The sequence below is a fragment of the Variovorax sp. 10L426 genome, from assembly GCF_056395305.1.
In genome coordinates this window covers 1-53,376 of record NZ_JBFTJF010000015.1, presented here as the reverse complement: position 1 = coordinate 53,376, position 53,376 = coordinate 1, and the positions used below count along the sequence as shown (strand labels likewise).

61 protein-coding genes and 1 tRNA gene (1 of these 62 only partly in view) are annotated in these 53,376 nt (G+C 64.2%); 35 read left to right on the top strand and 27 right to left on the bottom strand.

Going from position 1 to position 53,376, the window contains the following annotated elements; all coding sequences use genetic code 11:
- Positions 1-286: the beginning of a tRNA guanosine(34) transglycosylase Tgt gene (tgt, locus tag AC1DHL_RS21365; protein WP_478098905.1), read on the bottom strand. 887 nt of this gene lie to the left of the window's left edge; only the first 286 of its 1,173 coding nucleotides appear in the window; the start codon lies at positions 284-286; the stop codon falls past the left edge of the window.
- A gap of 3 nt (positions 287-289) precedes the next feature.
- Entirely contained in the window at positions 290-1,330 is a 1,041-nt protein-coding gene (gene queA, locus AC1DHL_RS21360) for a tRNA preQ1(34) S-adenosylmethionine ribosyltransferase-isomerase QueA (RefSeq protein WP_478098903.1), read from the bottom strand.
- Positions 1,331-1,415: 85 nt separating this feature from the next.
- On the opposite strand from queA, the gene recG reads away from it, so the two are divergent.
- From recG to ubiA, 4 genes are all read left to right on the top strand, one after another.
- Complete coding sequence (recG, locus tag AC1DHL_RS21355) at positions 1,416-3,530, top strand: ATP-dependent DNA helicase RecG (protein WP_478098902.1); 2,115 nt, start codon at positions 1,416-1,418, stop codon at positions 3,528-3,530.
- 134 nt (positions 3,531-3,664) lie between these two features.
- Positions 3,665-4,630: a LysR substrate-binding domain-containing protein gene (locus tag AC1DHL_RS21350; protein ID WP_478098900.1), complete on the top strand. Its 966-nt coding sequence runs from the start codon at positions 3,665-3,667 to the stop codon at positions 4,628-4,630.
- Between the two features lie 104 nt (positions 4,631-4,734).
- Entirely contained in the window at positions 4,735-5,322 is a 588-nt protein-coding gene (locus AC1DHL_RS21345) for a Dps family protein (RefSeq protein ID WP_478098899.1), read from the top strand.
- Positions 5,323-5,329: 7 nt separating this feature from the next.
- The gene (ubiA, locus tag AC1DHL_RS21340) at positions 5,330-6,229 is read left to right on the top strand and encodes a 4-hydroxybenzoate octaprenyltransferase (protein ID WP_478163275.1); all 900 of its coding nucleotides are present in this window, start codon (positions 5,330-5,332) and stop codon (positions 6,227-6,229) included.
- 41 nt (positions 6,230-6,270) lie between these two features.
- Here ubiA and proC read toward each other — a convergent pair whose 3' ends face one another.
- A complete protein-coding gene (gene proC / locus AC1DHL_RS21335) occupies positions 6,271-7,128 on the bottom strand; it encodes a pyrroline-5-carboxylate reductase (protein WP_478098896.1) in 858 nt (285 codons plus the stop codon).
- Positions 7,129-7,131: 3 nt separating this feature from the next.
- Positions 7,132-8,283 (bottom strand): esterase-like activity of phytase family protein, encoded by a 1,152-nt coding sequence (locus AC1DHL_RS21330; RefSeq protein ID WP_478098895.1) that lies wholly within the window; start codon positions 8,281-8,283, stop codon positions 7,132-7,134.
- 223 nt (positions 8,284-8,506) lie between these two features.
- Here AC1DHL_RS21330 and rplN point away from each other — a divergent pair, with 223 nt between their 5' ends.
- The 19 genes from rplN (at position 8,507) to AC1DHL_RS21235 (ending at position 17,603) form a co-directional block, all read left to right on the top strand.
- Entirely contained in the window at positions 8,507-8,875 is a 369-nt protein-coding gene (gene rplN / locus AC1DHL_RS21325; protein ID WP_093105273.1) for a 50S ribosomal protein L14, read from the top strand.
- A gap of 10 nt (positions 8,876-8,885) precedes the next feature.
- Positions 8,886-9,203, top strand: a complete 318-nt coding sequence (gene rplX / locus AC1DHL_RS21320) for a 50S ribosomal protein L24 (protein WP_478098893.1) — start codon at positions 8,886-8,888, stop codon at positions 9,201-9,203.
- Positions 9,204-9,214: 11 nt separating this feature from the next.
- Positions 9,215-9,754, top strand: coding sequence for a 50S ribosomal protein L5 (gene rplE / locus AC1DHL_RS21315; protein WP_028250827.1), 540 nt, complete (start codon positions 9,215-9,217; stop codon positions 9,752-9,754).
- 8 nt (positions 9,755-9,762) lie between these two features.
- On the top strand, positions 9,763-10,068 hold the full coding sequence (gene rpsN / locus AC1DHL_RS21310) for a 30S ribosomal protein S14 (RefSeq protein ID WP_068674578.1): 306 nt from the start codon (positions 9,763-9,765) through the stop codon (positions 10,066-10,068).
- Between the two features lie 20 nt (positions 10,069-10,088).
- The gene (rpsH, locus tag AC1DHL_RS21305) at positions 10,089-10,484 is read left to right on the top strand and encodes a 30S ribosomal protein S8 (RefSeq protein ID WP_088954787.1); all 396 of its coding nucleotides are present in this window, start codon (positions 10,089-10,091) and stop codon (positions 10,482-10,484) included.
- 24 nt (positions 10,485-10,508) lie between these two features.
- Positions 10,509-11,042 carry a 50S ribosomal protein L6 gene (gene rplF / locus AC1DHL_RS21300; protein ID WP_478163274.1) on the top strand — a complete coding sequence of 178 codons (534 nt, stop codon included), beginning with the start codon at positions 10,509-10,511 and terminating at the stop codon, positions 11,040-11,042.
- 14 nt (positions 11,043-11,056) lie between these two features.
- A complete protein-coding gene (gene rplR, locus AC1DHL_RS21295; protein ID WP_478099163.1) occupies positions 11,057-11,422 on the top strand; it encodes a 50S ribosomal protein L18 in 366 nt (121 codons plus the stop codon).
- Positions 11,423-11,440: 18 nt separating this feature from the next.
- Complete coding sequence (rpsE, locus tag AC1DHL_RS21290; protein WP_028250822.1) at positions 11,441-11,959, top strand: 30S ribosomal protein S5; 519 nt, start codon at positions 11,441-11,443, stop codon at positions 11,957-11,959.
- 15 nt (positions 11,960-11,974) lie between these two features.
- Complete coding sequence (gene rpmD, locus AC1DHL_RS21285) at positions 11,975-12,160, top strand: 50S ribosomal protein L30 (protein ID WP_009124818.1); 186 nt, start codon at positions 11,975-11,977, stop codon at positions 12,158-12,160.
- A gap of 23 nt (positions 12,161-12,183) precedes the next feature.
- A complete protein-coding gene (gene rplO, locus AC1DHL_RS21280; RefSeq protein ID WP_478098890.1) occupies positions 12,184-12,615 on the top strand; it encodes a 50S ribosomal protein L15 in 432 nt (143 codons plus the stop codon).
- Between the two features lie 25 nt (positions 12,616-12,640).
- On the top strand, positions 12,641-13,951 hold the full coding sequence (gene secY, locus AC1DHL_RS21275; protein ID WP_478098888.1) for a preprotein translocase subunit SecY: 1,311 nt from the start codon (positions 12,641-12,643) through the stop codon (positions 13,949-13,951).
- 6 nt (positions 13,952-13,957) lie between these two features.
- Positions 13,958-14,176 (top strand): translation initiation factor IF-1, encoded by a 219-nt coding sequence (infA, locus tag AC1DHL_RS21270; RefSeq protein WP_150590309.1) that lies wholly within the window; start codon positions 13,958-13,960, stop codon positions 14,174-14,176.
- A gap of 34 nt (positions 14,177-14,210) precedes the next feature.
- Complete coding sequence (rpmJ, locus tag AC1DHL_RS21265) at positions 14,211-14,324, top strand: 50S ribosomal protein L36 (protein WP_038201958.1); 114 nt, start codon at positions 14,211-14,213, stop codon at positions 14,322-14,324.
- 24 nt (positions 14,325-14,348) lie between these two features.
- Positions 14,349-14,714, top strand: coding sequence for a 30S ribosomal protein S13 (gene rpsM, locus AC1DHL_RS21260; protein WP_019653977.1), 366 nt, complete (start codon positions 14,349-14,351; stop codon positions 14,712-14,714).
- 12 nt (positions 14,715-14,726) lie between these two features.
- Positions 14,727-15,131, top strand: a complete 405-nt coding sequence (gene rpsK / locus AC1DHL_RS21255; RefSeq protein WP_009124825.1) for a 30S ribosomal protein S11 — start codon at positions 14,727-14,729, stop codon at positions 15,129-15,131.
- Positions 15,132-15,260: 129 nt separating this feature from the next.
- A complete protein-coding gene (gene rpsD / locus AC1DHL_RS21250) occupies positions 15,261-15,884 on the top strand; it encodes a 30S ribosomal protein S4 (protein ID WP_478098886.1) in 624 nt (207 codons plus the stop codon).
- Positions 15,885-16,032: 148 nt separating this feature from the next.
- Positions 16,033-17,022 carry a DNA-directed RNA polymerase subunit alpha gene (locus AC1DHL_RS21245; protein ID WP_093162415.1) on the top strand — a complete coding sequence of 330 codons (990 nt, stop codon included), beginning with the start codon at positions 16,033-16,035 and terminating at the stop codon, positions 17,020-17,022.
- Positions 17,023-17,106: 84 nt separating this feature from the next.
- On the top strand, positions 17,107-17,508 hold the full coding sequence (rplQ, locus tag AC1DHL_RS21240) for a 50S ribosomal protein L17 (protein ID WP_478163273.1): 402 nt from the start codon (positions 17,107-17,109) through the stop codon (positions 17,506-17,508).
- Positions 17,509-17,526: 18 nt separating this feature from the next.
- Positions 17,527-17,603 (top strand) — tRNA-Met (locus AC1DHL_RS21235).
- A 189-nt stretch (positions 17,604-17,792) separates the two neighbouring features.
- On the opposite strand, the gene AC1DHL_RS21230 is transcribed toward AC1DHL_RS21235, so the two are convergent.
- The 6 genes from AC1DHL_RS21230 to AC1DHL_RS21205 are packed head-to-tail and all read right to left on the bottom strand — an operon-like array spanning position 17,793 to position 24,683.
- Positions 17,793-18,188 (bottom strand): RidA family protein, encoded by a 396-nt coding sequence (locus AC1DHL_RS21230; RefSeq protein WP_478163272.1) that lies wholly within the window; start codon positions 18,186-18,188, stop codon positions 17,793-17,795.
- A complete protein-coding gene (locus AC1DHL_RS21225) occupies positions 18,185-19,804 on the bottom strand; it encodes an AMP-binding protein (protein WP_478163271.1) in 1,620 nt (539 codons plus the stop codon). Before AC1DHL_RS21225 ends, AC1DHL_RS21230 begins: the two co-directional genes overlap by 4 nt.
- Positions 19,801-20,994, bottom strand: coding sequence for an acyl-CoA dehydrogenase family protein (locus AC1DHL_RS21220; RefSeq protein WP_478163270.1), 1,194 nt, complete (start codon positions 20,992-20,994; stop codon positions 19,801-19,803). Before AC1DHL_RS21220 ends, AC1DHL_RS21225 begins: the two co-directional genes overlap by 4 nt.
- A gap of 3 nt (positions 20,995-20,997) precedes the next feature.
- Positions 20,998-21,852, bottom strand: a complete 855-nt coding sequence (locus tag AC1DHL_RS21215; protein WP_478163269.1) for an enoyl-CoA hydratase family protein — start codon at positions 21,850-21,852, stop codon at positions 20,998-21,000.
- Positions 21,849-22,325, bottom strand: coding sequence for a MarR family winged helix-turn-helix transcriptional regulator (locus AC1DHL_RS21210; protein ID WP_478163268.1), 477 nt, complete (start codon positions 22,323-22,325; stop codon positions 21,849-21,851). Before AC1DHL_RS21210 ends, AC1DHL_RS21215 begins: the two co-directional genes overlap by 4 nt.
- Entirely contained in the window at positions 22,326-24,683 is a 2,358-nt protein-coding gene (locus AC1DHL_RS21205; protein WP_478163267.1) for a bifunctional salicylyl-CoA 5-hydroxylase/oxidoreductase, read from the bottom strand.
- Between the two features lie 108 nt (positions 24,684-24,791).
- On the opposite strand from AC1DHL_RS21205, the gene AC1DHL_RS21200 reads away from it, so the two are divergent.
- Both AC1DHL_RS21200 and AC1DHL_RS21195 read left to right on the top strand, forming a co-directional pair.
- On the top strand, positions 24,792-26,060 hold the full coding sequence (locus tag AC1DHL_RS21200; RefSeq protein WP_478163266.1) for a class I SAM-dependent methyltransferase: 1,269 nt from the start codon (positions 24,792-24,794) through the stop codon (positions 26,058-26,060).
- A 6-nt stretch (positions 26,061-26,066) separates the two neighbouring features.
- Entirely contained in the window at positions 26,067-26,390 is a 324-nt protein-coding gene (locus AC1DHL_RS21195) for a DUF1840 domain-containing protein (RefSeq protein ID WP_478163265.1), read from the top strand.
- A gap of 113 nt (positions 26,391-26,503) precedes the next feature.
- Here the strand turns inward: AC1DHL_RS21195 and AC1DHL_RS21190 are convergent, their stop codons facing one another.
- The 4 genes from AC1DHL_RS21190 to AC1DHL_RS21175 are packed head-to-tail and all read right to left on the bottom strand — an operon-like array spanning position 26,504 to position 30,087.
- A complete protein-coding gene (locus tag AC1DHL_RS21190) occupies positions 26,504-27,517 on the bottom strand; it encodes a Bug family tripartite tricarboxylate transporter substrate binding protein (protein ID WP_478163264.1) in 1,014 nt (337 codons plus the stop codon).
- 25 nt (positions 27,518-27,542) lie between these two features.
- Complete coding sequence (locus tag AC1DHL_RS21185) at positions 27,543-28,073, bottom strand: MarR family winged helix-turn-helix transcriptional regulator (RefSeq protein WP_478163263.1); 531 nt, start codon at positions 28,071-28,073, stop codon at positions 27,543-27,545.
- Entirely contained in the window at positions 28,070-29,077 is a 1,008-nt protein-coding gene (locus tag AC1DHL_RS21180) for an alpha-ketoacid dehydrogenase subunit beta (RefSeq protein WP_478163262.1), read from the bottom strand. Before AC1DHL_RS21180 ends, AC1DHL_RS21185 begins: the two co-directional genes overlap by 4 nt.
- On the bottom strand, positions 29,068-30,087 hold the full coding sequence (locus AC1DHL_RS21175) for a thiamine pyrophosphate-dependent dehydrogenase E1 component subunit alpha (RefSeq protein ID WP_478163261.1): 1,020 nt from the start codon (positions 30,085-30,087) through the stop codon (positions 29,068-29,070). The genes AC1DHL_RS21180 and AC1DHL_RS21175 overlap by 10 nt, the downstream gene beginning before the upstream one ends.
- Positions 30,088-30,271: 184 nt before the next feature.
- Here AC1DHL_RS21175 and xylF point away from each other — a divergent pair, with 184 nt between their 5' ends.
- Genes xylF through AC1DHL_RS21155 form a run of 4 tightly spaced genes read left to right on the top strand, consistent with a single transcriptional unit; the run spans position 30,272 to position 34,416 of the window.
- Entirely contained in the window at positions 30,272-31,294 is a 1,023-nt protein-coding gene (gene xylF, locus AC1DHL_RS21170; RefSeq protein ID WP_478098862.1) for a D-xylose ABC transporter substrate-binding protein, read from the top strand.
- Positions 31,295-31,298: 4 nt separating this feature from the next.
- Positions 31,299-32,483 carry a sugar ABC transporter permease gene (locus AC1DHL_RS21165; protein WP_478163260.1) on the top strand — a complete coding sequence of 395 codons (1,185 nt, stop codon included), beginning with the start codon at positions 31,299-31,301 and terminating at the stop codon, positions 32,481-32,483.
- Entirely contained in the window at positions 32,484-33,251 is a 768-nt protein-coding gene (locus AC1DHL_RS21160; protein ID WP_478163259.1) for an ATP-binding cassette domain-containing protein, read from the top strand.
- A 19-nt stretch (positions 33,252-33,270) separates the two neighbouring features.
- Positions 33,271-34,416 carry an ROK family transcriptional regulator gene (locus AC1DHL_RS21155; protein WP_478098857.1) on the top strand — a complete coding sequence of 382 codons (1,146 nt, stop codon included), beginning with the start codon at positions 33,271-33,273 and terminating at the stop codon, positions 34,414-34,416.
- A 38-nt stretch (positions 34,417-34,454) separates the two neighbouring features.
- On the opposite strand, the gene AC1DHL_RS21150 is transcribed toward AC1DHL_RS21155, so the two are convergent.
- A complete protein-coding gene (locus AC1DHL_RS21150; protein WP_478163258.1) occupies positions 34,455-35,432 on the bottom strand; it encodes a tripartite tricarboxylate transporter substrate-binding protein in 978 nt (325 codons plus the stop codon).
- 174 nt (positions 35,433-35,606) lie between these two features.
- On the opposite strand from AC1DHL_RS21150, the gene AC1DHL_RS21145 reads away from it, so the two are divergent.
- Positions 35,607-36,356: an SIR2 family NAD-dependent protein deacylase gene (locus AC1DHL_RS21145; RefSeq protein WP_478163257.1), complete on the top strand. Its 750-nt coding sequence runs from the start codon at positions 35,607-35,609 to the stop codon at positions 36,354-36,356.
- Here the strand turns inward: AC1DHL_RS21145 and AC1DHL_RS21140 are convergent.
- Both AC1DHL_RS21140 and AC1DHL_RS21135 read right to left on the bottom strand, forming a co-directional pair.
- Positions 36,329-37,273, bottom strand: coding sequence for an acetamidase/formamidase family protein (locus tag AC1DHL_RS21140; RefSeq protein WP_478163256.1), 945 nt, complete (start codon positions 37,271-37,273; stop codon positions 36,329-36,331). The genes AC1DHL_RS21145 and AC1DHL_RS21140 overlap by 28 nt on opposite strands.
- A gap of 11 nt (positions 37,274-37,284) precedes the next feature.
- Positions 37,285-38,040, bottom strand: a complete 756-nt coding sequence (locus tag AC1DHL_RS21135; protein WP_478163255.1) for an SDR family NAD(P)-dependent oxidoreductase — start codon at positions 38,038-38,040, stop codon at positions 37,285-37,287.
- 152 nt (positions 38,041-38,192) lie between these two features.
- On the opposite strand from AC1DHL_RS21135, the gene AC1DHL_RS21130 reads away from it, so the two are divergent.
- Positions 38,193-38,633: a CBS domain-containing protein gene (locus tag AC1DHL_RS21130; protein WP_478163254.1), complete on the top strand. Its 441-nt coding sequence runs from the start codon at positions 38,193-38,195 to the stop codon at positions 38,631-38,633.
- Between the two features lie 16 nt (positions 38,634-38,649).
- Positions 38,650-39,300 carry a class I SAM-dependent methyltransferase gene (locus AC1DHL_RS21125; protein WP_478163253.1) on the top strand — a complete coding sequence of 217 codons (651 nt, stop codon included), beginning with the start codon at positions 38,650-38,652 and terminating at the stop codon, positions 39,298-39,300.
- Here AC1DHL_RS21125 and AC1DHL_RS21120 read toward each other — a convergent pair.
- Together AC1DHL_RS21120 and AC1DHL_RS21115 are read right to left on the bottom strand one after the other, a co-directional pair.
- Positions 39,275-39,811 carry a hypothetical protein gene (locus AC1DHL_RS21120; RefSeq protein WP_478163252.1) on the bottom strand — a complete coding sequence of 179 codons (537 nt, stop codon included), beginning with the start codon at positions 39,809-39,811 and terminating at the stop codon, positions 39,275-39,277. The two genes, AC1DHL_RS21125 and AC1DHL_RS21120, sit on opposite strands and share 26 nt — an antisense overlap.
- A 204-nt stretch (positions 39,812-40,015) precedes the next feature.
- Positions 40,016-41,350, bottom strand: a complete 1,335-nt coding sequence (locus tag AC1DHL_RS21115; protein WP_478163251.1) for a cytosine deaminase — start codon at positions 41,348-41,350, stop codon at positions 40,016-40,018.
- Between the two features lie 144 nt (positions 41,351-41,494).
- Between AC1DHL_RS21115 and AC1DHL_RS21110 the strand changes: the two genes are divergently transcribed.
- Complete coding sequence (locus AC1DHL_RS21110; protein ID WP_478163250.1) at positions 41,495-42,559, top strand: DnaJ C-terminal domain-containing protein; 1,065 nt, start codon at positions 41,495-41,497, stop codon at positions 42,557-42,559.
- 8 nt (positions 42,560-42,567) lie between these two features.
- Here AC1DHL_RS21110 and AC1DHL_RS21105 read toward each other — a convergent pair whose 3' ends face one another.
- From AC1DHL_RS21105 to AC1DHL_RS21075, 7 genes are all read right to left on the bottom strand, one after another.
- Positions 42,568-43,815 carry a phenylacetate--CoA ligase family protein gene (locus AC1DHL_RS21105; RefSeq protein ID WP_478163249.1) on the bottom strand — a complete coding sequence of 416 codons (1,248 nt, stop codon included), beginning with the start codon at positions 43,813-43,815 and terminating at the stop codon, positions 42,568-42,570.
- Positions 43,812-44,624, bottom strand: coding sequence for an ABC transporter ATP-binding protein (locus AC1DHL_RS21100; protein ID WP_478163248.1), 813 nt, complete (start codon positions 44,622-44,624; stop codon positions 43,812-43,814). Before AC1DHL_RS21100 ends, AC1DHL_RS21105 begins: the two co-directional genes overlap by 4 nt.
- Positions 44,625-44,646: 22 nt before the next feature.
- Complete coding sequence (locus AC1DHL_RS21095; RefSeq protein WP_478098838.1) at positions 44,647-45,978, bottom strand: ABC transporter substrate-binding protein; 1,332 nt, start codon at positions 45,976-45,978, stop codon at positions 44,647-44,649.
- A 67-nt stretch (positions 45,979-46,045) separates the two neighbouring features.
- On the bottom strand, positions 46,046-47,110 hold the full coding sequence (locus tag AC1DHL_RS21090) for a branched-chain amino acid ABC transporter permease (protein ID WP_478163247.1): 1,065 nt from the start codon (positions 47,108-47,110) through the stop codon (positions 46,046-46,048).
- 90 nt (positions 47,111-47,200) lie between these two features.
- A complete protein-coding gene (locus AC1DHL_RS21085) occupies positions 47,201-48,130 on the bottom strand; it encodes a branched-chain amino acid ABC transporter permease (RefSeq protein ID WP_478098835.1) in 930 nt (309 codons plus the stop codon).
- A 1-nt stretch (position 48,131) separates the two neighbouring features.
- Positions 48,132-48,917 (bottom strand): ABC transporter ATP-binding protein, encoded by a 786-nt coding sequence (locus AC1DHL_RS21080; protein ID WP_478098834.1) that lies wholly within the window; start codon positions 48,915-48,917, stop codon positions 48,132-48,134.
- Complete coding sequence (locus AC1DHL_RS21075) at positions 48,914-50,887, bottom strand: AMP-dependent synthetase/ligase (protein WP_478098832.1); 1,974 nt, start codon at positions 50,885-50,887, stop codon at positions 48,914-48,916. Before AC1DHL_RS21075 ends, AC1DHL_RS21080 begins: the two co-directional genes overlap by 4 nt.
- A gap of 85 nt (positions 50,888-50,972) precedes the next feature.
- On the opposite strand from AC1DHL_RS21075, the gene AC1DHL_RS21070 reads away from it, so the two are divergent.
- Positions 50,973-51,710: a Crp/Fnr family transcriptional regulator gene (locus tag AC1DHL_RS21070; RefSeq protein WP_478098830.1), complete on the top strand. Its 738-nt coding sequence runs from the start codon at positions 50,973-50,975 to the stop codon at positions 51,708-51,710.
- Here the strand turns inward: AC1DHL_RS21070 and AC1DHL_RS21065 are convergent.
- Positions 51,707-52,336, bottom strand: coding sequence for an SOS response-associated peptidase family protein (locus tag AC1DHL_RS21065; RefSeq protein ID WP_478098828.1), 630 nt, complete (start codon positions 52,334-52,336; stop codon positions 51,707-51,709). The two genes, AC1DHL_RS21070 and AC1DHL_RS21065, sit on opposite strands and share 4 nt — an antisense overlap.
- A gap of 108 nt (positions 52,337-52,444) precedes the next feature.
- Between AC1DHL_RS21065 and AC1DHL_RS21060 the strand changes: the two genes are divergently transcribed.
- Positions 52,445-53,200: an SDR family NAD(P)-dependent oxidoreductase gene (locus tag AC1DHL_RS21060; protein WP_478163246.1), complete on the top strand. Its 756-nt coding sequence runs from the start codon at positions 52,445-52,447 to the stop codon at positions 53,198-53,200.
- Positions 53,201-53,376: the final 176 nt, after the last annotated feature.

Sequence of the window (53,376 nt, the reverse complement as noted above, 5' to 3'; positions counted from 1 at the left end):
AGCCGCCGGAGTCAGTGAGGATGGGCTTGTTCCACTTCTCGAACTGATGAAGGCCGCCGAAGCTGGCCATCACGTCGAGGCCAGGGCGCATCCAGAGATGAAAGGTGTTGCCGAGGATGATCTGCGCGCCCATCTCTTCGAGACTGCGCGGCATCACGCCCTTGACGGTGCCGTAGGTGCCCACGGGCATGAAGATGGGTGTCTGCACGGCACCGTGGTTCAGCGTGAGCGTGCCGCGCCGCGCGTGGCTTGACGGGTCGGTGGCGAGGAGTTCGAAGTTCAGCATGGATCAGTGCTTTCTGGCGAGGAGCATCGCATCGCCGTAACTGAAGAAGCGGTAGCGCTCGCGGATGGCGTGGGCATACAGCGCCATGACGTGTTCGTAGCCCGCGAAGGCGCTGACCAGCATCATGAGCGTGCTCTTGGGCAGGTGGAAGTTGGTAACGAGCAGATCGACATGCTCGAAGGCAAAGCCGGGGGTGATGAAGATGCGCGTGTCGCCGGCGGCCTCGCCGCTCTTGGCCCACGATTCGAGCGTGCGGACGGTGGTGGTGCCGACGGCGACGATGCGACCGCCGCGGCCCTTGGCCTCGGCGATTGCACTTTGGGTGGCGGCGGGCACTTCATAACGCTCGGCGTGCATCGTGTGCTCGGCGATGTTCTCCGTCTTGACGGGCTGGAAGGTGCCGGCGCCGACGTGAAGCGTGACGTTGGCACGTTGCACGCCGCGGGCTTCCAATTCGGCGAGCAGGGCCGGGTCGAAATGCAGCGCTGCCGTCGGCGCGGCCACGGCGCCGGGCACGCGGGCGAACACTGTCTGGTAGCGGCTTTCGTCGTCAGCAGAGTCGGTGTGCGTGATGTAGGGCGGCAGCGGCACGTGGCCGCAGCGGGCCATCAATGCGTAGGGGTCTTCGCCCGACGGGCTTTCGAAGCGGAAGCGGAAGAGGGCGCCGTCTTCCTCCGGCCAGCGACCGAGCAGCTTGGCACTGAAGCCGCCGACCATGGTGAGCGTGGTGCCCACCTGCGGCTTCTTGCTGACTTTCATGTGCGCGACGACTTCGTCGCCTTGCAGCACGCGCTCCACGAGGAGTTCGAGTTTGCCGCCGGTTGGCTTTTCGCCGAAGAGCCGCGCCTTGACGACGCGCGTGTCATTGAAGACAAGCAGGTCGCCAGGCCTGAGCAGCGACGGAAGGTCCCTGAAGATCCGGTCGACCGGTGCGTCGCCGGAGCCGTCGAGAAGTCGGGAAGCGCTGCGTTCTGCGGCGGGATGCTGGGCCACCAGTTCGGGCGGCAGGTCGAAATCGAAATGGGAAAGCGTGAAGTCGCGCATGGTGCTTGAGGGCCGGACAGGCCCGTGCCAAGGAGGCGGGGGAACGGATTCGGAATGAATGCGAAGAGGCGGGCAGAATTGTCCCATGCCTGTCGCCGCCAAGCCTTCGTCCCCGGAAAAGCCTTCAGCAGCGCCGCCGCCCTCGCCCGGCACGGGACTGAGCGCCATCCAGCGCGCGCTTCGCAAGCTTGGCCTGCAGCGCGACATCGATTTCGCACTCTATTTGCCGATGCGCTACGAGGACGAAACGCGCGTCGTTCGACTGGCGGACACGCGCGACGGCGACATGGCGCAGATCGAGGCCGTGGTGACCGAGAGCGAGGTCGTCTTTCGCCCGCGCCGCCAATTGATCGTGACCGTCGACGACGGCAGCGACACCTGCCAATTACGCTTCTTCAATTTCTATCCGTCGCAGCAGAAGCAGCTTGCAGTCGGCTCGAAGGTGCGCGTGCGGGGCGAAGTGCGCGGTGGATTCGTGGGGCGCCAGATGATGCACCCCGCCGTCAAGGCTGCCGGCACTGCGTTGCCGGAAGCATTGACGCCGGTCTATTCGACGATCGCAGGGCTGGCCCAGCCGGTCTTGCGGCGCGAGGTCCGCTCGGGCCTCGCACGGGCTGTGCTCGACGAGACGCTCCCGGCAGGCGCTGCCCCGCAAGGCGCTTGGGACCTCCGTCGCGCACTCACCTTTCTCCACTACCCAGCGCCCGATGTCGCGATCGCCACGTTGGAGGATCACAGCCATCCAGCCTGGCAACGGCTCAAGGCGGACGAACTCCTGGCGCAGCAACTTTCGCAACTGCAGGCACGACGTGCGCGCGCAGCCCAGCGCGCGCCGGTCCTTGAAGTCGACGCATCCGGGGGTGCACTCCATCGCGATCTGTTGGCTGCGCTGCCATTTGCGCTGACGGGGGCACAGCAGCGTGTCGGCGGCGAGATCACGCGCGATCTCGCGCGAGAAATTCCGATGCACAGGCTGCTCCAGGGCGATGTCGGATCAGGCAAGACCGTCGTGGCCGCGCTCGCTGCCGCACGCTGCATCGACGCGGGCTACCAATGCGCGCTGATGGCGCCAACCGAAATCCTCGCGGCCCAGCATTTCGGCAAGCTGGTGGGCTGGCTCGATCCGTTGTTGGCCGAGCACGGCCTGCGCGTCGCCTGGCTCACCGGCAGCCAGAAGAAAAAGGAGCGCGACACGATGATGGCTGCGGTCGAGAGTGGCGAGGCGGCCCTTGTCGTTGGCACCCACGCGGTCATCTCCGAAAAGGTGCGCTTCAAGAACCTGGCGCTCGCAGTCATCGACGAGCAGCATCGTTTCGGCGTGGCCCAGCGGCTGGCCCTTCGCGGCAAGGCGAGCGGCGATTTCGAGCCGCATCTGCTGATGATGAGCGCCACGCCGATTCCCAGAACACTCGCGATGAGCTACTACGCCGACCTCGACGTGTCCACGCTCGACGAACTGCCGCCCGGCCGTACACCGATCGTCACGAAGCTGGTCGCGGATCACCGGCGGGACGAAGTCATCGACCGCATTCGTGCCCAGCTCGAGCAGGGTCGTCAGGTCTACTGGGTGTGCCCCTTGATCGAGGAAAGCGAGGCCGTGGACCTGCGCAACGCGACCGAAACCCGCGACGAATTGGCCGAAGCGCTCGGCGCCGAAGTCAGCGTCGGCCTTTTGCACTCGCGCATGCCCACCGCCGAGAAGCAGGTGGTCATGGAGAGCTTCACGGCCAGCCGCCTGCAGGTGCTCGTCAGCACAACAGTGATCGAAGTCGGCGTCGACGTGCCCAATGCGTCGCTGATGGTGATCGAACACGCCGAGCGCTTCGGCCTGTCCCAGTTGCATCAACTGCGAGGCCGCGTCGGTCGAGGCGCGGCCGCATCCGCCTGCGTGCTCCTCTACGCCCCCAATGAAGGCGGCCGAGTCGGAGAAGCAGCCCGAGCCCGTCTCAAGGCCATGGCCGAGACCAGCGACGGCTTCGAAATCGCAAGACGCGACCTGGACATCCGCGGCCCCGGCGAATTCCTGGGCGCCCGCCAATCCGGCGCCCCGCTGCTCCGCTTCGCCGATCTCACCACCGATGCACTCCTTCTAGACTGGGCCCGCGAACTGGCCCCCAAAATGCTGGACCGTCATCCCGACCTGGCCCAAAAACACGTAGACCGCTGGCTAGGAAGCAAAGCCGAATACCTGAAAGCATGATCACCAGGCCAGCGAAGCCAGCCCGTTCCGGAAACACCGTGGAACCGGCTTGGCCGGGCCACCGGTGTTGCCCCCGGTAGGGGGTGGGCGGCTACACGAAGTGAGCCAACCTGGGGGCGAGCAATAATTTCTCTATGACTCTGACCGAACTCAAATACATCGTCGCGGTCGCGCGAGAGCGGCATTTCGGCAAGGCCGCAGAGGCCTGCTACGTGTCGCAACCGACTCTGTCCGTGGCGATCAAGAAGCTGGAGGACGAACTCGAAGTCAAGTTGTTCGAGCGCAGCGCTGGCGAAGTCACGGTCACGCCGCTCGGCGAACAGATCGTCCAGCAGGCCCAGAGCGTGCTGGACCAGGCGGCCAGCATCAAGGAAATCGCCAAGCGCGGAAAGGACCCGCTGTCCGGCCCGTTGAACCTCGGTGTGATCTACACCATCGGCCCGTACCTCCTGCCTGACCTCGTGCGCCAGAACATCGCGCGCACGCCGCAGATGCCGCTGGTGCTGCAGGAGAACTTCACGGCCAAGTTGCTCGAAATGCTGCGCTCAGGCGAGATCGACTGCGCCATCATGGCCGAGCCCTTCCCGGATACGGGCCTGGCCATGGCACAGCTCTACGACGAGCCCTTCATGGCCGCATTGCCGGCCCATCATCCGCTGGCGAACAGAGAGTCCGTGACTTCCGACGAACTCAAGAAGGAGACCATGCTCCTGCTCGGCACCGGCCACTGTTTTCGCGACCACGTGCTGGAGGTTTGCCCGGAGTTCGCTCGCTTTTCAAGCAACGCCGAGGGCATCCGGAAGAGCTTCGAAGGCTCGTCGCTCGAGACCATCAAGCACATGGTGGCCTCCGGCATGGGCGTCACGCTCGTGCCGCGCCTGTCGGTGCCGGCCGATGCCCTCAAGCCCCGGTCCAAGGGGCGCAAGGAGCCGGAACAGATCGTGCGGTACCTCCCGGTCCTCGACACGCAGGGTGGAGACCCGCCGACGCGCCGCGTGGTGCTGGCCTGGCGGCGCAGCTTCACGCGCTACGAGGCCATTGCGGCGCTTCGAAACGCGATCTATGCCTGTGAGTTGCCGGGCGTCAAGCGCCTCTCCTGAAAAACGCGCCATTGGCCTACGAACGGGACCTCCGCCGGACGCAAAGGCTGCGATAGAGTGCGGCTTTCCAGACGTCAATTCACTTGAAGAAAGAGCTCACCGCCATGGCAAAAGTCGTGAAGAAACCCAAGTCTCCCGCCACCGCCGCTCCGTCTGCCGGAAAGGTGCCCAAGAAGGGTGGCGTTGTCGTCGCGGAGGCGTCGGGCAGCCGCAATGCACCGATCATCAACATCGGCATCGAGCGCCAGGATCGCGCCGCCATCGCCGAGGGGTTGAGCCGCGTGCTGGCGGATACCTACACGCTCTACCTCACTACACACAATTTCCACTGGAACGTGACAGGGCCGCACTTCAACTCGCTCCACGCGATGTTCATGACCCAGTACACCGAGCTGTGGGCTTCGACGGATGTCATCGCCGAACGTATTCGTGCGCTGGGTCACTACGCGCCCGGCTCGTACGCCGAATTCAGCAAGATCGCGACCGTGCCTGACGTTCCGCAGAGCCCACCCAAGGCCATGGAGATGGTGCGCATCCTGGTCAAGGGCCATGAAACCGTCTCGCGCATCGCGCGCGAATTCATTCCGGTTGCCGAGGAAGCGGGCGACGATCCGACCGCGGACATGCTGACCGCGCGTTGCACTGTGCACGACCAGACGGCCTGGATGCTGCGTTCCCTGCTTGAAGACTGACGCACCCATGATGCCCGCCGCTGGGCCATTCCAACCCGCGCCCGCGCCGCATCGCGGGCGCTTTGCGCTGTACCTCGACCTGATCCGATGGAATCGTCCAGCGGGGTGGCTGCTGCTTCTTTGGCCGACATTGGGTGCATTGTGGTTCGCCGCCGAAGGATGGCCGGGGTGGCATCTGCTCGCAGTGTTTGTCGCAGGCACCATCCTCATGCGCAGCGCGGGCTGCTGCGTGAACGATGTGGCCGACCGCGATTTCGATCGTCACGTCAAGCGGACGGCGCAGCGGCCAGTCACCAGCGGTGCGATCTCTGTCGGAGAGGCGCTTACGGTCGGCGCGGTCCTGGCGCTCGCCGCCTTTGCGCTGGTCCTGACGACCAATCGTTTCGCGGTTCTGTTGTCCTTCGCTGCGCTTGCCGTGACGCTGATCTATCCGTTTGCCAAGCGGTTTGTGTCGATTCCGCAGGCTGTCCTGGGCATCGCGTTCAGCTTCGGCATTCCGATGGCGTTTGCGGCCGTGCGCGGCAGCGTGCCTGAACTCGCCTGGTGGCTGCTCGCCGGCAACTTGTTCTGGGTGCTGGCGTACGACACCGAATACGCAATGGTGGATCGCGACGACGATCTGAAGATCGGCATGAAGACCTCGGCTATCACATTCGGGCGCTTCGATGTCGCGATGGTCATGGTGAGCTATGCGATCTTTCTGGCTGTATGGGCCGCCGCCGGTGCCGGTAGATCGCTGGGCGCAGTCTTTCATGTGGCGATAGCCATCGCCGGTGCACAGGCGCTATGGCACTGGCGCCTGATTCACGATCGCACCCGCGACGGGTGTTTCAAGGCCTTCCGACTCAATCATTGGCTGGGCTTCACCGTATTTGCGGGCGTCGCGGCAGGCTACTTGCTGCGTTGAGGCGGCCGTCGACCGCCGAAGCCTGAGCCTCGGGTTGGGGATCAGCCTTTTCCGAACTCCTCGCCAAGTTCAGCAGCGCGCTTGTGCGCCGCGCGGATTGCGTCCTTGAATTTCGCCTTGACTTCAGCGTTCTCCAAGGCGGTGATCGCGGCGTAGGTTGTGCCGCCCCTGGATGTCACGCGTTCACGCAGGACTGAAGGCGGTTCGGTCGCATTGCTCGCCAGGGCCGAGGCGCCGGAGAAAGTTCCCACGGCGAGTCGATGCGCCTGTTCGGCCGTCAGTCCGAGTTCGACGCCGGCCTCCGTCATGGCCTCGATGAAATAGAACACGTACGCCGGACCGGAGCCGGAAACCGCCGTCACTGCGTCGAGTGCGGCCTCGGCGTCGACCCACATCAGGTCGCCTGTGGGGGCCAGGACCTGTTCGACGAGCTTGCGACCTTCGCTGTCGACGGCGTCGCGCGCGAACAGGCCGGTCATTCCTTGGCCGATGAGGGCGGGGGTATTGGGCATTGCGCGGACCACCCGCTCCGTGGCGAGCCAGCGCGCGATGCTGTCTGACGGAATCCCGGCCGCGACGCTGAGGTGCAGGGCGTTCGCTGCCAGTCCGCGTACGGCCTGCGCGGCCGTCGCGAAAGTCTGCGGTTTGACCGCCCACACGACGACTTCGCAGCGCGCCAGCGCTGTACTGGCTTCCGCCTGGGCGTTGATGCCGAAATCGTGAGCCAGCCTTGCGCGCGCTTCGTCAAAGGGTTCGACGACTTCGAAGGCGTTCGCAGGAACGTCCTGTTTCACGAGCCCCCCGATGATGGCGCTGGCCATGTTTCCTCCGCCGATGAAGCCGATGGGCGGCAGGGGGGTCGGTTCCCGGCGGGGCAGGAAGGTGACGGCGATATTCATGACTTATCCGGTGAATTCGAATGCTGCGAACTGGGTGATCTGCAGCGGATTGAAATTGTCGTCGCTCACCGCGACCAGCAGTCGGTTGCCGTTCGGCAAATTGGGACCCCAGCAGAGGCCTTCGGTGTTGTCCACGCGCGACAGCCCGAGCGAAGCTAAATCGGCGACCAGTTTCTTTGGCGCAGACCGATGATTGTCCGGCGTGAGGGCTTCGACGGCCAAGATATCGGTGGCGTCCCGGGTATCTATTTCATAGAGACGGACCGAGTTGCCGACCCCGGTGGCATAGGCGCGTTCGAGCACCAGCATGCGGTTGACGTCGATCATCAGCACTTCGCTGACGCCGTTGTCGGCATGCGTCCAGGGTATGAGTGGCCGTGTCGGAATGGCGTCTGGCACGTAGGCGATCTGGCGATCGACCACTCCTGTCGAAATCTTGATCCGCGTGAATCGGCAAGGACCGCCCACCCCGGCGAGCGTAGGAATCGGGCCGTCCTGAATCAGCGCGTTTTCCATGGCCACCCAGGCGTGCCGATTGTCGGGCGTCAGCGCGAGTCCCTCAAGGCCGAGGTTGTCGCGGGCGCCGTGTCGGCCGTCAGCGGACGGCTGAAACATGACCGGAAGCGGAATCTCGCGGACCAGCGCGCCGTCCGGATTCGACTCGTAGAGCGCGGGACCGAAACCGCGCCGCTCATCGCCCTCGCTGGTCCAGAGCAACGTCCCGGTGCCTGGACGCCATCTGATGGATTCCGGATCGGGGACCGGCACGGCTTCAGGCGCATGGCGCCTGGCCGGCCACGGTGTGTTGTTTGACTGTTTTAATACCACCACGGCGGTCAATTGGGGGGCGCCATCGTCCTTCCCAGGCGTCCAATGCATGCCGTAAAACCGAACGGGATTCAAATCTGATCGATCGTCGCTCAGAAGCAAGTACTCACGTCTTTCGGTGTCGTAGTCGATGCCTGAAAGGCCGCCGACGGCTGTTCCCTGAAAGGCGAGGCGATGTGGCCAACGCGCTTCGGCTACGAGACGCAGACGCTCCGGGCCGGTAGTTGCGCAGATTCCGCTTTTGCAACCGAGGGCTCCGCCCGCAATTGCCGCCGCGGAGAGCAGCCATTGGCGCCGGGTGAACGAGATCGAATGTTGGACGCGCACGGCCGGAAGTCTACGGGGTAGGGCCCCATCGCAACGCAAGGTGTTGACGGTCGACAAATGCTGTGCAACAATCGCGGGCTTCGCTTCAGAAAGGCGAAGCTTCTGCCCAGCGGAAGCGCATCGAAGTGGTTTTGGTGCGTGGACGACGGGCCCAAGACTGATCGTTGAGTCGTTTCGGAGTTGTCCGGGCCGGTGAAGCGGTACAAGTTGGGAATATCACGAAATGATCCAAACTGAATCCCGGCTCGATGTGGCCGACAACACGGGCGCGAAATCCGTCCTGTGTATCAAGGTGCTCGGTGGCTCCAAGCGGCGTTACGCCAGCGTGGGCGATGTCATCAAGGTCAGCATTAAGGAAGCCGCTCCGCGGGGTCGCGTCAAGAAGGGCGAGATCTACAGCGCAGTGGTGGTTCGCACCGCCAAGGGCATCCGTCGCAGTGACGGCTCGCTCGTTAAGTTCGATGGCAATGCGGCTGTGCTGCTCAATGCCAAGTTGGAGCCCATCGGCACCCGTATCTTTGGACCGGTCACGCGCGAACTGCGTACTGAAAAGTTCATGAAGATCGTGTCGTTGGCACCTGAAGTTCTGTAAGGACAGTGCCATGAACAAGATTCGCAAAGGCGACCAGGTCATCGTGTTGGCCGGGCGCGACAAAGGCAAGCGTGGCACTGTGTCGCTGCGCAAGGATGACTCGTTTGTCATCGTCGACGGCATCAACCTCGTCAAGAAGCACACCAAGCCGAACCCCCTGAAGGGTACGACCGGTGGCATCGTCGAGAAGGCCATGCCGATTCACCAATCCAACGTGGCGATCTTCAATGCTGCGACCGGCAAGGCCGATCGCGTGGGCATCAAGGTCACGGACGGCAAGCGCGTGCGCGTCTTCAAGTCCAGCGGCGAAGAAATCAAGGCCGCCTAAGGGGTACTCACATGGCTCGTCTCCAACAACACTATCGCGAAAAAGTCGCGAAAGACCTGACCGAAAAGTTCGGCTACACCTCGCCGATGCAGGTTCCGCGCTTGACCAAGATCACCCTCAACATGGGTGTGGGTGAAGCGGTTGCCGACAAGAAGGTGCTCGACAACGCCGTCGCTGATCTGACCAAGATTGCTGGCCAGAAGCCTGTGGTGACCAAGTCGAAGAAGGCGATTGCAGGATTCAAGATTCGCGAGAACCAGCCAATTGGCTGCATGGTCACGCTGCGCGGCGTGCAAATGTATGAATTTCTCGATCGTTTCGTGACCGTTGCGCTGCCGCGCGTTCGCGATTTCCGCGGTATCTCGGGTCGTGCTTTCGATGGTCGTGGGAACTACAACATCGGGGTCAAGGAACAGATCATCTTTCCTGAGATCGAGTACGACAAGGTCGATGCGCTGCGCGGCCTCAATATCAGCATCACGACGACGGCAAAGACCGACGAAGAAGCCAAGGCGCTTCTCGCTGGCTTCCGTTTCCCGTTCAAGAACTGAGGTGGTTTGTGGCTAAAGTAGCTTTGATCGAGCGCGAGCTCAAGCGAGAAAAACTGGTCGCAAAGTACGCCGCCAAGCACGCGGAACTGAAGGCGATCGCCAACGACGCGAAGAAGAGCGACGAAGAGCGCGCAGCCGCCCGTCTGGGTCTGCAGAAGCTTCCGCGTAACGCCAATCCGACCCGTCAGCGCAACCGTTGCGAAATCACCGGTCGTCCGCGCGGCACCTTCCGCCAATTTGGTCTGGCCCGCGCCAAGATCCGCGAACTGGCTTTCAATGGCGACATCCCTGGTGTCACCAAGGCCAGCTGGTAAGCCAGGCAGGAGCAAACAACATGAGCATGAGTGATCCCATTGCCGACCTGCTGACGCGTATCCGTAACGCGCAGATGGTGGCGAAGCCCACCGTGTCGGTCCCGTCTTCCAAGGTGAAGGTTGCGATCGCACAGGTCCTTAAGGACGAGGGCTACATCGACGGCTTCAAGGTCAAGACCGAAGCCGGCAAAAGCGAACTCGAAATCGCACTGAAATATTACGCTGGTCGCCCTGTGATTGAGCGCATTGAGCGCGTGAGTCGTCCCGGCCTGCGCGTCTACAAGGCCAGTGCCGCTATTCCGCAAGTCCAGAACGGCCTCGGCGTTGCGATCGTCACGACTCCGAAGGGCGTGATGACCGACCGCAAGGCGCGCGCTGCCGGTGTCGGCGGCGAAGTGCTGTGCTACGTCGCCTAACCGAGACATCGAGGAGAAACTGAAATGTCCCGAGTAGGAAAAATGCCGGTCGCCATCCCCGCAGGCGTGGATGTATCGATCAAGGACGACCAGATCAGCGTCAAGGGTTCGGGCGGCACGCTCAACCTGGCGCGCAATGCGCTGGTGAATATCGTCAACAAAGATGGCAAGCTCAGCTTTGAGCCTGCCAACGAATCGCGTGAAGCCAATGCGATGAGCGGCACGGTTCGTCAGTTGGTAAACAACATGGTGCTCGGCGTGACCAAGGGTTTCGAAAAGAAGCTCAGCCTGGTCGGCGTCGGCTACAAGGCTCAAGCGCAGGGTGCCAAGCTGAATTTGCAGGTTGGTTACTCGCATCCGGTGAATAAGGACATGCCGCAAGGTATTACGGTCGCGACGCCGACCCCGACCGAAGTGATCATCAAGGGCGCCGACCGCCAACGCGTCGGCCAAGTGGCCGCCGAGATCCGGGCTATTCGTCCGCCAGAGCCCTACAAGGGCAAGGGCATCCGCTACGCGGACGAGAAGATCGTGATCAAAGAGACCAAGAAGAAGTAAGGGGCAGCAAAATGATGTTGACCAAAAAAGCACAGCGTCTTCGCCGCTCGCGCCAGACCCGTATTCGCATTGCAACGCAAGGCGTGGCGCGCCTGACGGTGAACCGCACCAATCTGCACATCTACGCCACCGTCATTTCCGACGACGGCACCAAGGTGATTGCTTCCGCATCGACGGCCGAAGCCGAGGTGCGCGCCTCGCTGGGCGGTTCCGGCAAGGGTGGCAACGCCGCTGCGGCAACCGCCATCGGCAAGCGCATCGCTGAAAAGGCGAAGGCTGCCGGCGTCGAGAAGGTCGCTTTCGATCGCGCAGGTTTCGCCTATCACGGCCGCGTCAAGGCGCTGGCCGATGCCGCTCGCGAAGCTGGCCTGCAGTTCTAACCGGACACGAGATTCAAAATGGCAAAGATTCAGGCAAGAACGCAGAACGAAGGCCCCGAAGACGGTTTGCGCGAGAAGATGATCGCGATCAACCGCGTCACCAAAGTGGTGAAGGGTGGTCGTATTCTCGGTTTCGCAGCGCTCACCGTAGTGGGTGACGGCGATGGCCGCGTCGGCATGGGCAAGGGCAAGTCGAAGGAAGTGCCTGCTGCTGTGCAAAAGGCGATGGAAGAGGCTCGTCGCAATCTGGCGAAGATTTCGATCAAGAACGGTACGCTCCATCACCGCGTCACGGGCCATCACGGCGCCGCCTCGGTGGTCATGATTCCGGCACCGAAGGGTACCGGCATCATTGCCGGCGGTCCGATGCGCGCGGTCTTCGAAGTAATGGGCATCACCGACATCGTGGCGAAGAGCCATGGTTCGTCGAATCCTTACAACATGGTCCGCGCCACGCTGGACGGGTTGAAGAACTCGACCACGGCGTCCGAAGTGGCTGCCAAGCGTGGCCTCACCGTCGAAGAACTCTTCGCCTAAACCGGGAGTACCGAGATGACGACGCAACAACAAACATTGAAGGTGCAATTGGTCAAGAGCCCGATCGGCACCAAGGAATCGCATCGCGCCACCGTGCGCGGCCTGGGGCTGCGCAAGCTGAATAGTGTGAGCGAACTGCAGGACACGCCCGCTGTGCGCGGCATGATCAACAAGATCAGTTATCTGGTCAAAGTGCTCTAAAAGAGTCGCTGAGAGAGACGAATATGGAACTCAATGGCATCAAGCCGGCAGCCGGCGCCAAGCACGCCAAGCGCCGCGTCGGCCGTGGTATCGGCTCCGGCCTCGGCAAGACTGCAGGTCGCGGTCACAAGGGTCAGAAGTCGCGCGCAGGCGGTTTCCACAAGGTCGGCTTCGAAGGTGGGCAGATGCCTCTGCAGCGTCGGCTGCCGAAGCGTGGCTTCAAGTCGCATTTGCTGAAGTACAACGCCGAAGTGACACTGACCTCGCTCGAAAAACTCGGCCTGGCCGAAGTCGACGTGCTGGCGCTCAAGCAAGCCGGTCTGGTGGGCCAGATCGCAAAGGTGGTCAAGGTCATCAAATCTGGTGAGATCACCAAGGCCGTCAAGCTGACAGGAATCGGCGCGACTGCCGGCGCCAAGGCCGCGATCGAAGCCGCTGGCGGCAGCGTCGCCTAAATACACGGACTGAAAGAAGCTCTTCGTGGCAACCAACGCGGCAACGCTCGCAAAAACGGGCAAATTCGGTGACTTGCGTCGCCGGCTTGTCTTTTTGCTGCTTGCGCTCGTGGTCTATCGCATCGGGGCGCACATCCCGGTGCCGGGTATCAATCCGGACCAACTGGCGCAGCTGTTCCAGGGCCAGCAAGGCGGCATTCTGAGCCTGTTCAACATGTTCTCGGGCGGCGCCCTTTCGCGCTTTACTGTGTTCGCGTTGGGCATCATGCCTTACATCTCTGCGTCGATCATCATGCAATTGATGACCTACGTTGTGCCGACCTTCGAGCAACTGAAAAAGGAAGGTGAGGCCGGTCGCCGCAAGATTACCCAGTACACGCGTTACGGTACGCTGGCTCTGGCACTCTTCCAATCTTTCAGCATTGCAGTCGCTTTGGAGTCGTCGGCCGGTCTGGTGATTTCACCTGGCTTCGGTTTCCGCCTTACCGCGATGATTAGCCTCACGGCTGGCTCGATGTTCCTGATGTGGCTGGGTGAGCAAATCACGGAGCGCGGACTGGGCAACGGGATCTCGATCCTGATTTTCGCCGGCATTGCGGCGGGGTTACCCAACGCTATCGGGGGACTGCTCGAACTCGTTCGTACGGGCGCCATGAACGTGTTGGTCGCACTGTTCATTGTGGCCGTGGTTGTACTGGTGACGTATTTCGTCGTCTTTGTCGAACGCGGTCAGCGCAAAATCCTAGTGAACTATGCGCGGCGTCAGGTGGGCAACAAGGTGTATGGCGGTCAATCGTCACACCTGCCCCTCAAGCTGAACATGGCCGGTGTGATCCCGCCGATCTTTGCGTCGTCCATCATTCTGCTGCCCACTACGGTCGTGGGTTGGTTCAGCACCGGTGAGAGCATGCGTTGGATCAAGGACGTCGCCAGTGCGCTGAGGCCTGGGCAGCCCATCTATGTGCTGCTTTACGCCAGTGCCATCGTGTTTTTCTGCTTCTTCTACACGGCGCTGGTGTTTAACAGTCGTGAGACTGCCGACAACCTGAAGAAGAGCGGTGCATTCATTCCAGGCATACGGCCGGGAGATCAAACCGCGCGCTATATTGACAAGATCCTGGTTCGCCTGACGCTGGCTGGCGCGGTGTATATCACCTTCGTTTGCTTGCTGCCTGAGTTCCTGATCCTGAAATACAACGTGCCGTTCTATTTTGGCGGCACCTCCCTGTTGATCATCGTGGTCGTCACGATGGACTTCATGGCCCAAGTACAGAACTACATGATGTCTCAGCAGTACGAGTCACTGCTAAAGAAAGCCAATTTCAAGACTTCGTAGGTGTAGATGTCGAAGGACGATGTCATCCAGATGCAGGGTGAGGTTCTAGAAAACCTTCCCAACGCAACTTTCCGGGTGAAGCTCGAAAATGGGCATGTCGTTCTTGGACATATTTCCGGAAGGATGCGGATGCATTACATCCGCATCCTTCCTGGTGACAAGGTCACCGTTGAGTTGACGCCCTATGACTTGAGCCGGGCGCGTATTGTGTTTCGGGCGAAATGAGTCGCCGGGTTGAACAGAGTTTTAGGAGAATGAAATGAGAGTTTCGGCTTCGGTCAAAACCATTTGCCGTAATTGCAAGATCATCCGCCGCAAGGGTGTGGTGCGTGTGATCTGTACCGACCCGCGCCACAAGCAGCGCCAGGGTTGATTGATAGAGTATTAGAGGACGCACATGGCACGTATTGCTGGCATCAACATTCCGCCGCACAAGCACGCTGAAATCGGTTTGACCGCCATTTTCGGCATCGGTCGCACGCGCGCTCGCAAGATTTGCGAAGCAAGCGGCATCGAGTATTCGAAGAAGATCAAGGATCTGACAGACGCCGATCTCGAGAAGATCCGCGATCAGATCGCGCTCTTCACGATCGAAGGCGACCTGCGCCGCGAGACGACGATGAACATCAAGCGCTTGATGGACATCGGCTGCTACCGCGGCTTCCGTCACCGTCGTGGCCTGCCAATGCGCGGCCAGCGCACGCGCACCAATGCCCGCACTCGCAAGGGTCCGCGCAAGGCCGCGCAGTCTCTGAAGAAATAAGGATAGACCAGCATGGCTAAAGCTCCTGCCAACAACGCTGCACAGCGCGTCCGCAAGAAGGTTCGCAAGAACGTTGCCGACGGAATTGCTCACGTGCACGCTTCGTTCAACAACACGATCATCACGATCACTGACCGTCAGGGCAACGCCCTGTCGTGGGCGTCTTCTGGCGGTCAGGGCTTCAAGGGCTCCCGCAAGTCGACTCCGTTCGCTGCGCAGGTCGCCTCGGAAGTTGCCGGGCGCGCCGCGGTCGAGCAAGGCATCAAGAACCTCGACGTCGAGATCAAGGGGCCTGGCCCAGGTCGCGAATCGTCGGTGCGCGCACTCGCCGCACTCGGTATCCGGATCAATTCCATTGCCGACGTGACCCCAGTGCCGCATAACGGCTGCCGTCCGCAGAAGCGTCGTCGCATCTAAAGCGAAGACGTCCGGCGCAGCCCGCTTCGCAGCGGCTGCGCATTTGCTTTTTTAACAAGCCCACCGCCATCGGCACGCCGCTGATGGCTCCCGCAGTCCCCTGCGGCAGATGACACAAAGGAAGATCAAGTGGCACGCTATCTCGGCCCGAAGGCCAAACTCTCCCGGCGCGAAGGCACCGACCTGTTTCTGAAGAGCGCCCGTCGTTCGATCCAGGACAAGGCCAAGTTCGATTCGAAGCCCGGCCAGCACGGCCGCACGTCCGGTCAGCGTACCTCGGATTTTGGCCTCCAACTGCGCGAAAAGCAGAAGGTCAAGCGCATGTACGGCGTGCTCGAAAAGCAGTTCCGCCGCTACTTCGAGGAAGCCGATCGTCGCCGTGGCAATACGGGTGCCAACCTGCTGTTCATTCTCGAATCGCGCCTGGACAATGTCGTCTATCGCATGGGCTTCGGTTCGACCCGCGCAGAAGCACGGCAACTCGTGTCGCACAAGGCGATCACGGTGAACGGCCAGTCCGTCAATATTCCGTCGTACTTGGTCAAGACTGGCGACGTAATTGCGGTTCGCGACAAGTCCAAGAAACAGAACCGCATTGTCGAAGCACTTCAACTGGCTCAACAGGTCGGTATTCCGGCTTGGGTGGAAGTGAATGCCGACAAGGCCGAAGGCACCTTCAAGAAGGTTCCCGATCGCGACGAGTTCGCGGCCGACATCAACGAATCGCTGATCGTCGAACTGTATTCGCGTTGATCTATCTGCCTTCGCCCATGGCTTCCATGGAGCCCGTCGAAGAAGGCCGATGTTTTTATTCACGTTCCTGCCTTGAGCTTTGCTGCAAGGCAGGTGCTTCACCAGCCTTACCGGTGTAACGAGCCGGGGGTATTGAGAGGAAGTCTGCATGCAAACCACCCTGCTGAAACCCAAGACCATTCAGGTCGAGCAACTCGCGCCCAACAGGGCCAAGGTGACGCTCGAGCCTTTCGAGCGTGGCTATGGCCACACACTTGGCAACGCACTGCGCCGTGTTCTGCTGTCGTCCATGGTCGGCTATTCGGCGACCGAAGTCACGATTGCGGGCGTGCTGCACGAGTACTCGTCCATCGATGGCGTGCAGGAAGACGTCGTCAACATTCTGCTGAACCTGAAGGGTGTGGTGTTCAAGCTGCACAACCGCGACGAGGTCACGCTGAGCCTGCGCAAGGACGGCGAAGGTGCTGTCACGGCTTCGGACATCCAGACGCCCCATGACGTCGAGATCATCAATCCCGATCATGTGATCGCGCATCTGTCGCAAGGCGGCAAGCTCGATATGCAGATCAAGGTTGAAAAGGGTCGCGGCTACGTGCCCGGAACGATGCGCCGTTACGCGGATGAGCCGACCAAGTCGATTGGCCGCATCGTCCTCGATGCCTCGTTCTCGCCGGTCAAGCGCGTGAGCTATACCGTTGAAAGCGCTCGCGTCGAACAGCGCACGGACCTCGACAAGCTGCTCGTTGAAATCGAAACCAACGGCGCGATCACCGCTGAGGACGCGGTCCGCGCTTCGGCCAAGATCCTGGTAGAGCAATTGGCTGTGTTCGCTCAACTCGAAGGTGGCGAATTGGCTGCATTCGATGCGCCGGCGCCGCGCAGCGCCCAGCAGTTCGATCCGATTCTGCTGCGTCCAGTCGACGAGCTTGAACTCACCGTGCGCTCCGCGAACTGCCTGAAGGCGGAGAATATCTACTACATCGGTGACCTGATCCAGCGGACCGAAAATGAGTTGCTCAAGACCCCGAATTTGGGGCGCAAGTCACTCAACGAAATCAAGGAAGTGCTTGCCTCGCGCGGCCTGACCTTGGGCATGAAGCTCGAAAGCTGGCCCCCGGCTGGTCTCGACAAGCGTTGATTTTTTAGATATGGCCCATAGGGGCCTGTGCACCGGGCAGTACCTGACACGGCTGCCTGTTTTTATAAAGTAAAGGAAAGCACCATGCGTCACGGACACGGACTCCGCAAACTCAACCGCACCAGCTCGCACCGCCTCGCGATGCTGCAGAACATGATGAACTCGCTCATCGAGCACGAAGTCATCAAGACCACGGTCCCGAAGGCCAAGGAACTGCGTCGCGTCATCGAGCCAATGATCACCCTGGCCAAGAAGCCGACGGTCGCCAACAAGCGCTTGGCATTCGACCGCCTGCGTGATCGCGACAGCGTCGTGAAGCTCTTCGGCGAACTCGGTCCTCGCTACCAGGCTCGTCCTGGCGGCTATACGCGCATCCTGAAAATGGGTTTCCGTGTGGGCGACAACGCGCCGATGGCGCTGGTCGAACTGGTGGATCGTCCTGAAGTAAATGAAGCAGCTGCAGACGAGCAAAACGCTGCAGAATAAGCTATAATTCTATCTTGCCGCGCGATGGAGCAGCCTGGTAGCTCGTTGGGCTCATAACCCAAAGGTCGCAAGTTCAAATCTTGCTCGCGCAACCAAATTTTCGGCGACAAATCGCTGATTGAAAAAGCCCACTTTGGTGGGCTTTTTTTTGGTCGTCCAAGCGGCGCGCAATTGACAATTGATCTCTGCCGCTGAGCGCCGCGGAAAGAGCTATGCGCCCAGCTGCACTTCGGCATCTGGGCGGCGGGCGGGCGGCACGTCTCTATGTGCGCAAGGGCTGAAGCCTAGTCAGGCACTACGGCCGTCACTTCAATCTCAACCTTGGCGCGCGATTCGACGAGTGCTGCAACCTGCACGCAGGTCATTGCCGGGAAGTTCTTTCCCATGGCGTCGCGGTAGACAGGGCCGAGCTCGCCCAATCGGCGGTTGTATTCGTCCCGGTCGGTCACGTACCACGTCATACGCACCATGTGCTCCGGTCCTGCACCAGCCTCGCGCAGCACTGCGGCGATGTTTCGCAGCGCGAGGCCCGTTTGTTCGATGAAGTCATCCGATTCGAACTGCTGTTGTGCATTCCAACCGATTTGTCCGCCGACGAACACCATGGTTCCGCGGGCGGCGACGCCGTTGGCATAGCCCTTCGGAGGAGCCCAGCCCGGGGGTTGCAGAAATTTGATCATGCCAATTGCCTCAGTTTGAATCGTTGGAGTTTCCCGGTCTCGGTTCGCGGCAGGCTCGCCACGAATTCGATCTCCCGGGGGTATTTGAAAGGCGCGATAGTCGCCTTGACGTGGTCTTGGAGTGCCTTGACCATGACAGCGTCACCGGCATGGCCGGGCTTGAGCACGCAGAAGGCCTTGACGATCATGCCGCGCTCTTCATCGGGTTTGCCGATCACGCCGCATTCAGCCACGGCCGGGTGTTTGAGGAGAGCGTCCTCGACCTCCGGGCCGCCGACGTTGTAGCCCGCCGTGACGATCATGTCGTCAGCGCGGGACTGGTAGAAGAAGTATCCGTCCTCGTCCTCGACAAACGCATCGCCAGGGTAGTTCCATCCATTCCGCACGTAGTCCGCCTGGCGGGCGTCGTCGAGATAGCGACAACCCACGGGGCCGATGATGGCCAGCTTGCCCACCGTGCCTCGGGGGACTTCATTGCCCTCATCGTCGACGATCTTGGCGGTGAATCCCGGAACGGCTCTTCCCACCGCTCCACGACGGATTTCGTCTCCCGCAGCGGAAATGTAGATGTGAAATACCTCGGTTCCGCCGATGCCATCGAGCATCTCCAGGCCGGTCGCCTGCTTCCAGAGTTGACGTGTCGCATCTGGCAGTGCCTCGCCGGCGCTGACGCTGATGCGGAGACTCGGCACGCCGGCCTCTTTCGCGAACGCGGCCATCTGCCGATAGAACGTGGGCGCTGTGTAGCTGATGGTCGCGCCGACGTTGCGGATCACCTGCACCATCGATTCGGGCGTGTACGGCACATCGTGAAAGTACACGGAGGCGCCCGCGTACATCGGGAAGATCAACAATCCGCCCAACCCGAAAGTGAATGCCAACGGCGGAGAGCCGATCACGACGTCGTCGCTGCGAGCCCGCAGGACATGGCGCGGCCAGGTCTCGCACATCACCAGCACGTCTCGATGCGTGGTGACCGGCGCCTTGGGCTTGCCTGTCGTTCCGGACGTGAAGGCAAGCAGTGCGATGTCGTCGGCAGAGGTTGGACACGCATTGAAGGCGCCGTTCTTGCCAGCCGCGCGCGCCGATAGCGAGTCTGGTACGTCTGACTGGTTGAATGCCACGATCGTCTTCAGAACGGGATGCTGCAGTTGCGCCGCCTGAAGCTCGTCGAGCAGCTTCCCGTCGCAAAGCGCGACGGCAGGCTGCGCCTTCTCCAGGATCTCTCCCAGCTCCTTCGCGCGCAGCAGGGGCATCGTGGCGACGGCAATCATCCCGGCCTTGACCACGCCGAGCCATGACAGCGCCATGGCGATCGAGTTTCCGCCTCGCAGCAGCACGCGATTGCCCGGCACCAGGCCGAGGTCTTCGGTCAGCACCTGGGCGATGCGGTTGACTTCGACCGCCGCCTCGGCATAAGTCAAGGTCTGGCTCGGTGAACGCAGCATCGGCTTGTCGGCGAAGCCCTTGGAGGCCGCCTTGTCCAGCAGCTCTTCCACCAGATTCAAGCGGTCCGGCAACTGAAGTTCGGGCAGGTCGTACCGGAAGATCGGTAGTTGATCCGCCGGCGGGAGCCGGTCATGTACAAAGCGATCGATCTGCGCACTTGAAGTCATTTGGCCCTCAATACGGATTTGCCGATGATGAGTTGTTGCACTTCCGTCGCGCCTTCGTAGATGCGCAGCGAGCGGATGTCGCGATAGAGGCTTTCGACCTTCGTGCCGACCTTGACGCCGAGGCCGCCGTGCATTTGAAGTGCCATGTCGATCACGCGGCTTGCGTTCTCGGTTGCGGTCATCTTGGCCATGGCCGCGGCAGCGGTCAGGTCGCCCACCGGAGCCTCGCCGCGGCGTTCGCTGTCGTCACGCATCCACGCGGCGCGATAAGTCAGCAGCGCACCAGCGTCGATCAACGCCGCCATCTCGCCGAGCTTCGCCTGCGTGAGCTGGAAGTCTGCCAGCGTCTGGCCGAACATCTTTCGCTTCCGCGTGTATTGAACGGCCTCGGACAACGCGCGGCGAGCCATCCCGAGCGCGGCGCCGGCGACCGACGCGCGGAAGATGTCGAGCGTGCGCATCGCAAGCTTGAAGCCGCCGTGCAACTCGCCCAATTGGGCACTGCGCGGCACCACGCAACCGTCGAAACGCAGGGTCGCGAGCGGATGCGGCGCCATGACGTCGATGTGCGCCGACGTGTCGAGTCCGGGCGTCTTGGCATCGACGATGAAGGCGGTGATCCCGCGGGCGCCGGCGGTCGGATCGGTCTTTGCGAACACGCAATAGAAGTCGGCGATGCCGCCGTTGCTGATCCAGGTCTTCTCACCCGTCAGGCGCCAGCCGTCAGCCGTTTCCTCGGCGCGCATCGCCATGGCACCGACGTCCGAGCCCGCTTCGGGTTCGCTGAGCGCGAAGGCCGCGATCTTGTCGCCGCGCCCGACGGGCGCGAGATAGTCCGCATGCTGCGCAGCAGTGCCTGCCAGCGTGATGGCACCGCTGCCCAGGCCCTGCATCGCGAATGCGAAGTCAGCCAGTGGAGAGTGGAACGCCAGCGTCTCGCGCAGCAGCACGAGGGCACGCGAATCGAGCTTGTCGAGCGCGCCACCCGAAGCAGCGGGCACGCAGTAGCGCAGCCAGCCAGCATCGCCCAGCCTCCGGACCCAGTCGCGGCAGGCCGCGCGGTCGTCGTGCTCGTCCACGGACTGGGCTGCGGCCCAAGGCAGGAGTTCGCGCGCGAGCGTTCGATGCGCCTCTTCGAAGAAGGGCAGCGCCAAGTGCCCCGTGGAGGGATCGACAGCAGATGCAGCCATGGATCAATCCCCTCCGAACACGGGCTTGCGCTTCGCGGCGAAGGCTTCGTAGGCGCGCTTGAAGTCCTCGGTCTGCATGCAGATCGCTTGAGCCTGGGCCTCGGCTTCGATGGCCTGGTCGATCGTCATCGACCATTCCTGCGACAGCATGGTCTTGGTCATGCCATGCGCAAAGCTCGGGCCTTCGGCCAACTCGCGGGCCATCGCGGTGGCGGCGCCGACAAGGGCACCGCTCTCGTGCAACGCATTGAAGAAGCCCCATGCGTGCCCTTCCTGAGCCGTCATCGCGCGGCCGGTAAAGAGCAGTTCGGAGGCACGCCCCTGGCCGATGACGCGAGGCAGGAGCGCGCACGCGCCCATGTCGGCGCCCGCGAGTCCGACGCGGGTGAACAGGAATGCGGTGCGCGTGGAAGGCGTCCCATAGCGAAGGTCGCAAGCCAGGGCGATCATCGCGCCGGCCCCGGCGCAGACGCCGTCGATCGCGCCCACGATGGGTTGCGGGCAGTGGCGGATCGCCTTCACGAGGTCACCCGTCATGCGCGTGAACTCCAGCAGTTCCGGCATGCGCATGCGGGTCAGCGGCCCGATGATCTCGTGCACGTCACCGCCGGAGCAGAAGTTGCCGCCCGCACCAGTCACCACGATCGCCTTCACGTCGGTGGCGAAGCTCAGTGCGCGAAACAAGTCGCGCAGTTCCGCGTACGAATCGAAGGTCAGCGGGTTCTTGCGCTCCGGTCGGTTCAGCGTGATCGTGCCGACGCCAGCGTCGAAAGACCACGAGAAATGCGTGGCCACGTAGCCGGCCTTGGGTTCGAACTGCGCGCGCATGGGACTGTCCGCGCCGATGTAATGCTTCATAGAGCCTCCGCCAATTGTTGATGTGAATGTTGCTTGACCTTGCCCAGCAGCTTGTGCAATTGGGCGATTTCCTTGCTGTTCAGCGCGGCGAAGGCATCGCAGATCCATGCCTCGTGCTGCTGTGCCATGTCGTTGAAGAGCTTGCGGCCCCGCGTCGTGAGGCGAACGCGCCATGCACGGCGGTCGCCTGCGACGTCGACACGCTCCACCAGCCCTTCCGTGACCAGCTGGTCGGTGATGCCGGTGACGTTGCCGCCGGTGACCATCATGCGTCGCGAGAGCTCGTTCATCTTGAGCCCTTCGGGTGCACGCTCGAGTTGCGACATGAGATCGAATCGGGGCAGCGTCGTCGCGAACTGCTCGCGCAATTCATTGCGGACCTGCTTCTCGATCAGCTGGGTGCAGGTCAGCAGGCGCAACCAGAGACGAAGCTCGTCGGGGTGCTCGCTGTGGGCTCTGGCTTCGAGGTCCATCTATTGCTCCTCTTCGGGCACGCGCGGTGCTGTCGCCAGCGCTGCCGCGAGTTGCTGCTGCTTTGCGATCTCGCGGTACATCTGGTCGCGCCCGCTCAGATACTGCTTCGGCCATTCGATATCGCGGTTCTGCAGCTTGGCGGTTTCGTGCAAGGTCCACGCCGGGTCTGCCAGGTGCGGTCGCGCAATGGCACACAAGTCGGCGCGACCCGCGGCGATGATGCTGTTGGCCTGATCGGCATCGGTGATGGCGCCGACGGCGATGGTCGAGATGCCCACCTCATTGCGAATGCGGTCCGCAAAAGGCGTCTGGTACATGCGGCCGTACACCGGCTTTGCCTCGCGCGTGGTCTGACCCGACGAGACGTCGATGAAGTCGCAACCGGCTTCCTTGAAAGCACGCGCCATCACGATCGCATCGGCGTCGGTATTGCCGCCGGGCGCCCAGTCATGCGCCGAAATGCGAACGCTCATCGGGCGATCGGCCGGCCATGCGGCGCGCATCGCGCGGAACACTTCGAGCGGATAGCGCAGGCGGTTGTCGATGTCGCCGCCATACTCATCCGTGCGCAGATTGGTCAGCGGACTGAGGAAGGACGAAAGCAGATAGCCGTGCGCGCAGTGCAGCTCGAGCCAGTCGAAGCCGGCCTCGGCCGCGCGCTTCGTGGAGGCCACGAACTGATCGCGCAGGATGTCCATGTCGGCGCGCGTCATCTGCGCGGGCAGTTGGTTCTGTTCGCCATACGCCAGCGCGCTGGCAGCGATCAGCGGCCAGTTGCCAACCGGCAGCGGCTCGTCGGTGCCTTCCCAGCCGACTTGCGTGGAGCCCTTGGGGCCGCTGTGACCCAACTGCATGCCGATCTTCGCGCTCGACTGCTTGTGCACGAAATCGACGATGCGCTTGAATGCCGCCGATTGCGCATCGTTGTAGAGCCCTGTGCAAGCCGGCGTGATGCGGCCTTCGGGGGTCGGGCTGGTCATTTCCACGAACACCATGGCGGCGCCGCCGAGTGCGCGTGCGCCGAGGTGGACCAGCAGGAAGTCCTGCGGCACGCCATCGACTGCGCTGTAGGTCGCCATCGGCGAGCAGACGATGCGGTTCTTGAGCGTCAGTCCGCGCACGGTGAGCGGCATCAGCATCGGAGGCAGCGGTTTGCCGCCGGACAGCCATTGCTCGTAGCCGCCCAGCCATTTCGTGTCGCGCAGGCGCAGGTTCTCGTGGCTGATGCGCTGCGACCGGGTGAGCAGCGAGTAGGCGAACTGTTCGATCTCCATGCCCGTGTAGCGCGGCACGTTCTCGAACCATTCGGTCGAGTTGCGGGCTGCGTTCTGGATCTTGAGCACTTCGACGCTGCGCCGGGCCTCGTAGGCTTCGAGTACTTCGTCGATGCCGCCGCCGGTGGCGAATTCGTTGGCAAGATCGATGGCATCTTCGAGCGCGAGCTTGGTGCCCGAACCGATGGAGAAGTGCGCCGTGTGCGCGGCATCGCCCATCAGCACGACCGGCACGGGCTTGCCATTGACCTCGATGCGGTGCGTCCAGTGCTTGCACACGACCCGCGGGAAACGAATCCAGTTGGCCGAGCCGCGCAGGTGCGTGGCATTGCTGATCAGCTTGTGACCATCCAGGTACTTCGCGAAGAGCTGCTCGCAGAAGGCAATCGCTTCCGGCTGCTCCATCCTGTCGAGACCATGGGCCTGCCAGACGGCTTCGGGCGTCTCGACGATGAAGGTCGACGTCTTGCCGTCGAACTGATAAGCATGGGCCTGGAACCAGCCGTGCTCCGTCTTTTCGAAGGCGAAGGTGAAAGCGTCGAAAGTCTGATTCGTGCCGAGCCAGACGAAGCGACATTGACGCAGGTCAATGTCAGGTTCGAAAACGTCCGCATAGCGCTGGCGGATGCGGCTGTTGAGCCCGTCGCAGGCGATCACGAGGTCCGCGTCGTACTGGGCGGCCAATGCCTGGTCGTCCGTGACGTCGGTTTCGAACACCAGCTTGACGCCGAGCGCCAGGCAGCGCTCCTGCAGGATGTTGAGGAGCCGCTTGCGGCCGATGCCGCAGAAGCCGTGCCCGCCCGATCGCACCTGGCGTCCCTTGAAGAACACCTGGATGTCGTCCCAATGGTGGAACTCGCTGCCGATCAGTGTCGCGGTGTCCGGGTCGGCCGCCGCCAAATTGGCGAGCGTCTGGTCGCTGAGCACGACACCCCAGCCGAAGGTGTCGAAGGGGCGATTGCGCTCGACGACGGTGACGTCGAGGGCCGGCTGCCGGGCTTTCATCAACAGCGCGAAGTACAGGCCGGCAGGGCCGCCGCCGATGCACAACACACGGTGAAGGTTCGGGGTGAAGCTATTCATGGATAAATAGTTTAGACATAAACGATCTGCTGTCAAGCCGGATGTGCCCTTGGGGTTGTCCCGGTACCCCAGTTGACGAGGGCGTGCGGGCTGGCAAGAATCAGTGACATGCAAAGCCTGATACCGAAGATCGAGTCCCAGCTTTCCACTTTGTCAGTTCCCATCACGCTGCGACTGCCAGACGGTCGGCAAGTTGCCAAGCCTGGCTCACGCGTGACGCTTGCCTTCAACGAATGGTCGGCGCTCGCCAAGCTTGCAGGGCGCCAGATCGGTGCCATCGGCGAGGCCTACGTCGAGGGTCGTGTCCAGATCGAGGGCGCCATGCGCGACCTGTTCGGCGCGGCGGTCGGCCTCCTGCCGGGCAATCCTGCCGAGACCAACACGAGCTGGTGGAGCCGTCTGCAGCGTCGTGCCAAGTCGCGCGGCGCGCACTCCCGGGGCAGGGATGCGGCGCAGGTCCAGTTCCACTACGACGTCTCCGACGACTTCTACGCGTTATGGCTCGATCCGCGCCGCGTGTATTCGTGCGCCTACTTCCGTGACGCGGGCATGACACTCGCCGAGGCGCAGGAGGCCAAGCTCGACCACATCTGCCGCAAGCTCCTGCTGAAGCCCGGCGAGCGGTTCCTCGACGTCGGCTCGGGCTGGGGCGCGCTCCTGATGTGGGCCGCCGAGCACTACGGGGTGGATGCGACCGGCATCACGCTGTCCAAGAACCAGCATGCGCACGTGCAGCGGCTGATCGAGGAAAAGGGCCTGCAAGGACGCGTCCGCGTCGAACTGCGCGACTATCGCGAGCTCGACGAAGCCAAGCCCTTCGACAAGATTTCATCGGTGGGCATGTTCGAGCACGTCGGCAGCGCCAACATGCCGACCTATTTCCGGAAGATCCATTCGCTGCTGAAGCCCGGCGGCCTGGTTTTGAACCACGGCATCACGTCCGGGCAACTCAACTACCATCAGCTCGGCGCCGGCATGGGGGACTTCATCGAGAAGTACATCTTCCCTGGCGGCGAACTCCTTCATGTGACGCACGTGCTGCGCGAGACGGCCGCTGCGGGGCTCGAGATGGTCGACACCGAGAACCTGCGCCCCCACTACGCGCGCACGCTCTGGGCGTGGTCCGACGCGCTCGATGCGCAGCTCGACACGGCGCGCGAAGTCCTGAAGCGCGGCGGAGGGCGGCAGGAAGAGAACGCCGAGCGCATCCTGCGCGCCTATCGCCTCTATCTGGCGGGTTCAGCCATGAGCTTCGAACAGGGCTGGATCTCGTTGCACCAGATGCTGTCCACCAAGAGGGACGGCAACGTGGAAGCCAGGACGCTGCGCGGCGCGCAATCGGAGTACCCTTTCGTCCGGGATTACATCTACAAGTGAGGCTCCATGCTGTATCGATTCAACTCTCGGGCGACGCCCCCTTTCGTGATGCTCGAAGTCCATGCCCGGCAGCTGTTCGACATCATCGGCAAGGAGCCGGCGCCGCAGGGTGTCGTCACCATCGAGCAGATGCCCGCCGCCATTTCGGCGCTGGAGGCAGCCATGGCGCGTGAGGGAAAAAACGCCCACAACGCCGATAGCTATGCGGTCGAGGGCCACGACGAGGATGCCGAGAAGCAGCACATCGGGCTGCGGCAGCGTGGGCAGCCTTTGCTGCACATGCTCAAGGAGTCCCTTGCCGACGGCAAGGACGTGACCTGGAGTGTTTGACTCGCCCCCAGGTTGGCTCACTTCGTGTAGCCGCCCACCCCCTCGCCGGGGGCAACACCAGCGGCCCGGCGGAGCCGGTTCCGCGGTATTTCTGGGATGGGGCCGGGGCTGATTTAGTCGACTTTGGCGCCGGATGCTTTCACGACTGCGGCCCACTTGACGTGTTCGCTTTCGATGAGCTTCGCGAATTCGGCGGGGGTATTGCCGCTGGGGATGGCGCCTTGGGCAACCATCTTTTCCTTGAGGGCGGGGGTGGCGAGGGCCTTGGCGACTTCGTGCTGGATGCGGTTGATGATGTCCGGGGAGGTGCCGGCCGGGGCGAGCAGGCCGAACCATGAGCTGGCCTCGTAGCCCTTGAGCGTGGGGCCGCCGACTTCTTCAACGGTGGGCACGTCGGGGAGCGCTGGGGAACGCTGTGAACTGGTCACCGCGAGTGCCTTGAGCTTGCCGCTCTTGATCTGCTGCATGGAAGACGGCAGGTTGTCGAACATGACGTCGGCGTTGCCGCCCACCAAGTCCATCAGCGCAGGGCCCGATCCGCGGTAAGGGATGTGGATCATGTAGCTGCCCGTCATGCTCTTGAAAAGCTCCCCGGCCAGATGGATGGACGTGCCGCTGCCGCTCGATGCCATGTTGAGCTTGCCGGGGTTCGCCTTGGCGTACTTGACGAAGTCGGCGACGCTGTTGATGTTCAGCGCCTTCGCCTTGTCGACGTTCATTTCCATCACGTTCGGCACCGCCGCGACCAGGGTGATGGGAGCGAAGTCCTTGATGGGATCGAAGGGCAGCTTGGGGTAGAGCGCGCGGTTGATGCCGTGAGTGCCCACTGTGCCCATCAGCAGCGTATAGCCATCGTTGGGCGACTTCGCCACGATCTCGACGCCGACGTTGCCGCCGGCGCCCGCCCGGTTGTCGACGATGAACTGCTGGCCAAAAGCCTTCGAGAGTTCGGGCGCGACGGCGCGCGCGAGGATGTCGGTGGTGCCGCCCGGCGCGAAGGGCACCACGATGCGCACGGGCTTGGTGGGCCAGGCGGTGTCCGCGACGGCGGGGCCGGCGATAGCAATGAGGGCCGCGCTCGCGACAAGGGTCAGGGCGCCGCGGCGGGCGAGAGAGAAGAGGGGCATTCGGGTGTTCCTTTGAATCCGGTTTTTACAGTCGAAGCGCGCCCGTCGTCGCGGGTGGAAACCCCGTGCGACCGACGCTGCTCCCGGCCACCGAGGCGATCAGCTTGTCGAGCGTGGCGTCCAGTCGCTGCAACTCGTCGGCGCCAACGCCTGCGAACAACTCGGCCTCGCGTTCGTGAGCCTGCACGACGACCGTGGCATACAGCGCCTTGCCGACGCTGCTCAGGAAGAGCCGGCTGCGCCGCAGGTCGGTCGGATCCTCGTGGCGGTGCAGGCGCTTGTTGCGTTGCAGACCCGCCAGCGCGCGGCTGACGGCCATCTTGTCGAGCCCGGTGAGGTCGGCGACCTGGGTGGCCGTGAGTCCCGGCTGCGCACCCAGCACGGCCATGGTGCGCCATTCGTTCAGCGTGAGCTGGTGCTGTCGGCCGACGCGCTGCTGGAACGGCCTCGCCGTGAGGTTGACGACGCGGACCAGCTTGAAGAAGACCGAGTTCCCCGTTGCCGGGACCTGCGGTGCCTTGGGCGCGGTTGCGTCGACGTCAGCGTCGGCGTTCATCCCCGCAACGTCCTGGCCGCGTTCACGATCTGATCGACGCTCACGCGCGATTGCGCTTCCAGCACCGGCGCGTAGCCGACGGGAATACGCGGCGCGCCCAGGCGGGCGATGCGGCAGCCGGTCGCTTCGGCCGCCGTCGCTGCGATTTCCGCGCCGAAGCCTGCGGCTTGCACGGCCTCGTGAATCACCAACAGGCGCCCGGTGCGTCCGCACGATGCAAGCACGACCTCGCGGTCCCAGGGCCACAGCGTGCGAAGGTCGATGAGGTCGACGTCGATGCCTTCCGCCGCCAGCCTGTCGCAGGCGGCGATGCAGGCATGCATCTGGCGGCTCCAGCTGACCAGCGTCAGCGTGTTGCCGCGGCGCAGGTGCGCGGCCTTGCCAAGCGGCACCTCCTGCGTCTCGTCGACAGGGCCCCGTGTACCCCACAGCGTCTTGTGTTCGATGTAGACCACCGGATCACCGCACTGCATGGCGGCGCGCAGGAGCGCGTAGTTGTCCTGCGGCGTGGACGGGCTCACCACGACCACGCCGGGCAGGTGCGCGAACCAGGCCTCCAGCGATTGCGAATGCTGCGCTGCCGAGGCGTCCCAGATGCCGCCCGGCATGCGCGCTACCAGCGGCACGCGGCCTTGGCCGCCGAACATGAAGCGGTTCTTGGCGGCCTGGTTCACGAGTTCGTCCATGCCGCAGAGCGCAAAGTCGACCACGCGCATCTCGACCATCGGGCGCAAGCCCGCGAGCGCCATGCCGACGCCGGCGCCCATGATCGCGGCTTCGGAAATCGGCGTGTCGATCACGCGCTCGTGGCCGAATTCGTCCTGAAGGCCCTTGTATTGGCCGAAGATGCCGCCGCGGCCAACGTCTTCGCCGAGCACCACAACGCGCGGGTCGGCTTGCATCTCGCGCCGCACCGCGAGCACCGCGGCCTCTGCGTAGCTGAGTTCCTGGACGGCTGGCGATGCGACAGGGCGGTCCCGGGCGATGTCGTTGCTCATGTCCATTGACCGGCTCCGGTGGTCTGCACGTCGGTGAATGCGGTGGAAGGCTCCGGCCACGGTGCCGCGTCGGCGGCCGCGAGCGCGGCCTCGACTTCCGCATGCGCCTCGTCTTCGATGGTGTCGAGCACCGCGCCGTCGACGCCGTCATCGATCAGACGGCCCCGTGCATGCGCGATCGGGTCGGTTTCGAGCGCCGCGGCCAGTTCGGCAGGGTCGCGGTAGGCGGCGGGATCGACCGACACGTGGCCCTTCACCCGGTAGGTCAGTGCGTGCAGCATCCGCGGCCCCTTTCCTGCGCGTACTTCGGCGATCAACTTTCCCGCCGCCGTGTGCACCTTGAATACGTCGTTGCCGTCGACCTGCGTCGCGGCGATGTCCATGGCTTCGGCGCGCGCCGAAGCACCGTCGCCGGCCGTCATCGGGCCGCTGGCCGTGGTGGCGCTCCAGCGGTTGTCTTCGCAGACGAAAAGCACCGGCAACTCATACACGCGGGCCCAGTTGAGCGCTTCGAGAAAGGGCCCGCGATTGATCGCGCCGTCGCCGAAGAAGCAGACAGTGATCGCGTCCTTCTGCAGCAGCTTCTGCGCGTGCGCCGCGCCGACCGCGATCGGCAGACCGGCCGCCACGACGCCGTTTGCGCCCAGCATGCCGACCGAGAAGTCAGCGATGTGCATGGAGCCACCCTTGCCGCCGTTGAAGCCGGTCGCCTTGCCGAAAAGCTCGTCCATCATGCGGCCCAGGTTCGCGCCCTTGGCCAGCGTGTGGCCGTGGCCGCGATGGGTCGAGGTGAGGTAGTCGGCGGCGGTCAGATGCGCGCAGACACCGGCCGGAACCGCCTCCTGGCCGGTGGACAGGTGGAGTGGCCCGCGCACCTTGGCGGCGCCGGCGGCCTGCTGGCCATAGGCACTCACGCCGCCCTGGCTTGCGGCCTCCGCGGCATTTTCGAACGCGCGGATGCGCACCATCGTTCGGTAGAGCGCGGCGCTCGCCGCAACGGAAATCTCAGTCTCCATATGTTCTCCAGCGCACACACGGCGTGCGTTTCGCCCGAAATCGTATCGCTCGTGACGAATCGCGATGTAGCGCATTTACCCGCAGGGATAGTCCCGATGGCCGCCGAATCCGTGGGCTGCGATAGTTAGTTCGGCACTCGAACTAACTCGAGCCAATGAACCATCACAGCCTGGAGACATGTCCATGAAGCTCGCCCGCACCCTGACCACCCTGGCCTTCGGCCTGACCGCCATCGGCGCTTGCGCCCAGACCGTGGTGGGCGTCAGCTGGTCCAATTTCCAGGAGGAGCGCTGGAAGACGGACGAGGCGGCCATGAAGGCGCAGCTCGAGAAACTCGGCGCGAAGTACATCAGCGCCGACGCGGGCGGCTCCCCCGAAAAGCAGCTTGGCGACATCGAGGGCCTGATGTCGAAGGGAGCGAAAGCCCTGATCGTGCTGGCCATGGACAAGGACGCCATCCTGCCGGCGGTCAACAAGGCCCTGAAGCAGAAGGTGCCTGTGGTCGCCTATGACCGCCTGATCGAAACGCCCGGCGTTTTCTACATCACCTTCGACAACGTCGAGGTCGGCCGCATGCAGGCACGCGCGGTCTACAAGATTCAGCCCAAGGGCAACTACGTGATGATCAAGGGCTCGCCCACCGACCCGAACGCCAACTTCCTGCGCTCGGGCCAGCAGGAGGTGATCGCCGATGCGGTGAAGAAGGGCGACATCAAGATCGTCGGCGACGAGTACACCGACGGTTGGAAGCCCGAGGTCGCGCAGAAGAACATGGAGCAGATCCTCACGAAGGCCGGCAACAAGGTCGACGCGGTGGTGGCTTCCAATGACGGCACGGCAGGCGGCGCGGTGGCCGCGCTCACGGCGAAGGGCATTCGCGGTATTCCGGTGTCGGGGCAGGATGCCGACTTCGCTGCGCTCAATCGCGTCGCACACGGTACTCAGACCGTCACGGTGTGGAAGGACGCGCGCGAACTCGGCCGCGAAGCCGCTTCCGCCGCCGTCGCGCTGGCACAAGGCAAGCCCGCCGAGAAGGCGGCCGACTGGAGCGGCGGCGAGAAGAAGGTCGCCATCTCCTCGCGCTTCCTCACGCCGGTGCCGATCACGCGCGACAACCTCGATGTCGTCGTGAAGGCCGGCTGGATCAAGAAGGATGAGCTCTGCAAGGGCGTCCCGGCCGACAAGGCCCCCGCGGCATGCAAGTGACGCGATGAGTTCCCCTGGGTGGTGGCGCCGGACCGACGTCGACCTCCGGCTGCTGCTCATGTGCTTGCTGCTGGTGGTGATGGCGATCGTGTTCAACCTGCTCTCGGGCGGGGTGTTTCTCTCGCCCGAAAATCTCTACAACATCGCGCAGCAGACGGCGGTGGTCGGCATCGTGTCCACCGTGATGGTGCTGATCATCGTGGCACGCCACATCGACCTGTCGGTGGGCTCGGTGATGGGCTTCGTCGGCGTGCTGGTGGCGTATCTGCAATACACGTCCGGCTGGTCGTGGCCGGCGGCGAGCCTGGCCGGACTGGCGGTGGCGTTGCTGGTGTCGCTGTACCAGGGCGGCCTCACGGCGGTGCTGGGCGTGCCGTCTTTCGTGGTCACGCTCGGTGGCCTGATGTCGTTCCGGGGCGCTGCCTTTCTCGTCGCGGACGGCAAGACGCAACCGGTCAATGACGAGTTCTTCCAGCGGCTGGGCGGCGGCTACGACGGCGGCATCGGCACGACGGCTACGTGGGTGCTGGTGGTGGTCGTGGGCGTCATCTTTTTTGCGCGCATGTGGCAGAAGCGCCGTGCGCGGCAGCGTCACGAGATGCCGGTGGAACCCCTCTGGATGGACCTGCTGCTGACGGCCGTGCCCGTTCTCGTCGTCTTCGCCTTCGCGGCGACGATGAACAACTACCAGATCTCGTCGAAGACGGAAGCGCAAGGCATGCCGATCCCGGTGTTGATCTGGGCCGCAGTGGCGGTGGTGCTTTCCTTCATCGTGCATCGGACGCGGTTCGGTCGCTATGTTTTCGCGATGGGCGGCAACCCGGATGCGGCGGCGCTGGTCGGCATTCCGGTCAAGCGCGTGACGCTGATGCTCTTTGCGTTGCTTGCGGTCCTGGTGACCATTGCCGCGATCGTTTCCATCGCCCGTCTCAACGCCGGCACCAACTCGCTGGGCACCGGCATGGAGCTCTACGTCATCGCGGCGGCCGTCATCGGCGGCACCGCGCTGGCCGGCGGCAGCGGCTCCATCTTCGGTTCGGTGCTCGGCGCGCTGATCATGCAGTCGCTGGACAGCGGCATGCTGCTGCTGGATGTGCCCATCGGCAAGCGCATGGTGATCATCGGACAGGTGCTGATCGTCGCCGTGGTCTTCGACGTGCTCTACCGCAAGAAATTCGGGGAGAACTAGATGACCACGAACCCACCCCTGGTCGAACTGCGCGACATTCACAAGGCCTTCGGCGGCGTGAAGGCCGTCGACGGTGTCAGCGTCAACCTCCATCCCGGCGAAGTGGTCGCGCTGCTCGGCCACAACGGCGCGGGCAAGTCCACGCTCATGAAGATGCTCGCGGGCGCCTATCCGATCGATTCCGGCGAGACGTTGATCGCGGGCGAGAAGGTCAACATCCGCACGCCTTCGGAAGCGCAGGCACAAGGCATCGAGACCATCTACCAGACGCTGGCGCTGGCCGACAACCTCGACTCGGTCGCCAATCTCTTCCTCGGCCGCGAAAAGCTCACGCCCTGGCGCACGCTGGACGACCACTTCATGGAAGGACAGGCGCGCAAGGTGTTCCACCGCCTGAACAAGAACTTCACCAACATCCGCGTGCCGGTGCGGCGCCTTTCGGGCGGGCAGCGTCAGGTCGTGGCGATCTCGCGGGCGCTGTACTTCAACGCCCGCATCCTGATCATGGACGAACCCTGCGCGGCCCTCGGCCCCGAGGAGACAGCGATGGTCGGTGCGCTGGTGAAGCAACTCAAGGCCGATGGCGTCGGCATCTTCCTGATCACGCACGACATGCCTGACGTATTCGGGCTGAGCGATCGTCTCGCGGTGATGAAGAACGGCCGATTGGTCGGCACCTACCGCACGGCAGACGTGACCGAAGACGAAGTGCTCGGGATGATCATTGCCGGCAAGCGGCCGGAGGGCAAAGAGCAGGCGCACAGGTGACAACGAGCGGGGTGAGTCCGTGACCACGATCGGCGACCAGCAATTGGTCAAGCGCATCAACCGCAGCGTGTTGCTGCGCCTGGTGCGAGCGCAGCCGGGTCTCTCGCGCGCCCGGCTGGCGGTGGAGAGCGGCCTCACCAAATCGACCGTGAGCCTGCTGGTGCGCGAGCTGCTCGAAGACGGCTGGCTCGACGAGGCCGGCGCGCCGGTGGTCGATGGCCTCGGGCGCCCGTCGACGCCGCTGCGCATCAACGTCGGCGTGCGCGCGTTGATCGGCGTGGAGATTGCGATCGAGATCGTGCGCGTCGTGTGCGTCTCGCTGCAAGGCGATGTGCTCCATGCCGATGCGCAGTCGCTCGACGACCACGCGCCGCCGGCGGTCTGCGCGCAAGTCGCGCGCATGGTGGCGGCCGCGCACCGTCATCTGCTGGCGTCGGGACTTCGGCCATCGGGCATCGGTGTGGGTGTTCCGGGCGCCGTGCACGACGCAACCGGCGTGGTGCGATTCGCGCCCAACCTCGGCTGGCGCAACGTCAGCCTGCTGCCGGGGCTCACCGGGGCACTTGCCAGCGAGGGCGTTTCGGGCATCGCCGTGCAGTTGCAGAACGACGCCGATGCGGCGGTGCTGGGCGAGTTCGAGTTCTCGCCGGGCGAGGGCGAGGACCCGCTGATCTATGTGAGCTGCGACGTCGGTGTCGGTGCCGGCATCGTGCTGAATGACCGGCTGTTCATCGGTGCACAAGGCATGGCCGGCGAGATCGGGCATACGGTGCTGCAGATCGATGGACCGCGGTGCTCGTGCGGTCGGAAGGGGTGCGCGGAAGTCTTCCTGAGCTCGCGTGTGCTGGACCGCGGTGCCGCTGAACGAGAGCGTGCCGCGGGCTTCCTGGGCGTGCTGCTCCAGAACCTGTGGGTCACTTTCGAGCCGCGTGCGATCGTCGTGGGCGGCAAGTCGTGCCAGGCGCATCCCGAGTTCCTGCGCGGCGCGATCGAGACGGTGAAGCGCTATGCCGAAAGCGCGGGCATCCCTCCGCCGGTCGTGCGCGGCGTGCGCTATGGCGAATGGACGCCGGCGATCGGCGCCGCGGCGCTTGCGTTGCATGAATACCTGCGGCCGCTGCATCCGAACTCCGAAGCGAGGCGCGAACGTGCTTCGGCGGCCTGATTCGAAGGCGAGGGCGGCCTAACCGGATCAGCGTCCCGTCAATCGGCGTAGACGCCGGCAGCCTTGATGATGGGACTCCATTTGGCGATCTCGGCCGCCACGAACTTCTTGTGGCCTTCGGGTTCGATCCTGCCATCGGTCGCCACCACGGCGCCCAGGCCCTCCTGTTTCTTGACGAAGTCAGGGTCCTTCAGCGCAACCTTGAGCGCATCGTTGAGCTTCTTCGTGACCCCCGCCGGCGTTCCCTTCGGTGCGTAGAGGCCGTGCCAGATGGTGACCTGGAAGTCCTTCAGCCCCGATTCCTGAAGGGTCGGCAGATCCTTCAGCAACGGCGTGGTCAGGCGCTTGTCGGTGGTGACGGCAAAGGCTTTCACCTTCTTGGCTTCGATTTGCGGCGAGGTGTTCGTCGTCTGGTCGCACAGCAGGTCGATCTGGCCGCCGATCAAATCCGTGATGGCGGGCGCCGTGCCCTTGTACGGCACGGGCGTCATCTCGGTCTTCATGGCGCTCTGGTAGAGCAGGCCGCACAGGTGCGAGGCCGAGCCGACGCCGGCGTTGCCGAGGTTGATCTTGCCCTTGTTGGCCGCGATCCAGGCGGTCAGTTCCTTGTAGTTGTTCGCCTGCATGCTCGGCTTGGAGATCAGGGTCATCGGCACATCGTTGACGATGCCGAGGTACTCGAAATCGGTCTCGACCTTGAACGGCACGTTGCGCACCAGCGTCGGGACGGTCGACATGGCGATGTGATTGAGCAAAAGCGTGTAGCCGTCCGGCGCTGCGCGCGCCACCTTGGTCGCGCCGATCGAGCTGCCGGCGCCGGGCACGTTGTCGATCACGATGCTCACTCCCCCCAGCGGCTTGCGCAGGGCTTCGGCGAGATCCCGCGCGACACGGTCGGTCGGGCCGCCGGCGGCAAAGGGCACCACGATGCTGATGGGCTTGCTGCCAGGGTAATCCTGGGCGTGAACGCCCGCGACAGCTGCGGCAATGGCCGTGAAAGCGAGCAATTTCTTCATGATCATTCCAAGTTGAAAACGCGGCGATCTTATCGGCTGACCAGAACCTGACTCATCCCGGATTGCCCTTAGGGAAGCAGGAAATGCCTGCGCCGCGCCCGCACGCTGCGCGACACGGCGGCGCATGCAAAAATTCCAGGCCTCGCCCTGCAGATTCCTCGCCCCAGCCGACCGATGCCCGAAAGCCCGCAACCGCTAGAGACCGCCATCGAGTTGCTGCGAGCGGCGAGGCGCATCGTCGTTTTCTCGGGCGCGGGCCTGTCGAAGGCGTCCGGCATCCCGACCTACCGCGACGCCGACGGCCTCTGGATGAACCAGAACGCCGTCCAGTTCTCGCATGCCGACGATCTGGCGCGTGATCCGGCCGGTTTCACGCGGTTCTGGGCGCAACGGCTTGCGGTCGCCGAGGGCGCCAAGCCCAATCCCGGGCACCTGGCCCTGGCCCGGTTGCAGCGGCTGCGCCCGGCAACCCGGCTCATCACGCAGAACGTCGACGGCTTGCTGACGCTGGCCGGCGGTGTCGACGTGCTCGAACTGCACGGTTCTCTGCGCCGGTGGCGCTGCGACCATTGCGGCAATCGGCGCGGTCCCTGGCTGTTGCACCGCTGCAAGCGCTGCGGGTCGCGCGCCCGCCCGGACGTCGTCATGTTCGGCGAGATGCTGAACGATGGCGTGCTGCTCGACGCCCGGACGGCCGCGCAGGAAAGCGACGCTTTCATCGTCGTCGGCAGCACTGCTGTCGTCTACCCGGCCGCCGACCTGCCGCTGGAAGCCGTGGCGCACGGCGGCAAGCTCATCACGCTCAACATGGAGCCGCTGCACCTCGACGCCTCCGCCAGCGCGGTCTTGCGTGGACCCGCCGAAGACCTGCTGCCGAAATTGGTCGCGGGTGTCGACTACGCCAGTACCACCCTCGGAAAATAGAACGACACCACCCAGTTCGGCACATCGACGATCGAGCTGATGCGAAGGTCCGCGCACACGCTGCACAGCATGTAGGCGTCGAGCGGGTCGTAGCCGTAACGGCGACTCAGGAGTTCGATCATTTCCGACACCGCCATGCGGGCGCCCGCCATGAGATCGGGTCCGATGCCGGTCGTGACCTCGTAGCCGTGCGTGTCGAAATGCCGGCTGACCGGCCCCGGTGTCACATAGCGCGGCGAGCGCAGCCGGGCGTCCTTCACCAGTTCGAACTTGAGCGCCACATCGATCGGACTCTCGATCGCCGTGCCGCAGACCTCGCCGTCGCCCTGCGCCGCATGCGTGTCGCCCACGGAGAAGAGGGCGCCTTCGACCTCGATCGGAAGGTAGAGCTCGGTCCCTTCGGCGATGTCGCGGGCATCCATGTTGCCGCCGACGTTGCGCGGCGGAATGATGCTGTGCAAGCCCGGTTCGGCGGGCGCGACGCCGATCGTGCCGGTGAACGGCTTCAAGGGCACGCGGCCGCCGGGCCCGTACATCGCGGGCGTCAGGCCGGGGTCGTAATTCCAGTGATGGAGCCTCGCGTTCGGGAATTGGTCGGTGAGCAGCCCGAAGCCGGGAATGTTCGCAGTCCAGCCCCAGCCCGAGGGCCGCAGCGACAGCACGGTGACCTTGAGCGCATCGCCCGGCTTGGCACCGTCGATGTACACCGGGCCCGTGACCGGATTCACGTGCGCGAGGTCGAGCTTCTCGACATCGGCGGCTGTCGATGTTCGCGTGAGCTGGCCGGAGGATGCGTCGAGCGTCTCGAACTGCACCGTCTCGCCCGGCGCGATCGTCAGGCAGGGCGGGAAGGCGTTGTTCCACCCGTGATGGATGTGCTTCCTGTGGATGGTGTGCTGCGTGGCGAGTTCGCTCATGGCCAGCGCTCCTAGACGGCCACCGTCAGCGCGCCGTCGATCACCAGGTTGGTGCCGGAGACCCGGCTGGCGGCGGGGCTCGAAATGAACACCACGCCGCGCGCCACCTCGTCGGGCGTGCCGAACTTGCCGGTGGGGTTGAGCTTGAGCGTCGAGGCGAACAGGTCGGGCATGTTCTTCTCGATGTTCTGCCAGATCCCGCCGTCGAAGTAGGTGTTGCCCGGCGAGACGCAGTTCACGCGGATGCCCTTGCCGACAAGCTGCCGGCTCAGGCCCTTGGCGTAGTGAATGAGAGCCGCCTTGATCGCGCCGTAGGAGCCTGCAGCGAAGTCGACCTCGAACCCCGAGACGCTCGATATCAGCACGATCGAGCCGCAGTCGGATTTCTCCAGGAACGGCACGGCGGCGGCCACGGCATTGACCGTATGCATCATGTCGGTGCGGAACGATTTTTCCCAGGACTCCGCGTTGTCTCCGACCGCCAGTGCGCTCACGTTGCAGACCAGGGCGTCGATACCGCCCAGAATGCCGGCGCTGGCGGTGATCCATGCGCTCAGCGCCGGGCCGTCGGCCACGTCCAGCGCGCGACCGAAGGATTTGACACCCTTGGCCTGCAAGGCGGCGGCGGCCTCGCCCACCTCGTGTTCCTTGCGCGCGCAGATCGCGATGTCGGCGCCCTCGTCGGCGAAACATTCGGCGATCGCCCTGCCGATTCCCCGACTGCCGCCTGTCACGACAGCGCGCTTGCCCTTGAGACCGAGATCCATGGCCACTCTCCTTTGAGGGATGGGGGGGCATGCATTCTGAGCGTCCGTCGCGGCGCTGTAAATGTCGGCACGGGCGTCGGGTGCATTCACTTGTGACGGCCGTGCGGGCCGCGCAGAATGGAAACGCTTGCCCCTTCCGGAGAAGACGACTCATGAAAACAGTGGCTGAAATCCTCAAGGCCAAAGGCGATTCGACGGTCTATTCCATCGAGCCCTCGGCCTCGGTCTTCGATGCTGTCAAGCGAATGGCAGAGAAGAACGTCGGCGCACTCCTCGTCATGGAGGGCGACCGCATCGTCGGCGTGGTGACGGAGCGCGACTACGCGCGCAAGGTCGTCCTGCTGGCCCGCTCGTCGAAGGACACGCCGCTGCGCGACGTGATGACCTCGGCGGTGATCTACGTACGACCGAGCCAGACCAGCGAAGAATGCATGGCGCTCATGACCGAGAACCGGGTGCGTCACCTGCCGGTCATGGACGAAGGCAAGCTGGTGGGCCTGATCTCGATCGGGGACATCGTGAAGGGGATCATCTCGGAGCAGAACTTCATCATCGAGCAGTTGCAGCACTACATTGCCGGAGAACCCCGCTGATTCGGCGGTGACCGGAATGCCCCTGACGCCCGAAGACCTCGAACGCATCGAAGCACTCACGCTTGCGCACTACGACGGACAGGCCGAGGATTTCTGGGCAGGTACGCGCGGCCACGACGTGAGCCAGAACATCGCGGCCTTGCTGCAGTACATCGAGGCCCCGCCGCCTTTCGAGATCCTGGATTTCGGCTGTGGCCCTGGCCGCGACCTGCGGACCTTCAGGCAACTCGGTCATGTCGCAGTCGGCCTCGATGGCGCCGCGCAGTTCGCGGAGATGGCGCGCTCCTACAGCGGTTGCGAGGTGTGGCAGCAGAACTTCCTGTCCCTGGATCTCCCGGGCGGCCGGTTCGACGGCGTGTTCGCGAATGCATCGCTCTTCCACGTCCCTGCGCAGGAGTTGCCGCGCGTGCTCGCGGAATTGCGCGAGACGCTCAAACCCGGCGGTGTGCTGTTCAGCTCCAATCCTCGCGGCGAGGGGCAGGAAGGCTGGCGCGGAGAGCGCTATGGCGCCTTTCACGACCTTGAAGGCTGGCGCGGACTCATGACGGCGGCGGGTTTCGTCGAACTTGCGCACTACTACCGGCCGATCGGCGTGCCCTTCGAGCAGCAGCCGTGGCTGGCGAGTGTGTGGCGCAAGCCGCTCAGTCCGCCCTCTCGCCGCCCTTGAAGCCAAGTTCGCCAGGACCGCGGGCCAGCAGTTGGCGCAGCCGGTTCCGAAGTGCCGGAACCGGCTGGACGAGGTTGGTGGCGTCCCATTGCCGGTACACCTCCCTTTCCTTGTCGAGACACTGGCCGAGCGCCGAGAGGTTGCGCTCGTTGTACGCCCAGGTGCCCCGGACCACGAAGTTGCCCGGTATTTCCGAGTCGGGCATGGGCGAGATCGTCACCCCTTCCGCACCCATGGCCTGCAAGAGCGCGGAGCGAGCGCCGGCCACTTGCATTCCGTCTCCGTGCATCTCGATTTCGCGGCTCAGCACATAGCTCACGGCCTGCAGGCCCTGGAAATGCTCGGCCAGGAACGCGGTCGTTTCCAGCAGCACCAGGGGGCCGAAATTCCGCTTCCGGTCTTTCACGAACTGTGAGGGGACGAAGCGCCCGAGGAACACTTCCGTCCCATCGCGGCTGACGATCACGGGATCGAGCGTTCCAAGGTGGATGTTCCCGTCATGAACCTCCATGGCTTCGCCGAGTTCGTAGTCTTTTCCGTGTCGTCCGGTTATTCGAAGTCTCTCAAAGGTCATCGTTTCATCGCGCTGCGCCTTCGGTTGAAGGCGTATCGAGGATGCCACGTGTGACCGCGCTCGGATGCAGCGTCCATCGCGCCAGGCTCGGCCCTCGGCAAGACCGCACGAAATGACGCGAAAACTTGCGGCTTCGGACGCTCAGGAAACCATGAGATCGTCGAGCAGGCGGTAGTCGGGCAGCGTGGTGTCGATCGCGCGGCCGGCACGAACGATCGTGCGGTCGAACTGCGTGCGCGCGAGCATCTCGGAATAGTTGCGCGCCTTCAGCACGAGAAAGTCGGCCGGTGCGCCGGCTTTCAGCACGCCGCGGTCGATGCCCATGATGGCGGCCGGCGTCTCGGTGGCGGCGCGGATCCAGTCGCCGAGCGGATGGTCCAGGTGCAGGATCTTCACCGCCTGCGTGAAGGTGTCGAGCATGTCGTGATCGCCGTACGCATGGAACGGGTCGCGGCAGTTGTCGCCCGCCACCGCCACGCGCAGGCCGCGCGCCTTCATCTCGTGCAGCGTGGTCACGCCACGCCAGCGCGGTGTGCGTTCTTCCTGGCTGCGGTCCTGGAGGTACATGTTGACCGTCGGCAGGCTCACGATGTCGATGCCCGCATCCTTGCAGGCGGCGATCGTCTCTTCGATGAACTCGTCCGTCTGCAAGGCCAGTGAAGTGACGTGGCCGCACAGGATGCGCCCTGCGAAATCCTGCGCTACCGCAGTGCGCGCGACGCGAATCAGCGCGCGGGCACGCGGGTCTGTCGATTCGTCGACGTGCAGGTCAAGGTTCAGGCCGCGTTCCATTGCGAGCTGGAACACGCGGACCAGCGCCTCGTCCAGGTCCGGCGGCATGGTCTCGGTCGGGTGGTTGGCGGAGCGTGTCACGCAGCCCAGCTTGCCGCCGCTTTCGGCCACGATGTCCGCGAGCTGGCGGCCTTCGTCCGTCAGGAAGATGTTGAGCGGTGCGATGGAAGACACCTGCAGATCGACGCGTCCGGCCCAGCGTTCGCGCATCTCCCGCAACACGGGGAACGAGATCGACGCCTGCGGCGCAAGCGAGTCGAGGTGGGTGCTGATGGCGACCACGCCCTTGGCATAGGCGGTACTGAGGCCGAACTCCATGCGTCGGCGCACGTCGTCCGCGTTCCACCGAGCGGTGCGGTCGCGCATCGTCGCCATCGAGGCGCCTGCGCCATCGCCGGTCGGATTGGGCTGGCGCGGCCAGATATGGCCCTTGTCGAGATGGGTGTGGCAGTCGACCATGCCCGGCAGCACCATCGAGGCGTCGAGATCGGGGCCGAGCTCCGCGGGCATGGCGCCTGCCGTGTCGATCGCGGCGATGCGGCCGCTGTCCACCAGCAGGTCGACCGCGACGAGTTCGTCATCGACGCGGCTCGGCAGTTCGGCGGCGATGAGACAGCGGGGCGCGCGAAGATTGCGCAGGGCGTAGCGCGTGGCGACGGGAGGCTGGAAAAAAGAGTGGGTCATCGACAAAGGAGGAATGATTCTTGCGCAGATGACTGCCGCAAGGAGCATGCCTGTGTTTCCACCGAAGCGCTCCCTGATAATCCGTTCCGACGGAGCGCTTTCGCGGCGACCCCACTTGCAGTTTGATGAAACGAGGATCTGATCTTGGGCACCGACAACGCTTTTGCCGAACTGGGCCTGCCCTCCGGCGCCACCGAGCGCGAAGTCAAGGCCGCGTGGCGCCGGCTGGTGTCGCAGTGGCACCCGGACCGCAACAACAGCGCCGATGCCGTCGCGAGGATGCAGCGCATCAACCGGGCTTTCGAGGAAATCCGCAACGCAGGATTCGCCGAAGGCCCGGAAAGCGCCACCGCAACCGCAGGTGCCAGTGACGTCGAACCTCACCCGGAGGCCGCTGCCGCAGCCGACGCGGACGACGCCGAACCCCGGCGCCGGTCCATCCATCGCAAGATCAAGCTCACGCTCGAAGAGGCGGCGGCCGGCTGCATCAAGACCGTGCGCGGAAAAATGACGCATGTCTGCGCGACCTGCGACGGCGCGGGCCACCAGGTGCTCGGCGGCAATTGCGCGCATTGCGGCGGCTCGGGCGCCGTGGCAAAGCGCTCATTCTTCGGTTGGCCCGGCGGCATGAGCGAGTGCGGAGCCTGCCACGGCGGCGGCATCGCGCAGCGGACTTGCCCCGATTGCGAGGGCGCCGGGACGCAGACGAGTGCCTACCAGCTGAAAGTCCGCATTCCGCCGGGTGTGCGTCAGGGTGACCTGCTGCATGTCGACGGACGGCGCGCGCGTGCGAATCCGTCGCAGGCCGATCTGGAGATCCGCGTCGAACTGATCGACCACGCATTCTTCGAACTCGACGACGACGGCACGATCCGCTGCGAGATTCCAGTCGACGGATTCGCATGGATCGCCAATCGCGAGATCCAGGTCCCCACCGTCTCGGGGTTTCAGCCGATCAACTTGCGCCGCGACAAATTGATGTATCGCCTGAAAGGCCACGGCTTTCCGGTGGCGCGACGCGGTCCGCGCGGAGACCAGATGGTCACGGTGAAGCCGGTGTTCCCGGAACAGCTCAGCGCCGATCAGGAGATTCTGCTCGATCAACTCATCGCCAGCGCGTCGGGCAGCGGAGACGGTGCGGACGAGCGTCTGCGCGCATGGAACCGCGGCCTGCGCGCCTGGGAGCGCAGCCAGAAGGCACGCGGCTGAGTTCCACGTCAGCGGTAGCTGCGCAGATCCTCGATCACCTTGCCGTCGTTCGGCAGGCTTCCCGGCCCGACGAACTCCACCGCGCCACGCAGCTTGGTGACATCTCGCACCGCTTCGCCGATGCGGTCCGCGAGTCCCTTGGGCGCGGCAGCGCATTCGAGCCGGAGCGTCATGCGGTCGTCGGCCATCTCGCCTTCGACCACCAATCGTGCGCGCAGCACTTCGGGAAAGCGTCGCGCGATCTCCGCGACCTGGCCGGGATGAACGAACATGCCGCGCACCTTGGTCGTCTGGTCGGCGCGGCCCAGCCAGCCCCTGATGCGCGTGTTGGTGCGCCCCGTGGCGCAGTGCCCCGGCAACACCGCAGAAAGATCGCCGGTGCCGAACCGGATCAGCGGGTAGTCGGGATTGAGCGTGGTGACGACGATCTCGCCGACCTCGCCTTGCGCCACCGGATCGCCGGTGCCGGGCCGCACGATCTCCACGATCACGCCCTCGTCGAGCACCAGTCCTTCGCGGCTGCTCGTCTCGTAGGCCACCAGCCCGAGGTCGGCGGTCGCATAGCACTGCGTGCCGGTCACGCCACGTTCGGCGATCCAGTCGCGCAGGCTGGGCGGAAAGGCTTCGCCGGAGACCAGCGCCTTCGTGAGCGAGGGGAGGGCGACGCCTTTTTCAGCCGCCTTCTCGATGATGATCTTCAGGAAGCTAGGGGTGCCCGCGTAGCCGGCGGGCCGCAGGTCGGCAATGGCTTCCACCTGCTGTTCGGTCTGCCCCGTGCCGCCTGCAAACACCGTGCAGCCCAATGCGCGCGCGCCGCATTCCATGATCGAGCCGGCTGGCGTCATGTGATAGCTGAAACTGTTGTGAATCAGTTCGCCGTTGCGAAAGCCCGCGGCGTAGAGTGCGCGCGCCGTACGCCAGTAGTCGCGTGCCTCGCCCTCGGGCTCGTAGATCGGGCCGGGGCTCGCGAAGACACGCGTCATGCGCGAGCCGAAGCGGATCGCCGAGAAACCGCCGAACGGGTCGCTCGCGCGCCGTTCCTTCTGCAAGGCAAGCAGTTCGGACTTGCGTGTGACCGGCAGCTTCGCGAGCGCCTCTCGGCTCGTGATGTCGCCCGGCTTGACGCCGTCGAGGAGCTTCGCGAAAGCCGGCGCTGCCGATTGCGCCCGCATGATCTGGCGCGGCAAGGCGGCGAGCAGATCGCGCTCCCGCCGCTCGGGGTCGCGTACTTCGAGCGCATCGTAGAAATCGCTCATGCCAGCCACCGCTTCCTGCGCTTGTAGCTTTTCACGTCTTTGAAGCTCTTGCGATCCGCACCGCCGACGCCGAGATAGAACTCCTTGACGTCCTCGTTCTCGCGCAGGCTCTTCGCTTCGCCGTCCATCACGATGCGGCCGTTCTCGAGGATGTATCCGTAGTCCGCGAACCGCAGCGCCATGTTGGTGTTCTGCTCGGCGAGCAGGAAGGTCACGCGCTCCTTCTCGTTCAGGTCCTTCACGATGCCGAAGACTTCTTCCACAATCTGCGGCGCGAGGCCCATCGACGGTTCGTCGAGCAGCACCATGTTCGGATTGGCCATCAGCGCGCGGCCGATGGCGCACATCTGCTGCTCGCCGCCGGAGGTATAGGCCGCCTGCGAAGTTCGCCGCGTCTTGAGGCGAGGGAAGTAGGCGTAGACCTTCTCCAGCGTCTCCGCAACGGCGGCCTTGCCATCGGTGCGCGTGTAGGCGCCCGTCATCAGGTTGTCCTCGATCGACAGGTGCGCGAAGCAGTGCCGCCCTTCCATCACTTGGATCAGCCCGCGCTTCACCAACTCCGCGGGCGACAGCGCCTCGATGCGCTCGCCACGCAGCTCGATCGTTCCCTTCGTCACCGCGCCGCGTTCGCCGGCCAGCAGGTTGGAGACGGCGCGCAAGGTGGTCGTTTTGCCCGCGCCGTTGCCGCCGAGCAGCGCCACGATGCCGGCTTCGGGCACCGTGAGCGAAACGCCCTTCAGCACGAGGATCACATGGTTGTAGATGACCTCGATGCCGTTGACGTCGAGAAGGACGTTGCGTTCGCTCATGGTGCCTCGAAATGCGCGCAGTTCAGGAAGCGCTGCAGTCGGCGGCGTCGCGCCGATTCACTTTCTTTTCACCCGCGTACTTCTCGCCGGCCACCTTGACCATCGGCTTGATGATCTGTTCGTCGGCCTCGTACCACTCGGGCGCGATGTTCCACTTGCTGCCGTCCCATGTCTCGATCCGTGCCCAGCTCGATCCCATGTGGTCCTGGCACGAGGTGCTGATCGGCCGCATCACGCCGGCAAAGCCCAGCGCATCGAGCTTCTTCTGATCAAGGGCGAGGTTCTCCAGGCCCCAGCGCACCTGCTCGCCGGTCATGACCTTGCCCTTGCCGAAGCGCTCCTGTGCGCGCCGGACGGCTTCCACGCCAAGCATCTGGATGATCACGCCGCGCGTGTAGAGGACCGAGCCGACTTCTTCTTTCGGACCCGTGCCCTGACCCTTGTCATGCACGTTCTTGAGGATGTCCTGGATGACCTTGGGTTGCGTCCCGGAGGTGTTGAGTGCCAGCGCGTTGTAGCCCTTGGCGTTGGCGCCGACGTCCTTCACGTCCGGCTCGGCGCCGGCCCACCACACGCCGTACATCTTCTCGCGCGGGTAGCCGGTGGCGACCGCTTCCTTGAGCGCGGTCGAGTTCATCACGCCCCAACCCCAGAGCAGCACATAGTCGGGCCGCTGCTGCCGCACCTGCAGCCAGGCCGATTTCTGCTCGATGCCCGGCGCCGCGACCGGAATCAGCGACAGCTCGAAGCCGTTCATCTTGGCGCGTTCCTGCAGCAGCGGGATGGGCTCCTTGCCGAATGGCGAGTCGTGATAGACCAGCGCGATCTTCTTGCCCTTGAGCTTGTCGGCGCCGCCTTCCTTCTTGGCGATGTGCTGGATCAGGATGTCGGCGGCCGTCCAGTAGCTGCCCATCAGCGGGAAGTTCCACTTGAAGACATTGCCGTCCTGCGAGGCCGAGAGGCCGTAGCCCAGCGTCAGCAACGGGATCTTGTCGACCGGCGCCTTGTCGGTCAGCGCGAAGGTGATGCCGGTGGCCTGTGGATCGATCAGCGTGGCCCCCTTGTCCTTGAGGCGCTCGTAGCATTCGACGCCCTTGTCGGTCGCGTAGCCGGTCTCGCATTCCTCGTAGCTGATCTTCACGCCGTTGATGCCGCCGGTCGCGTTGATGAGCTTGATGTAGTCCTGCTTGCCGTTGGCCCAGGGCGTGCCGTTCGGCGCATACGGCCCGGTGCGGTAGACCAGCAGCGGGAAGAACTGTTCCTTGGCCTGCGCTTGCGCGAGCGAAGGTGCGAGCATCGCGCCGATGGTGCTGGCCACCAGGGCGGCGGTCACAGCGAGCGATTTCAGTTTCATGCCTGTCTCCTTATGGGGCACCGCGGTGCCGGGGGTTGCGAACGAAATCAATGCGGGTCAATGGGGCTCAATGCGGGAAGGGCCAGAGGCGCAGTTTTTCCTTGCCGGTCGACCACAGCCGAGCAAGGCCATGCGGTTCGACGATCAGGAAGAAGACGATCAGCGCGCCGAAGATCATGAATTCGAGGTGCGACGCGAATGCGGTGGAGATCGAGATCCCGAGCCAGCCCGGCAACTGATTGAGCAGGATCGGCAGCAGCACGATGAAGGCCGCGCCGAAGAAGCTGCCCATGACGGAACCAAGTCCGCCGATGATCACCATGAAGAGCAACTGGAACGAACGGTCGATGTTGAAGGCCGCGGGCTCCCAGGTGCCGAGATGCACGAAGCCCCACAGCGCGCCCGCCACGCCGACGATGAAAGAGCTCACCGCGAAGGCCGTGAGCTTGGCGTAGACCGGACGAATGCCGATCACCGCTGCCGCCACGTCCATGTCGCGGATTGCCATCCATTCGCGGCCGATGGCGCTGCGCACGAGGTTCTTCGCGAGCAGCGCGAAGACCGCCAGCAGCATCAGGCACAGCAGGTATTTCTGCACGGCGGTCTCGACCGGAAGCCCGAACAGGCTGAGCCCCGAAACAGTCACCGAGCCCGAAGACGAGTTGTTCGTCAGCCAGTTGATCCGCAGGAATGCCCAGTCGATGAAGAACTGCGCGGCCAGGGTAGCGACCGCGAGATAAAGACCCTTGATGCGCAGGCTCGGAATGCCGAAGAGCACGCCGATCGCCGTCGAGCACAACCCGCCGAGCAGCAGCGAGAGGATGAGCGGCATGCCTTCGATGCGAACGTGGAAGTTGTAGGCCGCATAGGCGCCGACCGCCATGAAAGCGCCTGTGCCGAGCGAGATTTGTCCGCAGTAGCCCACGAGGATGTTGAGGCCCAGCGCGGCAAGCGCGAGGATGAGGAACGGGATCAGGATCGCGCGGAACCAGTATTCCGGTGCGATCACCGGCACCACCGCGAAGGCGAAGACCAGCATCGCGAGGATGAGCACGCGGTCCTGCCGGATCGGAAAGATCTGCTGGTCGGCGCGATAGCTCGACTTGAATTGGCCGTTCTCGCGGTAGAACATGTCAGTGCCCGCCCGGCCGCCCGAAGGACACTGAGCGCCCCCTCGAGGGGCAGCGATACACGAAGTGATGAGCGTGGGGGCTTTTCATCTCTAGACCCTGTCGATGATTTTTTCGCCGAAGAGGCCTTGTGGGCGCACGAGGAGGAAGACAAGCGCCAGCACATACGCAAACCAGATTTCGATGCCACCGCCGAGCATCGGGCCGAGGTAGATCTCCGAGAGCTTCTCGCCGACGCCGATGAGCAACCCGCCGACGATCGCGCCGGGGATAGACGTCAGGCCACCGAGGATCACCACCGGCAGCGCCTTCAACGCCACCAGCGACAGCGAGAATTGCACGCCCAGCTTCGAACCCCAGATGATCCCGGCGACCAGCGCCGCGAAGCCCGCGACGGACCACACGATGACCCAGATGCGGTTCAGCGGAATGCCGATCGACTGCGCGGCCTGGTGATCGTCCGCCACCGCGCGCAGCGCCCGGCCCGTCGATGTCTTCTGGAAGAAGAGCGCCAGCACCACGACCAGCGCGGCGGCGACGAGAGCGGCGATCAGGTCTTCCTGGCTCAGCAGCAGGCCGCCCTGGAAGAGGTTGTCGAGCACCATCAGCGGCTCCTTCGGCATGCCGACATCGATCTTGTAGATGTCGTTGCCGAAGATCGACTGGCCGAGCCCGTCGAGGAAATAGGCGATACCCAGCGTCGCCATCAGCAGCGTGATGCCTTCCTGGTTGACCAGCTTGCTGAGCACCAGGCGCTCGATCAGCCAGGCCACGACGATCATCACCGCCATCGCCGCGAAGAAGGCGAGCACGTTGGCCAACACCTGGCTCTCGAAGCCCAGCCAGTGCGGAATCCATTCGGAGAAGCGCGCCATCGCGAGCGCCGCGAACAGCACCATCGCACCCTGCGCGAAGTTGAAGACACCGGACGCCTTGTAGATCAGCACGAACCCAATCGCGATGAGCGAATAGAGCATGCCGACCATCAGGCCGCCGAACAAAGTTTCAAGAAAGAAACCCATTTCAGTGCTCCGTTCCCAGGTAGGCGCGAATGACATCCGGATTGGCGCGCACTTCATGCGGCGTTCCGTCGCCGATCTTCTTGCCGTAGTCGAGCACCACCACGCGGTCGGAGATGTCCATCACCACGCCCATGTCGTGCTCGATCAGCACGATGGTCGTGCCGAACTCGTCATTCACATCGAGGATGAAGCGGCTCATGTCCTGCTTCTCTTCCACGTTCATGCCCGCCATCGGTTCGTCGAGCAGCAGCACCTGCGGCTCCATCGCGAGCGCGCGGCCCAGGTCGACGCGCTTCTGCAGGCCGTAGGGCAGGCGCCCGACCGGCGTCTTGCGATGCAGCTGGATCTCCAGGAAGTCGACGATGCGTTCGACGAACTCGCGGTGCGCAAGCTCTTCGCGCTCGGCCGGGCCCCAGCGCAGCGCCTGGGCGAGCAGGCCGCTTTTCATCTTGAGGTTGCGGCCCGTCATGATGTTGTCGAGCACGCTCATGCCCTTGAAGAGCGCGAGATTCTGGAAGGTGCGCGCCACGCCCATCTCCGCCACCTGGCGCGAGTTCATGTGCTTGAACTGCTTGCCGCGGAAGGTGATGGAGCCTTGCTGCGGCTGGTAGACGCCGTTGATGCAGTTGAGCATCGAACTCTTGCCCGCGCCGTTGGGCCCGATGATGGCGCGCACTTCATGCTCGCGCACATTGAAGCTGATGTCCGTCAGCGCCTTCACGCCGCCGAAGCTCAGCGAGATGTTCTGCACATCGAGGATGACGTCGCCGATGTTCCTGCTGCTCATGCGGCGGCTTTCAGGGGCGCGAAGCGTTTGGCTTCGACGATCTTCAAGGTCGCGCTGACTGTGCCGGTGCGCCCGTCCTCGAACTTGACCTGCGTCTCGATGTACTGCTCGGCCTTGCTACCGTAGAGCGCATCGACCAGCACCGCGTACTTGCCAGCGATGAAGCCGCGCCGCACCTTGCGCGTGCGGGTGAGTTCGTCGTCGTCCGGGTCCAGTTCCTTGTGCAGCACCATGAAGCGCGCGATCTGCGTGTCGGCCATGCCTTCCTCGGCGGCGAGGTCGGCGTTGACCTTGGCGATGCATTCGGCCACGAGCGTCAGCACTTCGGACTTGCCGGCGAGGTCCACATAGCCGCCGTAGGGCAGCCCGCGCCGCTCGGCCCAGTTGCCGACGGCCTCGTAGTCGATGTTGATGAAGGCGCAGACCTCGTCGCGCTCGTGGCCGAAGCACACGGCTTCCTTGATCTGCGGGAAGAACTTGAGCTTGTTCTCGATGTAGTTGGGCGCGAACATCGCGCCGGCGCAGCTTCCGCCCGGGCCGGTCATGCGCCCCACGTCCTTTGCGCGGTCGATGATGCGCAGGTGGCCTTCCGCATCGAGCACGCCCGCGTCGCCCGTGTGGAAGTAGCCGTCGGCATCGAGCACTTCGGCCGTCGCGTCGGGCCGCTTGTAGTACTCCTTGAGCACCGACACGCCGCGCACCAGCACTTCGCCGTCCGGCGCGATCTTGAGTTCGATGCCCGGCGCCGCGCTGCCCACCGTCTGCAGCTTGACCTTGCCGTCCTGCTGGAGGCACACATAGGCGCAGGTCTCGGTCTGGCCGTAGAACTGCTTGAGGTTGACGCCGATGGAACGATAGAAGCGAAACAGGTCCGGTCCGATCGCCGCGCCGGCCGTGTAGGCCACGCGGATGCGGCTCATGCCGAGCACATTGCGCAGCGGACCGTAGATCACGAGATTGCCGATGGCATACAGCAATCGATCGCCGAAGCTGACCGGCGCGCCGTTGAGGATGTCGGCGCCCACGCGCCGCGCCAGCGCCATGAACTTCGCGTAGAGCCAGCGCTTGGGCGCGGCCGCATCCTCCATGCGAATCGAGACTGCGGTCAGCAGGCCTTCGAAGGTGCGCGGCGGGCCGAAGTAGTAGCTCGGCCCGATCTCGCGCATGTCGTTCATCACGGTCTCGGCGGACTCGGGGCAGTTGAGCGTGAACCCGCCGACCAGCCATTGCGCGACCGAGAAGAGATGGTCGCCGACCCAGGCCATCGGCAGGTAACTCATGATGTTGTCGCCGGGACCGAGCCTGTCGGTCTCCACGCCGCCGCGCCCCGCCGCGATGAAGCTCGCGTGCGTCTGGCACACACCCTTCGGCCGGCCCGTGGTGCCCGACGTGTAGAGGATGACCGCGACATCGGTCGGCTCGCCGGCTGCCACGCTGCGCGCGAAGAAGTCGGGATGCGCCGCGTCCCACACGCGGCCGAGCTCGCGCAACTGCTCGTAGCTCATCAGGCCCGGCTGGTCGTAGTGGCGCAATCCGCGCGGGTCGTCATAGATGATGTAGCGGATCGCCGGTCGTTTGTCCTTCTGGATGTCGCGGCATTCGAGCAGCTTGTCGACCTGTTCCTGATCCTCCGCGATCACGAATTCCACCGCCGCGTCTTCCAGCATGAAGACCATCTCGGCGGCCACCGCGTCCTGGTAGAGCGGCACCGGTACACCGCGCAGGCTCTGGGCGGCGACCATCGCCATGTAGAGATGCGGCCGGTTGGCGCCGACGATGGCGAGGTTGTCGTCGGCCTTGAAGCCCAGGCTTGCCAGCCCGCAGGCGATATCGCGCACCTCGCGGGCGGTGGCGGCCCAGCTCCAGGTTTGCCAGATGCCGAGGTCCTTTTCGCGAACGGCCGGCGCGTCGGGTTGCCGCTCGGCGTGGCCTTGCAACAGGCGAGGAAAAGTGAGGGCTTTGGTCTGCACGATGGGGCGGACTGTAGAACCAACTTTGACGCCAACTTGTCGTTCCGACGACAATCCTAGGGACACTACTCCCCGGAGTTTCCCGATGCCTATCGGCAACGACAGCGGCACGTCGTCCATCCGAGACCGCGTGCGCCCGGCGCGCGAAGACGAACTGAACAACATCCCCTGGCTGCACACGCTCACGCAGGCGGAACGGCGCCGCGCCGAAGCGGCGGTGGTGGTCGGCGACGCCGAGCCGGGCGACCTCGTATGCCGCATCGGCCGCCCGCCGACTTACTGGTTCGGCGTGGTCGCCGGCTTGCTCAAGATGAGCAACGACAACGCCGACGGCACCTCCATGACCTACAGCGGTCTGCCGCCCGGCGGCTGGTTCGGTGAGGGCACGGCGCTCAAGCGCGAGCCCTATCGCTACAACATCCAGGCGCTGCGCAAGAGCGTGGTGGCGGGGCTCCCGGTGGACGATTTTCATTGGCTGCTCGACCACTCGATCGGCTTCAACCGGTTCGTCATGAACCAGCTCAACGAGCGCCTGGGGCAATTCATTGCGGCGCGGGAAGCCGATCGGCTCAACAACCCGGATGTCCGGGTGGCTCGCAATCTGGCGGCGCTGTTCAATCCGGTGCTGTTTCCGGGTGTGGGTGAGTTGCTGCGCATCACGCAACAGGAGCTGGCTTACCTGATCGGGCTGTCGCGCCAGCGGGTCAACGAAGCCTTGCGCACGCTGGAGGCACAGGGCGCGATTCGCGTCGAATACGGCGGGCTGCGGGTGATCGATCTCGCGGCGCTGCGCACCAGCGGAACGATGGGGAAGGGCGTCTAGCGTGTCGTGACCAACGACGCTGCCGGCAGCGTCTGGCGCACGAGCTTGTCATCCGCGTAGGGCCGGAGATAGGCCGCGGTTTCTTCGACGGGGCAATGCAGCCAGTCGTCGATCCATGCATCGCGCAGGATGACGGCGCGTCGGCGTTCTGGCTGCTCGGGCGTGCCGAAAGTCAGCAGGGCAAAGCTCTCGACGCATTCGCCGGCGGGCGAGCGCCAGCCGTTCCACAGGCCCGCCAGTGCCAGCGGTTCGCCGTCGGCACGCGAGACGCGCACGACCGAATCCTCGGTGTCGCCGCCCTGGAACACGGCATCCGCGAGGATCACGCACCGGTGCCCGCGCTTCCAGGGCTGGTAGAAATTGCGCTCGGCGGATGCGGTCTCGCTGCGCGCTTCAAAGGTGTCCGCGTCCAGGCCGTCCTTGGAAAAAAGCGGGATCAGGCCCCATCGGCCCGGGGCGATCTCGAAGCGTGCCGTGGCTGCGTCGACTGTGCGATCCGCGCGCGGCTGGCGCACGAACATTCCCTGCTCGCCGGGGCGGACGATCGACTCTTCGGGGCGGAATGAGATACCAAAGCGCTTGGCGAAGTGGCTTGGCTCGCTCGCTGCTTGGTAATGGGTAGGCATGGGCCGGGGCTGTAAAGAAACGTCGCAATTCTAGTGAGCACACCGATACCATCTGTCGCGCGGCACCATCGTCCATGCTTTGTTCATAAGACCTTTCTCACAAAACCCATGACTTCATTTCATCTCACCGTGATCACCGGCGCCTCCCGCGGCTTGGGCCGCGCGATGGCCGAACAGATCCTGCAACCAGGCCGGCGCCTGCTGTGCATTTCGCGCCAGAGCGACGACGCACTCGCTGCCCGAGCCCGTGAGGCCGGTACCGAACTGGAGCAATGGCATCAGGATCTCGCCGATCCAGTCCCCGCCGCCACGCGCCTCGCGGCATGGATTCAGCAACTCGACGCCGAGGATTTCGACACCGCCACCCTGATCAACAACGCCGGCACCATCGGCCGACCGCGACCGCTTTCGGGCGCCGACCCCACCGAATTGGCGCAGGCCCTGCGCGTGGGCCTGGAGGCGCCGATGCTCCTTACCGCCGCCTTCCTGGGTGCAACCAAGACCTGGCGCGCCGAACGAAAAGTGCTGAACATTTCTTCGGGCCTCGGCCGCAACGCAATGGGCAGCCAGGCACCGTACTGCGCCGCCAAGGCCGGCATGGATCATTTCTCGCGCGCTGTCGCCCTGGAGGAGAAAGGCATCGGTGGCGCAAAAATCGTCTCGCTGGCGCCCGGCGTCATCGACACCGACATGCAAGTCCAATTGCGCGAAACCGATCCGGCCCTCTTCCCCGACCGCACCCGCTTCGAGACCCTCAAGTCCGAGGGCAAGCTGGACTCCCCCGAATCCGCCGCCGCCAAGGTCCTCAGCTACCTGGCCCGCCTCGACTTCGGCACCACCCCTGTAGCCGACGTCCGCGACTGAACAACCAGCCGGCCGGCAAAGCCAGGCCCGTTGGTGAAACACCGCGGAACCGGCTTCGCCGGGCCGCCGGTGTTGCCCCCGGTTGGGGGTGGGCGTCTACACGAAGTGAGAGAGCCTGGGGGCGAGCAACATGAACACCGCGGAACCGGCTTCGCCGGGCCGCCGGTGTTGCCCCC

What these genes read in the sequence shown, in the direction of transcription:
- queA (WP_478098903.1), bottom strand. Translation starts at nt 1,330, where the DNA reads ATGCGCGACTTCACGCTTTCCCATTTCGATTTCGACCTGCCGCCCGAA.
- recG (WP_478098902.1), top strand. Translation starts at nt 1,416, where the DNA reads ATGCCTGTCGCCGCCAAGCCTTCGTCCCCGGAAAAGCCTTCAGCAGCG.
- AC1DHL_RS21350 (WP_478098900.1), top strand. Translation starts at nt 3,665, where the DNA reads ATGACTCTGACCGAACTCAAATACATCGTCGCGGTCGCGCGAGAGCGG.
- AC1DHL_RS21345 (WP_478098899.1), top strand. Translation starts at nt 4,735, where the DNA reads ATGGCAAAAGTCGTGAAGAAACCCAAGTCTCCCGCCACCGCCGCTCCG.
- ubiA (WP_478163275.1), top strand. Translation starts at nt 5,330, where the DNA reads ATGATGCCCGCCGCTGGGCCATTCCAACCCGCGCCCGCGCCGCATCGC.
- proC (WP_478098896.1), bottom strand. Translation starts at nt 7,128, where the DNA reads ATGAATATCGCCGTCACCTTCCTGCCCCGCCGGGAACCGACCCCCCTG.
- rplN (WP_093105273.1), top strand. Translation starts at nt 8,507, where the DNA reads ATGATCCAAACTGAATCCCGGCTCGATGTGGCCGACAACACGGGCGCG.
- rplX (WP_478098893.1), top strand. Translation starts at nt 8,886, where the DNA reads ATGAACAAGATTCGCAAAGGCGACCAGGTCATCGTGTTGGCCGGGCGC.
- rplE (WP_028250827.1), top strand. Translation starts at nt 9,215, where the DNA reads ATGGCTCGTCTCCAACAACACTATCGCGAAAAAGTCGCGAAAGACCTG.
- rpsH (WP_088954787.1), top strand. Translation starts at nt 10,089, where the DNA reads ATGAGCATGAGTGATCCCATTGCCGACCTGCTGACGCGTATCCGTAAC.
- rplF (WP_478163274.1), top strand. Translation starts at nt 10,509, where the DNA reads ATGTCCCGAGTAGGAAAAATGCCGGTCGCCATCCCCGCAGGCGTGGAT.
- rplR (WP_478099163.1), top strand. Translation starts at nt 11,057, where the DNA reads ATGTTGACCAAAAAAGCACAGCGTCTTCGCCGCTCGCGCCAGACCCGT.
- rpsE (WP_028250822.1), top strand. Translation starts at nt 11,441, where the DNA reads ATGGCAAAGATTCAGGCAAGAACGCAGAACGAAGGCCCCGAAGACGGT.
- rpmD (WP_009124818.1), top strand. Translation starts at nt 11,975, where the DNA reads ATGACGACGCAACAACAAACATTGAAGGTGCAATTGGTCAAGAGCCCG.
- rplO (WP_478098890.1), top strand. Translation starts at nt 12,184, where the DNA reads ATGGAACTCAATGGCATCAAGCCGGCAGCCGGCGCCAAGCACGCCAAG.
- infA (WP_150590309.1), top strand. Translation starts at nt 13,958, where the DNA reads ATGTCGAAGGACGATGTCATCCAGATGCAGGGTGAGGTTCTAGAAAAC.
- rpmJ (WP_038201958.1), top strand. Translation starts at nt 14,211, where the DNA reads ATGAGAGTTTCGGCTTCGGTCAAAACCATTTGCCGTAATTGCAAGATC.
- rpsM (WP_019653977.1), top strand. Translation starts at nt 14,349, where the DNA reads ATGGCACGTATTGCTGGCATCAACATTCCGCCGCACAAGCACGCTGAA.
- rpsK (WP_009124825.1), top strand. Translation starts at nt 14,727, where the DNA reads ATGGCTAAAGCTCCTGCCAACAACGCTGCACAGCGCGTCCGCAAGAAG.
- AC1DHL_RS21245 (WP_093162415.1), top strand. Translation starts at nt 16,033, where the DNA reads ATGCAAACCACCCTGCTGAAACCCAAGACCATTCAGGTCGAGCAACTC.
- rplQ (WP_478163273.1), top strand. Translation starts at nt 17,107, where the DNA reads ATGCGTCACGGACACGGACTCCGCAAACTCAACCGCACCAGCTCGCAC.
- AC1DHL_RS21230 (WP_478163272.1), bottom strand. Translation starts at nt 18,188, where the DNA reads ATGATCAAATTTCTGCAACCCCCGGGCTGGGCTCCTCCGAAGGGCTAT.
- AC1DHL_RS21225 (WP_478163271.1), bottom strand. Translation starts at nt 19,804, where the DNA reads ATGACTTCAAGTGCGCAGATCGATCGCTTTGTACATGACCGGCTCCCG.
- AC1DHL_RS21220 (WP_478163270.1), bottom strand. Translation starts at nt 20,994, where the DNA reads ATGGCTGCATCTGCTGTCGATCCCTCCACGGGGCACTTGGCGCTGCCC.
- AC1DHL_RS21215 (WP_478163269.1), bottom strand. Translation starts at nt 21,852, where the DNA reads ATGAAGCATTACATCGGCGCGGACAGTCCCATGCGCGCGCAGTTCGAA.
- AC1DHL_RS21210 (WP_478163268.1), bottom strand. Translation starts at nt 22,325, where the DNA reads ATGGACCTCGAAGCCAGAGCCCACAGCGAGCACCCCGACGAGCTTCGT.
- AC1DHL_RS21205 (WP_478163267.1), bottom strand. Translation starts at nt 24,683, where the DNA reads ATGAATAGCTTCACCCCGAACCTTCACCGTGTGTTGTGCATCGGCGGC.
- AC1DHL_RS21200 (WP_478163266.1), top strand. Translation starts at nt 24,792, where the DNA reads ATGCAAAGCCTGATACCGAAGATCGAGTCCCAGCTTTCCACTTTGTCA.
- AC1DHL_RS21195 (WP_478163265.1), top strand. Translation starts at nt 26,067, where the DNA reads ATGCTGTATCGATTCAACTCTCGGGCGACGCCCCCTTTCGTGATGCTC.
- AC1DHL_RS21190 (WP_478163264.1), bottom strand. Translation starts at nt 27,517, where the DNA reads ATGCCCCTCTTCTCTCTCGCCCGCCGCGGCGCCCTGACCCTTGTCGCG.
- AC1DHL_RS21185 (WP_478163263.1), bottom strand. Translation starts at nt 28,073, where the DNA reads ATGAACGCCGACGCTGACGTCGACGCAACCGCGCCCAAGGCACCGCAG.
- AC1DHL_RS21180 (WP_478163262.1), bottom strand. Translation starts at nt 29,077, where the DNA reads ATGGACATGAGCAACGACATCGCCCGGGACCGCCCTGTCGCATCGCCA.
- AC1DHL_RS21175 (WP_478163261.1), bottom strand. Translation starts at nt 30,087, where the DNA reads ATGGAGACTGAGATTTCCGTTGCGGCGAGCGCCGCGCTCTACCGAACG.
- xylF (WP_478098862.1), top strand. Translation starts at nt 30,272, where the DNA reads ATGAAGCTCGCCCGCACCCTGACCACCCTGGCCTTCGGCCTGACCGCC.
- AC1DHL_RS21165 (WP_478163260.1), top strand. Translation starts at nt 31,299, where the DNA reads ATGAGTTCCCCTGGGTGGTGGCGCCGGACCGACGTCGACCTCCGGCTG.
- AC1DHL_RS21160 (WP_478163259.1), top strand. Translation starts at nt 32,484, where the DNA reads ATGACCACGAACCCACCCCTGGTCGAACTGCGCGACATTCACAAGGCC.
- AC1DHL_RS21150 (WP_478163258.1), bottom strand. Translation starts at nt 35,432, where the DNA reads ATGAAGAAATTGCTCGCTTTCACGGCCATTGCCGCAGCTGTCGCGGGC.
- AC1DHL_RS21145 (WP_478163257.1), top strand. Translation starts at nt 35,607, where the DNA reads ATGCCCGAAAGCCCGCAACCGCTAGAGACCGCCATCGAGTTGCTGCGA.
- AC1DHL_RS21140 (WP_478163256.1), bottom strand. Translation starts at nt 37,273, where the DNA reads ATGAGCGAACTCGCCACGCAGCACACCATCCACAGGAAGCACATCCAT.
- AC1DHL_RS21135 (WP_478163255.1), bottom strand. Translation starts at nt 38,040, where the DNA reads ATGGATCTCGGTCTCAAGGGCAAGCGCGCTGTCGTGACAGGCGGCAGT.
- AC1DHL_RS21130 (WP_478163254.1), top strand. Translation starts at nt 38,193, where the DNA reads ATGAAAACAGTGGCTGAAATCCTCAAGGCCAAAGGCGATTCGACGGTC.
- AC1DHL_RS21125 (WP_478163253.1), top strand. Translation starts at nt 38,650, where the DNA reads ATGCCCCTGACGCCCGAAGACCTCGAACGCATCGAAGCACTCACGCTT.
- AC1DHL_RS21120 (WP_478163252.1), bottom strand. Translation starts at nt 39,811, where the DNA reads ATGGAGGTTCATGACGGGAACATCCACCTTGGAACGCTCGATCCCGTG.
- AC1DHL_RS21115 (WP_478163251.1), bottom strand. Translation starts at nt 41,350, where the DNA reads ATGACCCACTCTTTTTTCCAGCCTCCCGTCGCCACGCGCTACGCCCTG.
- AC1DHL_RS21105 (WP_478163249.1), bottom strand. Translation starts at nt 43,815, where the DNA reads ATGAGCGATTTCTACGATGCGCTCGAAGTACGCGACCCCGAGCGGCGG.
- AC1DHL_RS21100 (WP_478163248.1), bottom strand. Translation starts at nt 44,624, where the DNA reads ATGAGCGAACGCAACGTCCTTCTCGACGTCAACGGCATCGAGGTCATC.
- AC1DHL_RS21095 (WP_478098838.1), bottom strand. Translation starts at nt 45,978, where the DNA reads ATGAAACTGAAATCGCTCGCTGTGACCGCCGCCCTGGTGGCCAGCACC.
- AC1DHL_RS21090 (WP_478163247.1), bottom strand. Translation starts at nt 47,110, where the DNA reads ATGTTCTACCGCGAGAACGGCCAATTCAAGTCGAGCTATCGCGCCGAC.
- AC1DHL_RS21085 (WP_478098835.1), bottom strand. Translation starts at nt 48,130, where the DNA reads ATGGGTTTCTTTCTTGAAACTTTGTTCGGCGGCCTGATGGTCGGCATG.
- AC1DHL_RS21080 (WP_478098834.1), bottom strand. Translation starts at nt 48,917, where the DNA reads ATGAGCAGCAGGAACATCGGCGACGTCATCCTCGATGTGCAGAACATC.
- AC1DHL_RS21070 (WP_478098830.1), top strand. Translation starts at nt 50,973, where the DNA reads ATGCCTATCGGCAACGACAGCGGCACGTCGTCCATCCGAGACCGCGTG.
- AC1DHL_RS21065 (WP_478098828.1), bottom strand. Translation starts at nt 52,336, where the DNA reads ATGCCTACCCATTACCAAGCAGCGAGCGAGCCAAGCCACTTCGCCAAG.
- AC1DHL_RS21060 (WP_478163246.1), top strand. Translation starts at nt 52,445, where the DNA reads ATGACTTCATTTCATCTCACCGTGATCACCGGCGCCTCCCGCGGCTTG.